The organism is Allofournierella massiliensis, assembly GCF_004345265.1.
GTDB classification, from domain to species: domain Bacteria; phylum Bacillota; class Clostridia; order Oscillospirales; family Ruminococcaceae; genus Allofournierella; species Allofournierella massiliensis.
This window is the reverse complement of sequence record NZ_SLUM01000003.1, coordinates 1-56,908: the sequence shown is the minus strand read 5'-3', so window position 1 is coordinate 56,908 and position 56,908 is coordinate 1. Positions and strand designations below refer to the sequence as shown.

The following is a 56,908-nucleotide window of genomic DNA, read 5'->3' as shown; positions in this document are numbered from 1 at the left end:
GAGGCCAGCTTTTCCAGATCCTTCTGGTCGATGCCCCGCTTGATCTCCTTCACCAGCACGGTGTCGGTTTCGCTGATGTTGAACACGAAGTCCTTCTGCTTGTCCGGGAACAGGCTGCTCACCACATCATAAGCGGAGATGTCGGTGCCGCTGGTCACCCGGATCAGGAACACCACGCGGGACACGTCGGTGGCGAAGTGCAGCTCGCGGGCCTTGGCGTAGATGTCGCCGGGCAGGATATTGTCCAGCACCACGTTCTTGATGAAGTTGGCCTTGTCGAACTTCTCGTCGTGATACTGCTTGATGCTCTGCAGGCTGATGGCCAGCAGGCTGGCAAACTGGGCCGCGGTCTCATCGGTGCCTTCCACATACACAGCATAATCGTTGTGCTTGTTGGAGCTGAACTGATGGTAGCTGCAGCCATCCTTCACGAAGCAGTCACCGGTCAGGCGCTCGGCCACAAAGCCGTCCCGCACCTCACCGATCATGTTCAGATCGGAACAGGAAATCACGGTGCCGGTCTCATCCACCACACCGACCACCCGATTGATGGCGTCCTTCATCTGGTAGACAACACCCTGAAACACTCTGTTTGCCATAATACGCTCCCCTTTTATTTTACGGTAATGTTTTCCACAATAAGCTTTGTGATATTTGAACAATTGCACAGGCTCTCTGTGTATATTTTACACAAGGGAATATACTTTTGCAACATATTTCAACGATTTTTTCTGCCATTTATTGTGTAATTTTGAACACCGACCAAAATTCCGGGGGTCAGGCACCCTTTTAGCCTACGACAAAATTGTGTAAGTTCTTTGAAAGAACTGCAAAAAAACGGCCTTGCAAAGCCATTTTCAGGCATTTTGTCCGCCCGGGGCAAGCCGGGCCAGCTCTTCTTCGGTGATGGGCCGCCACTGGCCCGGGGCAAGCGCCGGATCCAGCGCAAGGCCCCCGATGGCCTGCCGGTGCAGCTCGTTGACCCCTGCATCCAGCACGCCGAACATCCGTTTGATCTGGTGGTAGACCCCCTGATGCAGCACCACGGTGGCCGCAAGAGGATTTTCCGGATCCGGAATCAGATCCGCCGGCTTCATCGCCTGGCCGTCTGCCAGCGTCACGCCCTGCGCAAAGGCCGTGACCATGGCCGGGGTGACCGGGGTGTCCAGCTCCACCCGGTAGGTCTTGGGCACATGGCGGCGGGGCGAAAGAATCGCGTGGGCGAAGGCCCCGTCGTCGGTGAGCAGCACAAAGCCGGTGCTGGTTTTGTCCAGCCGGCCCGCCGGGAACAGCTCCCGCCGGGGATAGGCTCCCTCCAGCAGATCCACCACGGTGCGGTCGCGCCTGTCGGTGCTGGCGCTCACCACGCCCTTGGGCTTATTCAGCATAATGTACACAAACTGCTGGCAGGTGAGGGCTTTGCCCTCGGCGACCACCGTCTCGGAGCCGGAAAGGGCAGTATCGGCCTTTTTGCACACCTGCCCGTCCACCGTAACCCGCCCTTTGGTGATCAGGGTGCGGGCCGCGCTGCGGGGCAGCTGCAGGCTCTGGGCAACAAACTTGTCCAGCCGCATATCACTCTTCCTCGTTCAGCAGGCGGCCCTTGTTGGCCTTGCCCCGCAGCTGCTGGATGTCCAGCGCGAACATGACCACCGCCGGCATGCCCTTCATGGTGCGCTCGTAGGCGGGGGTGTCCACATGGTCGGCGGAATATTTTTCACAGATGGCCCGCATGGCCGCCATCCGCTCGCTCTCCCCGGTGAGGATGCGCACCGTTCCCTGGGCGATGGCGCTGGCGTAGATCACCTCAAACCGCTCGGGTACGTTGTGGGCGTAGAGCACCGCCGTGAAGCTGGCCCGGCCGTCCCGGGTGATGTTCTCCAGCTTCTGGCCCCGTTTGGCCGAATGGAAATACAGCGTATCCCCCTCCAGCGCAAAGGCCATGGGCGCGGCATAGGGCCAGCCGTCCTCGTTGATGGTGGCCAGCGTGCCGAAGCTCGCCTTGCGCAGCACCTCTTTTGCATCCTCTTCGCTTAATTTTCGATCGACCCGGCACAGATCCCGCATCGTTTTTCCCGCCTTTCTCTTTCGTTCGGCCCCCGCAGGGGGCACAGTGTCTGTATCGTATTATAGCACATTCCGACAAAAAGAGGGGCAGTCCGCCCTTCTTTCAAATAATTTCAATTTATTTCCACGAAACATTTGTTTTTCTGTGCATATTGTTCTATAATAGGTTCATAGTTTGCCGACAACCGGCCGGTATATGTATTCCAAACCAGAACAGGAGGTCTTGCCCCATGCGAACAGCGGTCAAAAAGAACGCCCGCCGCCAGGAACTGCTGGAACAGATCTACCCCATGATCGATCAGGTGGGCTATGAAAACCTGACCGTGCGGGGCATCTGCACCAGTCTTGGCATATCCACCGGTACCTTTTATCACTATTTCCCGGAAAAAGCCGATCTGCTTCTGGCCTTTTTCGCGGGCATCGACGATTTTTACCAGCAGGAGGTGCTGCCCCGGTTCGGGCCGGACGAGGCGGCCAATCTGGACCGGTTCATCCACAGCTACGGCGTATACTGCCAGCGGGTGGGCGCCGGGGTCTGCCGCTGCCTGACCAGCGCCCCTGCCCACGACGCCAAGCGCAACTATCTTTCCGAGAGCCGGCCCATCAGCCGGATTCTGGAGGAGCTGATGATCCGGGGCGCGGCCAGCGGCCGGTTCACCTGCCCCTTCCCGCCGGAGCAGTGCGCCCGCATGGTGATGATTTCGGTGCGGGGCCACGGCTCCGACTGGGCCAAGCGGGGCGGCGAGTATGACCTGATCCGCTCGCTGGACGATTATGCCCTTCTTTTGCGCATTGCGCTGGGCTGCCGGCCCTGAGCCTTCCTTTTCCTTTGCCTCTCCTGAAAACACCCCGCCGCCGCCAGACGGATGCCTGGCAGCGGCGGGGTGTTTCTTTTTCGTTTGGTTCTCAGCAGAAAGCCGATCAGACGTTCAGCTCGGCATGCTGGCCGGCAGCTTCGGGATGAGCAGCCAGCACCGGACGGATCACCTCATTGAGGAACTCCTCCACCTGCTGGGCGCTGCGGCCGGTGAAGTGCTCGGGCACCAGAACGCCGTCGATGTCCGCATGGGTCAGGCCGAAGCTGGCGTCGTTCACCACCCGGTCGATCAGATCGTTGGGCTTGCCCTCCTCCTTCACCTGCGCGGCGGCGGCGATGGAGTGCTGCCGCAGCTTCTCGTGCAGCTCCTGACGGTCGCCGCCCTTCTTCACGGCGCTCATCATGATGTTCTCAGCAGCCATGAAGGGCAGCTCGGCCATCACGCGGCTGCGGATCACCTTGGGATACACCACCAGACCGTCGCAGACGTTGAGCAGGATGTTCAGGATGGAATCGGCAGCCAGGAAGGCCTCAGCCACGGCGATGCGCTTGTTGGCGGAGTCGTCCAGGGTGCGCTCGAACCACTGGGTGCCGGCGGTGAAGGCCGGGTTCAGGATGTCCACCATCAGGTAGGGGGCCAGGGCGCACACGCGCTCGCAGCGCATGGGGTTGCGCTTGTAGGGCATGGCGGAGGAACCGATCTGGTTCTTCTCGAAGGGCTCTTCCATCTCCTTGAAGTTGGCCAGAATGCGGATGTCGGTGCACATCTTCATGGCGCTCTGGGCAAGGCCGGACAAAGCGCTCAGCACCTGGAAGTCCACCTTGCGGCTGTAGGTCTGGCCGGACACGGGAACCACCTTGTCGAAGCCCAGCTCGGCAGCGATGGAAGCCTCCACCGCCTTGATGCGGGCGGAATCGCCCTCGAACAGCTCCACAAAGCTGGCCTGGGTGCCGGTGGTGCCCTTGCTGCCCAGCAGGGCCAGCGCGTTCATCCGGTTGGTGATCTCCTCATAGTCCATGTACAGCTCATTCAGCCACAGGCTGGCGCGTTTGCCCACGGTGGTGAGCTGGGCGGGCTGCAGATGGGTGTAGGCCAGGGCAGGCATATCCTTGTACTCGTCGGCAAATTTGGCCAGCAGAGCCATCACGCCCACCAGCTTCTTCTGCACCAGCGCAAGACCTTCCTTCATCACCAGCACGTCGGTGTTATCGCCCACATAGCAGCTGGTGGCGCCCAGATGGATGATGCCCTTGGCGTGGGGGCACTGCAGGCCATAGGCGTACACATGGCTCATCACGTCGTGGCGGCATTCCTTTTCCCGGCGGATGGCATCCTCATAGTTGATGTCGTCCTTGTGGGCTTCCAGCTCGGCAATCTGCTCGTCGGTGATGTTCAGGCCATTGGCCTTCTCGGCCCTGGCCAGAGCAATCCACAGCCGGCGCCAGGTGCGGAACTTGTTGTCCTCCGAGAAGATGTACTGCATCTCGGGGGAGGCATAACGGGTCTCGAAGGGAGAGATGTATTTATCGTGGGACATAGTGGTTCCCCTTTCTCTGGTTTCTCATAAAGGGCGGGCGGGGCGCATAAGGCCTCGCCCGCCCGACTTGTTTTTTGGGCTTACAGCTTGAAGTAATCCACGCCGCCCTCGAACAGGGGCTGGTACTTGTTGCCGGGCACGTTCCTGTACAGCTCGTCGCCGCTGCGCTCGGTGTGGCCCATCTTGCCCAGCACGCGGCCGTCCGGGCTGGTGATGCCCTCGATGGCCAGCACGCTGCCGTTGGGGTTGTAGCGCAGGTCCATGGTGGGCTGGCCCGCCGCGTCCACATACTGAGTGGCCACCTGACCGTTCTCGATCAGGCTCTTCACCACCTCATCGCTGGCCACAAAGCGGCCCTCGCCGTGGCTGATGGCGATGGTGTGAACTTCGTCCACGCTGCAGCGGCTCAGCCAGGGGCTCTTATTGGAGGCGATGCGGGTGTTCACCAGCATGCTCTGGTGGCGGTTGATGGTGTTGAAGGTCAGGGTGGGGCAGTCCGCGGTGATGGGGCGGATCTCGCCGTAGGGCACAAGGCCCAGCTTGATCAGGGCCTGGAAGCCGTTGCAGATGCCCAGCATCAGGCCGTCGCGCTTTTGCAGCAGCTCGTGTACCGCCTCGGTGACGGAGGGAGCCCGCAGGAAGGCGGTGATGAACTTGGCGCTGCCGTCCGGCTCGTCGCCGCCGGAGAAGCCGCCGGGCAGCATCACGATCTGGCTCTCCCGGATGGCCTGGGTCAGGGCGGCGCAGCTCTCGGCAACCGCCGAGGCGCTCAGGTTGTTGATGACCAGCACCTTCGGGTAGGCGCCGGCGCGGGCAAAGGCGCGGGCGGTGTCGTACTCGCAGTTGGTGCCGGGGAATACGGGAATGATCACCCGGGGCTTGGCGATGCCGATGGCCGGGGCCTTGCGCTCGGTGGCCTCATAGCTGATCTTGTCCACGGTGGCGCCCGCCTTGCGGTAGGGGAACACCGGCTCCAGCTTGGATTCCCAGGCCTCCTGCAGGGCGGCCAGGTCGATGGTCTCGCCGCCCATCTTCAGCGCGTAGGTCTCGGTAACGGTGCCCAGAGTGACGCCCATATCCAGCTCCAGCTCCGGATCAACCTCCAGAATGAAGCTGCCGTAAGCGGGATGGAACAGATTCTCCGGGTCGCGGGCGGCATCCAGTGCGAAGCCCAGCCGGTTGCCCAGGCACATCTTGAACACTGCCTCGGCGGCGCAGCCGTAGCCGGGGGTGTAGGCGGCCTTCACCTTACCGGAAGCGATCAGCTCCTCCACCTTCTTGTACAGCTTTTTCAGGCTGTGGGGCTCGGGGCGCAGCTCCAGCTTATCCTGATACTCGGGATACAGCCAGACCACCTTGCTGCCCGCGGTCTTGAACTCGGGGCTGATCACATTTTTGGTGTTGCCAATGGCGGTGGCGAAGCTCACCAGCGTGGGAGGCACGTCCAGATTCTCGAAGCTGCCGGACATGCTGTCCTTGCCGCCGATGGCGGCCACGCCCAGATCCACCTGTGCCATCAAAGCGCCCAGCAGGGCGGCGAAGGGCTTGCCCCAGCGCTCGGGGGCGTCGCCCAGACGCTCGAAGTATTCCTGGAAGGTCAGGTAGGCATCCTCATAGCGGAAGCCGCTGGCCACCAGCTTGGAGATGCTTTCCACAACGGCCAGATAGGCGCCGCTGTACTGCTTTTTCTCCATCAGATAGGGGTTGTAGCCCCAGGCCATACCGCTGCAGGTGGTGGTCTCGCCGGATACCGGCAGCTTGGCCGCCATGGCCTGCGCGGGGGTCAGCTGGTACTTGCCGCCAAAGGGCATGAGCACAGTGGCCGCGCCGATGGTGGAATCGAACCGCTCGGACAGGCCCTTCTTGCTGCACACATTCAGGTCGGTGACCAGATTCTTCATCTTCTCCGCCCAGGTGTCGCCCTGCCAGTCCACCTTGTAGTCCTGGCAGTCGTACACCAGAACCCGGGCGCGCTTTTCCGCACCGTTGGAGTTCAGGAAGTTGCGGCTGATGTTTACAATGGTGTTGCCCTTCCAGGTCATGGTCAGGCGGGGATCCTCGGTGACGGTGGCCACCACGGTGGCGTCCAGATTTTCCTCATGGGCCAGCTTCACGAAGGCTTCCACGTCCTGGGGAGCCAGCACAACGGCCATGCGCTCCTGGCTTTCGCTGATGGCCAGCTCGGTGCCGTCCAGGCCCTCGTACTTCTTGGGCACGGCGTCCAGATCAATGGCCAGACCGTCGGCCAGCTCGCCGATGGCAACGGACACGCCGCCTGCGCCGAAGTCGTTGCAGCGCTTGATCAGGCGGGTGGCTTCGGGGCGGCGGAAGAGGCGCTGCAGCTTGCGCTCGATGGGGGCGTTGCCCTTCTGCACCTCAGCGCCGCAGGTTTCCAGACTTTCCAGCTTGTGGGCCTTGGAGGAGCCGGTGGCGCCGCCGCAGCCGTCGCGGCCGGTGGCGCCGCCCAGCAGCACCACAATGTCGCCGGCGGCGGGCACCTCACGGCGCACGTTGGAAGCGGGGGCAGCGCCCACCACGGCACCGATCTCCAGCCGCTTGGCCACATAGCCGGGATGGTACAGCTCGTCCACCTGACCGGTGGCCAGACCGATCTGGTTGCCGTAGCTGGAATAACCGGCGGCGGCGGTGGTGACCAGCTTGCGCTGGGGCAGCTTGCCCGCCATGGTCTCGCTCACCGGAACCAGCGGATCGCCCGCGCCGGTCACGCGCATGGCCTGATAGACGTAGCTGCGGCCGGACAGGGGGTCACGGATGGCGCCGCCGATGCAGGTGGCCGCGCCGCCGAAGGGCTCGATCTCGGTGGGGTGGTTGTGGGTCTCGTTCTTGAACAGATACAGCCAGTCCTGTTCCTCGCCGTCCACATCGCACTTGATCTTCACGGTGCAGGCGTTGATCTCCTCAGACTCGTCCAGATTCTTCAGCTTGCCGATGCTGGCCAGATACTTGGCGCCGATGGTGGCAAGATCCATCAGGCACATGTTCTTCTTGCGGCCGGCGTACACCGCCTTGCGCATGGTCAGGTAGTTGTCGAAGGCCTTCTTCACCTGCACGTCCCGGATCTCGATCTCGTCCAGAATGGTGCCGAAGGTGGTGTGGCGGCAGTGATCGGACCAGTAGGTGTCGATCATGCGGATCTCGGTGATGGTGGGGTCGCGCTTTTCAAACCGGAAGTAGTTCTGGCAGAAGGCGATGTCCGCCTCGTCCATGGCAAGGCCCTTTTCCTTCACAAAGTTTGCCAGGCCCTCCTCGTCCAGCTCGCAGAAGCCGGTCAGGGTTTCCACGGTGCTGGGGGTGGGGTAATCCATCTGCAGGGTGTCCTTGCGGGAGAGGCTGGCCTCCCGGGCCTCCACCGGGTTGATGACGTATTTCTTGATCTGAGCCAGCTCCGCCTCGGTGGGATTGCCGGTGAGCAGATACACCCGGGCGGTGCGCACGGTGGGGCGCTCGCCCTGGCTGATCAGCTGGATGCACTCGCTGGCGGAAGCAGCCCGCTGGTCGAACTGACCGGGCAGGTATTCCACCGCGAACACCACGTCCGCTTCGGGGCAGTGGTCGCAGGTGTCGTCCACGGGGGGCTCGCTGAATACGGTGGGGATGCAGCTGCGGAACAGCTCCTCGCTCACGCCCTCCACGTCGTAACGGTTCAGCAGGCGCAGGCCGGTTACCGACTGGATGCCCAGCAGGCCGTGCACTTCGCCCAGCAGGTTCTGGGCCTCGTGGTCAAAGCCCTTTTTCTTTTCCACATAGATGCGGTATACCATGGGTTCACTCTCCTTTTAAGGCGTTCAGGGCACGGCGGCCGATGTCGGCGCGCTTGTGCAGCTTGTCGAAATGGATCTGTTCGCTGGCGGCGTAGGCCTTTTCCAGCGCCTTTTTCAGCGTGGGTGCGGTGGCGCTCACGCCCAGCACCCGGCCGCCGCTGGTCACGAGTTTGCTGTCCTTCTCGGCGGTGCCGGCGTGGTAGACCACCACGTCGCTGGCGGGCACCTGCCCGTTTACAAGGCCGGTGATCTCCTTGCCCTTTTCATAGTGCTCCGGGTAGCCGCCGCTGGCCAGAATCACGCAGGCGGCACTCTCGTTTTTGAACTTCACCTCGGTGTCCGCCAGAGTGCCGCTTGTGCAGGCCAGCATGATCTTCAGCAGGTCGCTTTCCAGCAGGGGCAGCACCACCTGGGTCTCGGGGTCGCCGAAGCGGCAGTTGTACTCAATCACCCGGGGGCCCTTGGGGGTGATCATCAGGCCGAAGTACAGGCAGCCCTTGAAGGGGCAGCCCTCGGCCTGCATGGCCTTCATGGTGGGCTCGAAGATCTGCTTTGCGCATTCCTCGGCCACCTCAGCGGTGTAGCAGGGGTTGGGGGCGATGGTGCCCATGCCGCCGGTGTTCAGGCCCTCATCGCCATCCAGCGCGCGCTTGTGATCCATGCTGGAGACCATGGGCTTCAGGGTCTTGCCGTCGGCAAAGGCCAGCACGCTCACCTCGGGGCCGGTAAGGAATTCCTCCACCACCACCCGGGTGCCGGATGCGCCGAACTTCTTTTCGTCGATCATCTCGTGCAGGGCGGTCTCGGCCTCGGCTTCATTGCCGCAGATCAGCACGCCCTTGCCCAGCGCCAGACCGTCGGCCTTGATGACCACCGGATAGCTGCCCTCGGCCCGGATGTAGTCCATGGCTGCGGCGGCCTCGGTGAACACCTCGTACTTCGCGGTGGGGATGCCGTACTTCTTCATCAGGTCCTTGCTGAACACCTTGCTGGCCTCGATGCGGGCCGCGGCAGCGCTGGGGCCAAAGGCCGGGATGCCCGCCTCGGCCAGCCTGTCCACCAGACCCAGAGCCAGCGGATCGTCCGGCGCGACCACCACATAGTCAAAGCCCTCTTCCTTCGCAAAGGCGACCTGTGCTTCAATGTCGGTGGCCGAAATGTTTTTGCATTTGGCATCGCAGGCGATGCCGCCGTTGCCGGGGGCCGCCCACAGCTCGGTGCAAAGGGGGCTTTCCTTCAGTTTTTTCACGATGGCGTGCTCACGGCCGCCGCCACCCACAACCAGTATTTTCATGCGCTTGATTCCCTCTTTCGTTCCATGCAGGCAGGTATAAAGCATTCAAAAAGCCAGACGGCCTTTGAACGCAACACAATGGTCGTCTGGCTTGAGACGTTTCCTCGTCATTCAAGCCTTACGGCGCAGGCGGCCCGCGCCGGATGCTCCGGCCCGGCCCACCACCTGAAATGATGCGGTATCGTCTTATATTATAACAAAATCCCGGCAGGGCAAAAAGCCCAATGGCACAAATTTGTGCCGCGCAGCCGGTTCTCCTTAGTGGTGGAACAGCCGGATGCCGCAGAAGGCCATGGCGATGCCGTATTTGTTGCAGGTATCGATGACCTGCTGATCCCGGATGGAGCCGCCGGGCTGCACAATGGCTTCCACGCCGCTGCGGCGGGCGCGCTCGATGTTGTCGCCGAAGGGGAAGAAGGCGTCGCTGCCCAGCACAACACCCTTTACCTGGGCCAGCCATGCCTTCTTTTCCTCTGCGGTGAGGGGGGCGGGCTGCTCGGTGAAGGTCTCGGCCCACACATCGTCGCCGATCACATCCTCGTACTCGTCGCTGATGTAAACGTCGATGGCATTGTCCCGGTTGGGGCGGGAAACGTCCTCCCGGAAGGGCAGGGCCAGCACCTTGGGATGGTGGCGCAGCTGCCAGATGTCGGCCTTGTTGCCGGCCAGACGGGTGCAGTGGATGCGGCTCTGCTGACCGGCGCCCACGCCGATCACCTGGCCGCCCTGGGCGTAGCACACGCTGTTGGACTGGGTGTATTTCAGGGTGATCAGGCAGAGCATCAGATCCCGCTTCTGCTCGGCGGTCAGGGTCTTGTTGTCGGTGACCAGATTCTCCAGCATGCTCTCGTCGATCTTCAGCTCGTTGCGGCCCTGCTCGAACACAATGCCGAACACCTGCTTGCGCTCGATGGCTTCGGGCACATAGTCCGGGTCGATCTGCACGATGTTGTAATTGCCCTTGCGCTTGGATTTCAGAATAGCCAGCGCCTCGTCGGTGTAGCCGGGGGCGATGATGCCGTCGGTCACCTCATGCTGGATGACCTCGGCGGTGCTCTCGTCGCACACGTCGGACAGGGCAATCCAGTCGCCGAAGCTGCTCATCCGGTCAGCGCCGCGGGCGCGGGCGTATGCGCAGGCCAGAGGGCTCAGCTCCAGACCCTCGCAGAAGTACATCCTCTTCAGGGTGTCGTCCAGGGGCAGGCCCAGGGCCGCGCCCGCCGGGGAAACGTGCTTGAAGGAAGCGGCGGCGGGCAGGCCGGTGGCCTGCTTCAGCTCGCGCACCAGCTGCCAGGAGTTCAGCGCGTCCAGAAAGTTGATGTAGCCGGGCTTGCCGTTCAGAACGGTCACCGGCAGCTCGCCCTCCTTCATGAAGATGCGGGCGGGTTTCTGGTTGGGGTTACAGCCGTATTTCAGTTCCAGTTCGGTCATGGTATCGTTCTCCCCCTTATTCTTCGTCGCAAACAGCGTCGTATTTGTTGATGATCACGTCTTCGGTCTCGCCGGTGGCCAGATCAATGGCACGCACAAACAGGCTGACCTTGTTGTCCCCGTTCAGATTCTCCCACAGACGGGTGGCCAGCTCCTCGGCCTCCTCGGGCAGGGCGACCTTCTCCGGCTCACCCTCAAAGCTGGGGATGGGGTTGCCGTCGCACTTGTAGGTGTGGATGAAGTGGCCCTCGCCCGCCACCGGGATAGGATACTCGAAGAAGTAGCGGCGGCAGCTTTCGCCGTTGCCGTCGGCGCTCTTCAGAATGGACAGCCTGTAGCTGCACCCCGCCTCCTCCAGCTCCACCAGACCGCTGATGCGGGGGGTCCAGTTGGGGCCGTCCGGCTCGAAGGTGCGGGTGCGCAGGGCGTCCTCAAAGCGCTCGCCCCGGGCCATGAACTCATACACGGTGTCGGTCTGGTCGCCGTTGGTCACGATGTGGGCATTCGCCACGGTGCGCACCGGGTTGTAGATGATCAGGCTGGGGTCCTCCAGCTTGGCGGGGTCGGCCGCCAGGGTGCGGATGCCTCCGATCTCGGGCACCGGGTCAAACACACGGTTGCGGCTGTTGGCGCTGCGGCCCATGATAAAGTAGGCAATCAGCGCCTTCTTGCCGCTGGGGGCAAGGCCCAGCACGATGCCCCGGCCGGGGTAGGCGTTTTCGTTCACCAGTTTGTACAGATCCAGCTGTTCCATCTTGGCCTCCATATTCCAAATCGTAGGATTCAAATTTATTTTACTTATCGTATTCTTCGCAGACTTCCGCAATGGCGGCGGGCAGGATGATCCATTCCGCCTGCTCCATCACCCGGCGCTGCAAAATCTCCGGGGTATCGCCGGGCTGCACCTCCACGGCCTTCTGCTTCAGGATGCGGCCGCCGTCGCAGATTTCGTTCACGAAATGCACGGTGGCGCCGGTCACCTTCACGCCCTTGGCAAGAGCCGCTTCATGCACCCGCAGGCCGTAAAAGCCCTCGCCGCAGAAGCTGGGGATCAGGCTGGGGTGCACGTTCAGGATGCGCTCCGGATAGGCGGCGATGACACTGGGCCCCAGAATGGACAGAAAGCCCGCCAGCACCACCAGATCAATGTGGTTGTCCTTCAGAACGTTCAGCAGGGCCGCGTCGAAGGCCTCGCTGCTCTCGTAGTCCTTACGGCGCACCACCACGCCGGGCACACCGGCCTTTTCGGCCCGCTCCAGCGCGTAGACGCCGGGCTTGGATGCCACCACCAGCGTCACCCGGCCGTGGGGGATTTCTCCCCGGGCCTGTGCGTCCAGAATGGCCTGCAGGTTGGTGCCGCCGCCGGAGACCAGAACCGCGATGTTCAGCATAACTCCACGCCCTCGCCTTCGCCGATCACGCCCAGAATGTAGGCGTCCTCGCCCTGCTCCTTCAGGATGGCCAGAGCCTTGTCGGCATCTTCCTTGGCCACGGTCAGGATCATGCCAACGCCCATGTTGAAGGTGTTGAACATGTCGCGCTCGGGGATATTGCCCGCCTTCTGGATGAAGCCGAACAGGGCGGGAGTACGCACGTCCTCTTTCTTGATGACGGCCTTGCAGCCGGCCTTCAGGCTGCGGGGGATGTTCTCGTAGAAGCCGCCGCCGGTGATGTGGGACACGCCCTTCACCGCCACCTGATCCATCACGGCCAGAACCTGCTTGACATAAATGCGGGTGGGGGCCAGCAGGGCCTCGCCCAGGGTGCAGCCCAGCTCCTCGTGGTACTCCTTCAGCACCTCGGGATGGTTTTCCAGATCAAAGACCCGGCGCACCAGCGAGAAGCCGTTGGAATGCACGCCGGAGGAGGGCAGGGCGATGATTACATCGCCGGGAACCATGGCCTCGTTGGACAGGATCTTGCTCTTGTCCACGGCGCCCACGGTGAAGCCTGCCAGATCGTACTCGTCCTCCGGGTAGAAGCCGGGCATCTCGGCGGTCTCGCCGCCCACCAGTGCGCAGCCGGCCTGCACGCAGCCCTCGGCCACGCCGGCCACCATCTGGGCAATGCGCTCGGGCACGTTCTTGCCGCAGGCGATGTAATCCAGGAAGATCAGGGGCTTGGCGCCGGCGCAGACCACGTCGTTCACGCACATGGCCACGCAGTCGATGCCCACGGTGTCGTGCTTGTCCATCAGGAAGGCGATTTTCAGCTTGGTGCCCACGCCGTCGGTGCCGGAAACCAGAACCGGGTGGGGCATGTTGGTGCAATCCAGCTCAAACAGGCCGCCAAAGCCGCCCAGACCACCCATCACGCCGGGGATCACGGTGCGGGCCACATGCTGCTTCATCAGTTCCACGGCCTTGTAGCCGGCGGTGATGTCCACACCGGCAGCGGCGTAGCTGGCAGAAAAGCTCTTTTCCATTTGTTCCTCCTTATACCGCCCATTCACGGGCAAGGCCGGGGCCACGGAAAAATGGCCCCGGCGATTCATTCATTCTCAGGCAACACCGCACAATTTACGGTCAACACCTCAGGCGGCGTATCGCGCCGAAATTTTCCGTGATATTTTCCAAAAATGCTCGCCAATCCACCAAGGATTGGCTGCGCTTTTTGGTTCATCTCACAAAAAATTTCCCGACGCGCTCCGTCCCCGAAATTATGCGGTACTGCCTCAATCGTTGCTGTTCAGCTTCTGGGAGTATTTGTCCTCAAATTCCCGTTTGGGAGGCTCCACCGGATATTCGCCGGTAAAGCAGCCCACGCAGAAGTCCAGCTTGCAGCCCTCGGCAATCTTCTTCACGCTCTCGATGCTCAAAAAGCCCAGACTGTCCACTCCGATCTGCTCGGCGATCTGCTCGGTGGTGTAGTTGGCGGCGATCAGGTTTTTCTGGCTGTCCACATCGGTGCCGAAGTAGCAGGGGTACAGGAACTTGGGGCTGGAGGCCCGGAAGTGAACCTCGGTGGCGCCCGCTTCCCGCAGCAGCTGCACGATCTGCTTGGAGGTGGTGCCGCGCACGATGGAGTCGTCCACCAGCACCACACGCTTGCCGGCCACAGTGTCGGCAATGGGGTTCAGCTTGATGCGCACGGTGTTCTCCCGCAGCTTCTGGCTGGGCTGGATGAAGGTGCGCCCGATGTATTTGTTCTTCAAAAAGCCGATGCCGTAGGGGATGCCGCTCTGCTGGGCGTAGCCCAGGGCCGCGTCCAGGCCGGAGTCCGGCGCGCCGATGACCACGTCCGCCTGCACCGGATGCTCCAGCGCCAGGAAGGCGCCCGCACGGCGGCGGGCCCGGTGAACGGAAGCGCCGTCAATCACGGAATCGGGCCGGGCGAAGTACACATACTCGAACACGCACAGGCCGGTTTTCTGGCCGCAGGCGTGGGCGATGCTGTGCACGCCCTCCTCGTCAATGACCACGATCTCGCCGGGGGCAATGTCCCGCACGAACTCGCCGCCCGCCGCATGGATGGCACAGCTTTCGCTGGCGATCACATCGCTGTTTCCGATCTTGCCCAGGCACAGGGGCCGGATGCCCTGCGGGTCACGGGCCGCCACAATCTTGCGGGGGCTCATGACCACCAGAGAATAGGCGCCGGTCAGCCGGTCCACCGCCTTTTCCACCGCCTCCTGAATGCTGCCGGCGTTCAGCCGGGCACGGGTGATGGCATAGGCGATGACCTCGATGTCGCTGGTGGTGTGGAAGATGCCGCCCTTCAGCTCCAGCTCCTCCCGCAGCTCCACCGCGTTGGTGAGCTGGCCGTTGAAGGCCAGAGCCATGGTGCCCTTGACGTGGCGCACCAGCATGGGCTGGCTGCTGGACCGGGTGCGATCCTTGTAAGGCGCGTAACGGCAGTGGCCCAGAGCCATCTGGCCCTTGCCCAGCCGGCGGATCACATCGGGGGTGAACACCTCGTTCACCAGACCCAGATCCTTATGGCTGCGGATCACACCGTCCTCATTCACGGCGATGCCGCAGCTCTCCTGCCCACGATGCTGCAACGCGTACAGGCCATAGTAGGTGTCGGCCACCACATCCATGTCCTCGTCGCGGCTGTACACGGCGAACACGCCGCATTCATCGTGGATCTTGCTTTCCAGATAATCGAACATCGGCCGCCTCACTTTCTCTTAGCCCAGCAGGCGCTTCATCACTTCCTGGTAAGCCTCTTCCTCACCGCCCAGATCGCGGCGGAACAGATCCTTGTCCAGATGAGCGCCGGTGGTGGCATCCCAGAAGCGGCAGGTGTCGGGGCTGATCTCGTCGGCCAGCACGATGGTGCCGTCGGCCAGGCGGCCGAACTCCAGCTTGAAGTCGATCAGGCGGATGTTGAACTGCAGCAGGTACTTGCTCAGGATCTCGTTCACCTTGAAGGCGTAGGCGGAAATGGTGTCGATCTCCTCCTGGGTGGCCAGCTCCAGAGCCAGAGCATGGTAGTGGTTGATCAGGGGATCGTGCAGATCATCGTTCTTGTAGCTGAACTCCAGAGTGGGGGCCTTGAATACAGTGCCCTCGGCAACGCCGTAGCGCTTGGAGAAGCTGCCCGCGGCCACGTTGCGCACGATGACCTCCAGAGGAACGATCTGAACCTTCTTCACCAGGGTCTCACGGTCGCTCAGCTCCTCCACAAAGTGAGTGGGCACGCCCTGCTCGGCCAGCATCTTCATCAGGTTGTTGGACAGCTTGTTGTTCACAACGCCCTTGCCGCGGATGGTGCCCTTCTTGGCGCCGTCGCCTGCGGTGGCGTCATCCTTGTAATCCACGATCACCAGATTGGGATCCTCGGTGGCGAATACTTTCTTGGCTTTACCTTCGTACAACTGCTCCAGCTTGTTCATGATTCTCTGCTCCTTTTTGATGTTGGGTGAAATAAAATTTTATAAACCTTTTTGAATGCTCCGCCTTACAGCGCGGCCAGCTCGGCCTGCAGCTTTTCTTCCTTGGCGGCAATCTGCTGGGCCATGGCGGCCCGGTCAGCGTCCAGCTTTGCAGCCAGAGCCTCATCGGTGATGGCCAGCATCTGGGCGGCCAGAATGGCGGCGTTCTTGGCGCCGTTCAGGGCAACGGTGGCCACCGGGATGCCGCTGGGCATCTGCACCGTGGCCAGCAGGGCGTCCAGACCGTCCATCGCGCCGCCCTTCATGGGAATGCCGATCACCGGCAGGGTGGTGTTGGCGGCGATGGCGCCCGCCAGATGGGCGGCCATACCGGCGGCGCAGATGATTGCGCCGAAGCCCGCGGCACGGGCGTTTTTGGCAAACTCAGCGGCAGGCGCCGGGGTGCGGTGGGCGCTGAGGATGTGCGCCTCGCAGGGGATGCCCAGGCGCTTGAGCTCGGCTGCGGCGGCCTTGACCACCGGCCAATCGCTGTCGCTTCCCATCAGGATCGCTACTTTTTTCTGTTCCATGTTTTGAAACCCTCCCAGTTGAAACGCCAACGAAAAAGACCGCAGTGCGCATGCACTACGGCCTTTTATTCGGCAAGGATTGCGTTATGGGTGCTTTTCTCCCCAAACAGCGCTGCAAAACCGGCTTCGTAACCCTTCATCTCAATGAATCCGCGCTTCATGGGTGCACCCCCTAACAAGAATTTTACAATCCTAGTTTAGCAGGCCCGGCCGGCAAAATGCAACCGCTTTGACCCCCGCCGTTTCATTTTCAGAAGTTTCGCCGGGTTGTTGAATATTCCCCCTTGTTTTTTGGCGTATTTACCAATTGTCAACGGTTGTAGTATTACTTATACTGTTGTATTTTCACGCAAATGTAATACTTTCAAAGCGAGCTTTCGCCACCCGGGCCAGATCGGCGGGGGCCAGCTCCACCTGTGCGCCGATGCGCCCGGCGCTCACCATCACGGTGGGCTTGTCCTGCGCACTGGCATCGATTACGGTGACAAACTGTTTTTTCATGCCCACCGGGCTGCAGCCGCCCCGGATGTAGCCGGTGGTTTTCAAAAGATCCGCCACATGCAGCATGGCCACGTTCTTTTCCCCCACTGCTTTTGCGGCTTTTTTCAGATCCAGCTCCGCCGCCACCGGGATCACGAACACATAAAAGTTTTTGCTGGCGCCCTGGGTCACCAGCGTTTTGAACACCCGGGCCGGGTCCTGCCCCAGCTTGCCGGCCACCGAAACGCCGTCGATGGCGCCGTCCTCGTGGTCGTATTCATGGAAGGTGTAGGCCACCTTTTCCTTTTCCAGCATGCGCATGGCGTTGGTCTTTGTCTGCTTTTGTGCCATGGCTCCGGCCTCCTTTGCCCGCAAAGTTTCTGCCCCTATTATAATGCGTTCGCTTTTTCGCCGCAAGCGGCCCGCGCTGCTTTAGCCGGATAAATTTTTTCTTGACAACCGCTTTTCCCGGTGGTATGCTAGCCCTAACCAGACAACCAAACCGAATGCGAGGATATTTTCTCATGGCTCGACTGTTTACCGCAAACTATTATTACGGCTTTGCTTTTTATGGCAAGGTCTTTGTTTGCTGTGAACATTCCCGGGCGGTGTGACGCACCGCGCATCGGTTTTGCCGAGATGACCCGGCCGGGGGCTTGCAGCAAGCAGGCCCCCGGCTTTTTGTTTACCGGCCTGCCTTGAACAAAAAACACAGAGGAGTTGTGGAAATTATGATCATCATTCTGAAGCAGAACGCAAACGAAGAGGCGGTGCGTGCGCTGCGCGCCGAGCTGGAGGCCATGGGCCTTTCCATTCACGAAAGCCTGGGCGAACAGGAGCACATTCTGGGCCTTGTGGGCGACACCAAGGCCGTGGCGGAAAGCTGGGTGCTGGCCAATCCGGCGGTGGATCAGGTGCGCCGCATTTCCGAGCCCTACAAGAAGGCCAACCGCAAGTTCCACCCGCAGGATACCGTGGTTCAGGTGGGCAACACCAAAATCGGCGGCGGGCACTTCGCGGTGATCGCGGGCCCCTGCAGCGTGGAGAGCGAGGAGCAGATCACACTGGTGGCCGGCGAGGTTCAGAAAAGCGGCGCGAGCCTGCTGCGCGGCGGCGCGTTCAAGCCCCGCACCTCCCCCTACTCCTTCCAGGGCATGCGGGCCGAAGGTCTGGAGCTGCTGCGCCACGCCCGGGCCAAAACCGGTATGCCCATCGTGACCGAGATCATGAACACCGAGCATATCCCCCTGTTCGAGGATGTGGATCTTGTTCAGGTGGGCGCGCGGAACATGCAGAACTTCGAGCTGCTCAAGGCGGTGGGCCGCATGGGTAAGCCGGTGCTGCTCAAGCGGGGCCTTTCCGCCACGCTGGAGGAATTCGTGATGAGCGCCGAGTACATCATGGCCGAGGGCTGCGAGCAGGTGATCCTGTGCGAACGGGGCATCCGCACCTTTGAAAACAGCATGCGCAACACGCTGGACATCTCCGCCGTGCCCATGCTCAAACACATGAGCCACCTGCCGGTGGTCATCGACCCCAGCCACGCGGCGGGCATCAAGTGGATGGTGGAGCCGCTGGCCAAAGCCGCGGTGGCCGCCGGTGCGGACGGGTTGATGATCGAGGTGCACAACGACCCGGCCCGGGCCAGGTGCGACGGCGCCCAGAGCCTGACCTGCCCCCAGTTCGATGCCCTGATGCAGGACATCAGCCGGGAGGTTGCCTTCTTCGGCAAGCAGATGAACTGACCGGAAAAAGCACCCCCTCTTTACACGTCCTCTATAATAGGTATAAAAGGGCCCCGGACGGGCCATACTGATCATGTACCCCGGCAGGCAGTGCCCTGACCGGGCGAAAGGAGCCTTTCATGAAAGCACGCATCCGACCGCTGGCCCCCTGTGCGCTGGTGTGGAACTATTCCGAAACCGAACCCGGCTTTGCCGCCCTGGCCGACGCCTGCCGGGCCGAGGGGCTGGTCCTGATCCCGGTAAGCCCCGCCGATACCGGCCGAACCATCAGCAGCCTGTGCGGGGGCCCCGGCCCCGCCAGCGCCCCCGCCCTTGCCGGAGACTGGCCCGCCGCCCTCATCATGAACGGGCTGGACCGCGCCCGGCTGGACGGCTTTCTCACCCGGCTGCGGGCAGGCGGGGTTTCCATCCCGCTGAAGGCGATGGTCACCCCCACCAACCAGAGCTGGACTCTGGCCGCTCTGCTGGGCGAGCTTGTGCAGGAACGGGATGCCTTTGCCGCCCGTGCCGGTCGATGAACATGCACAAAAAGCGCAATAAATCCATATTTTATGCAAAAAGCGCCGACCTTTATTCATTTTGCAACCAAACTGTCATTTTTTACAGTGCTCTTTTACATTGACAAACATCTATCAGGAAATTATAATAAAGCTGTTTCCCGCTGCAATACAGGCGGGTCATGTTTGTGCGATTTTATTATCGAGAGGAGTAACAACATCATGAAAAAAGCTATTGCTTTGGTCATGGCTGCCTGCCTGGCTTTCGGCCTGGTAGCCTGCGGCGGCGCTTCCAGCACCGCTACTTCCACTTCCACCGCTTCTTCTGCTGCCTCCACTTCCGAGGCCGCTTCCTCCGAGGCTGCTTCCTCTGAGGCCGCTGCCACCGAGGCTGGCGTGAAGACCGGTATGGCCATCGTTTCCAGCACCAGCGTGTCCGACGCTGACGCCGATGCTGACGGCAAGGCTCAGGTTGACAGCACCGCCGCCGCCGTTCTGGTTGGCGAGGACGGCAAGATCATCAGCTGCAAGCTGGATGTTGCCCAGAACAAGGTTGCCGTTAAGGCTGACGGTTCCTTCGACACCACCGCTACCTTCAAGTCCAAGCAGGAGCTGAAGGAAGACTACAACATGAAGGGTGCTTCCGGCATCGGCAAAGAGTGGTACGAGCAGGCCAACGCCTTCGCTGAGTACGTGGTTGGCATGACCGCTGAGGAAGTTCGCGCCATCGAGGTTGGCGGCGACCACAACGGCCCCACCGACGCTGACATCGCTGCTTCCTGCACCATGAACGTGACCGACTTCATCGAGGCCATTGCTCAGGCTACCGAGAACGCTCAGGTTCTGGGCGCTTCCGCTGACGACACCCTAGCTCTGGGTCTGTCCACCGAGTTCAGCTCTTCCGCTGTTCTGCCCGCCGACAACGAGGGCGAGGGTCTGGTTCAGACCGATACCACCTACGCTGCCGTGACCACCGACGCTGACGGCAAGATCACCAGCAGCATCTGGGATTGCACCCAGGCCAAGTTCAACACCACCGAAGAGGGTGTTGTAACCGCTAAGGACGAGACCATCGTTCCCAAGCAGACCCAGAAGGAAGCTTACGGCATGACCAACGCTTCCGAGATCGGCAAGGAGTGGTACGAGCAGGCCAACGCCTACGCTGCTTGGCTGGTTGGCAAGACCGCTGACGAGGTTGCCGCTGTTGAGACCAACGCTGAGGGCCACAATGGTCCCACCGACGCCGACATCGCTGCTTCCTGCACCATGGACGTTCGCGAGTTCAACAACGCTGTTGCCAAGGCTCTGGCCTGATCAGCAGCTTGCGCATCACGGCGTGATCTGTTAAAATAAAAAAACGGCCAGGCCCCGGCGGTCTGGCCGTTTTCTGTTTTTTCTATCCGGGCACGCCCTTCGGTGCGGGGCCCGAATCTTCACACGGAGGATTTTTTGTTGCTATGGTAAAACGCCTTCTCTGCGCGGGATGCGCCGCTGTGCTGCTGGCCGCTTCGCTGGCCGGCTGCGGCAGCACCGCTTCCCCGTCCGCTTCCGCCTCTTCGGCCGCTTCGGCCAGCGCCGACCCGGCCATGGCCGGCTGGGAAAAATACACCGCCAGCTGGTACGATGTGTTCGACACCGTGACCACCGTAATCGGCTACGCATCCAGCGAGGAGGAATGGGACCGGCAGATGGACGCCCTGCATCAGGATCTGGCCGAATACCACCAGCTGTATGATATCTACAACCACTACGAGGGTGTGACCAATCTGTACGATCTGAACCACAGCGCCGCGCAGGGGCCTGTGGCGGTGGATCAGCGGATCATGGATCTTCTGGTGGAATCCAGGGAGATGTACAAGACCACCAGCGGCCAGATGAACGTGGCCTTCGGTGCGGTGTTGAGCATCTGGCACGATTATCGGGAAGCGGGCCTGAATGACCCGGACAGTGCCCAGCTGCCCCCCATGGAGCAGCTGACCGCCGCCAGCGAGCATTGCAGCATCGACGATCTGGTGCTGGATGAAGAGGCCGGTACCGTCTACTTTGCCGACGATCAGCTGCAGCTGGACGTGGGCAGCGTGGGCAAGGGCTACGCGGTGGAAATGGTGGCCCGGGCCGCCGAGGAGCGGGGCCTTGCCAGCGCCATTCTCAGCGTGGGCGGCAACGTGCGCACCATCGGCCACAAGCCGGACGGCAGCCGATGGACTGCCGGCATTCAGGATCCCTGGGCCTCGGCAGAGCTGGCCGGTCAGGTGGTGAACGATGCGCCCTATCTGGTGTCCGTTTACATGGAGGACATGGCGCTGGTGACCAGCGGCGACTACCAGCGCTTCTATGAGGTGGACGGCGAACGCTACAACCACATCATCGACCCGGACACTCTGATGCCTGCGGACCACTTCTCCGCCGTGGCGGTGCTGGTGCCGGATTCCGGCCTGGGCGACTGTTTGTCCACCGGCCTGTTCTGCCTGTCGCTGGAGGACGGGCAGGCGCTGGTGGAAAGCCTGGACGGTGTGGAGGCCATGTGGATGCTGAAGGACGGCTCGGTGGTCTACTCCTCCGGCTTCGGCGATTCCGTCAAGGCCACGCTGGAGGGCTACGAGCCCTGATCTCATGAAAAAAATCCCTCTGGAAATTTTTTCAGAGGGATTTTTCTTTTGCTTATTCTTTTTCTTTTGCTTATTCGCCGGAAAGCAGAATCCGGTCGTCGTCCAGCTGCCTGCCCGCGTTTTCCCGGAACAGCCGCAGCAGATCCTCCACCGAAAGGCCGGCCCGCTGCTCGCCCTTCAGATCCAGCACGATGCGGCCGGAGTCCATCATCAGGGTGCGGTTGCCCAGCTCCAGCGCACTTTGCATGTTGTGGGTGATCATCAGGCAGGTGATCCGGTTTTCCGCCACGATGCGCCGGGTCAGCTCCAGCACCTTGTCGGCGGTGGCCGGATCCAGCGCGGCGGTGTGCTCATCCAGCAGCAGTAGCTTGGGGGTGACCAGCGTGGCCATGAGCAGGGTCAGCGCCTGCCGCTGGCCACCGCTCAGAAGGCCCACCGGCTGGCTCATCCGATCCTCAAGGCCAAGGCCCAGACCGGCCAGCTTTTCCCGGAACAGCGCCCGCTCGGCCTTGCCGATGCGGCCGAAGCTGGCGCCCTTGCCGCTGGCCCGCAGATAGGCCAGCGCCAGATTCTCCTCAATGGTCATGCGGGGTGCGGTACCCCGCAGCGGATCCTGGAACAGGCGGCCGATCTGGCGGCTGCGCCGGTGCTCCTTTTCAAAGGTGATGTCCCTGCCGTCCAGCACAATGCGGCCGCTGTCGGTGAAGAAGCTGCCCGCAATGGCGCCGAACAGGGTGCTCTTGCCCGCGCCGTTGGAGCCCACGATGGCGGCAAAGTCCCCCGGCTCCAGATGCAGGCTCAGCCCGTTCAGCACGTGCTTTTCGTTCACGGTACCGGGCGAGAAGGTCTTGCTCAGATTTTCCAGATACAGCATCTCAACGGCCCCCTTTCTGTTTTGCGGCGGCTTTGCGCTTTTCCAGCCGCAGCCGATCCGCCAGTGCGGGCCAGCCGATGGCCACCGCCACGATCACCGCGCTGATCAGCTTCAGATTGGCCGGGTTGGCGCTGGCCCGCAGGGCAAACACCATCAGCACCCGGTAGATCACCGAGCCCACAATGGCCCCGGCGATGCAGCGGCCCACACCGCCCCGGCGCACCACCACCTCACCGATGATCAGGCTGGCAAGGCCGATGACCACCACGCCGGTGCCCAGGCTCAGGTTGCTGGACATCTGGTACTGGGCCAGCACACCGCCCGCCAGCGCGGTGAGACCGTTGGCCAGACACAGACCCACGGTGATGGTGAAGGAGGGGTCGATGGAAGAAGCGGAGACCATATCCCGGTTGTCGCCGGTGGCCCGGATGGAAAGGCCCAGCTGGGTCTTCAGGAACAGCGCCAGCAGCACGCCCACCACACAGGTGATGAGGGCCACGGTGATCAGCTTGCCGTAGCTTTCGCCCAGCAAAGCCTGGGTGTAGGTGAAGATGGTGTCCACCTTCAACAGGGGCAGGTCGGCCCGGCCGCCCATCACCCACAGGTTCACGGTGTACAGGCCGGTCATGGTGATGATACCCGCCAGAATCGCCTGAATTTTAAGCCGGGTATGCAGAAATGCGGTGACAAAGCCCGCCGCAAGGCCCGCGGCAAAACCGCCCACAAGGCCCAGCACCGGCTGGCCCACACTGCACAGCGCGGCGCTCACCGCGCAGCCCAGCACGAAGGTGCCGTCGGTGGTCAGGTCGGCAATGTCCAGCGTCCGGTAGGACAGATACAGCGCGAGGGCGACCAGAGCGTAGATGAAGCCCTGTTCCACCGCCCCCTGCAGCAGCATGATGCTCATAACTTGATTCTCCCTTTCAACACACGGATGGCCCGCCGCTTTTGGCGGCGGGCACGGATGCTCCGGTTTTTACTCCACGCTCACATAGCCCTCGCCGGACAGATCAAACACATTGGGGTCAATGCCCAGCTCCCTGGCGGTGGTGGTGTTCACGGTCACGATGCCGTCGTCCATCACCTGCACCGGCATGGTGGCCGGATCCTCGCCCTGCAGCACCTGCACCGCCATCTGGGCGGTCAGCTGACCGAGCTTTGTGTAGTTGACGCCGGTGGTGGCAAGGCCGCCGTCCCGCACCATGCTGTCCGCCGCGGTGTATACCGGCACGCCGCCCTTGATGGCCTCGTCCGCCAGCACGCTCATGGCGCTGGCCACCGTGTTGTCGATGGGCACGAAGATGGCGTCCACGCCCTTGCTCACCAGATTCTGGGCGGCCATCTGCACCTCACCGGGGGTGGTGACGGTGCTCTCCACCGCCTCGATGCCCTTTTCCCGCAGCGCCGGGCGCAGGCCCTCGATGGTAGTGACGCTGTTGGTTTCGGCCAGATTATAAATGAGGCCGATGGTCTTGGTATCCGGGTTGTTGGCCAGCACCAGATCCAGAATCTTCGCGGTGTCGATGTAATCGGAGGTACCGGTCATGTTTTCGCCCGGTTCCTCCATGCTCTTGGCCAGCTGGGCCGCCACCGGATCGGTGACCGCGCTGTACACCAGCGGAATGTCGGTGCCCTGCACCGCCGCGGCCGCCGCAGTGGCCGCCGGGGTGGCGATGGGGATGATCAGGTCAACTTGATCCGACACGAACATCTTGCAGATGTCGTTGATGGTGGCCGCGTCGCCCTGGCCGTTTTTCAGCTCCACGTTAACGGTCACGCCGGCGGCCTGCGCCTGCTGCTCCAGCTCGGACTGGATGGCGGCGGCGATCTCGTCCAGACTGGAATGGCTGGTGTACTGTAAAATTCCCACGGTATAGTCTGCCTGCTGGCCGTTGTCCACGGCAACGGATGCGGATGCGGAAGCGGCTGCGCCGCAGCCGGCGAAGCTCAGCGCCAGAGCGGCGGCGGTAAACAGGGCGGTCAGTTTACATTTCATATTTTTCATGGTCGGTTGTTCCTTTCTTTCTGGTCACAGGTGGATGAGCGTATTCTTTTCAACATCCCGCCCGCCATCGTGTGGAAAACCGGTTGTTTTCGGCATAGCGTTTCATGCGTGTGCCCTCCTTTGGTGCATCGTGGTCGTGTAGCCGCCGGGGCAAAAACAAAAGGACCTGTTCTTTGCCCATGGCGATGCCATGAGCAAGGACAGGTCCTGAATCTCTTCAAAACTTGCGGTGCCACCTTGCTTGCTTCCAAAAAACGGAAGCCACCTCACCGGGCGCCAACACGCCCTACCTCTGTAACGGGAGGTCCCGGCTCAGGCTACTGAAAACGCGTTCGTTCGCCCTGCCCTCGGCGGCCCATTTCAGGCCTTTCGGCCCCCTGCCCCGCTTTCTGCCCGGTTCCCAGCATCCCGGACTCTCTGGAAGTGCGCTGTGCAGTTTTATCTCCGCCTCATCGGTTTAGGCTCATTAAACCACAGGCCGCCCGGTTTGTCAAGAGCATTTTAACAGTTTACTGCAAAAAAGCATTTTGTGTGTTTCTTTTCGGAAATATTACATTTTGTATAATAAAACAGATGTGTAAATTTGGCTCAACCACTGGCCCCAAGGCCCCGGGTGGTGTATAATAATAAATGCTCTGTTGCAAAAACAAACCAAAAGGGGGAGCAGTTTCTCCCCTTCAGAATCAGGAGGAAATTCCGTTGAAACATGCAATGATCCGTTTGGCCGCTCTGGCCCTGGCCATTTCCATGGCGGCCGGTCTCACCGCCTGCGGCGGTTCCGCTGCTTCCGGCAGCACCAGCGCCAGCTCTTCCGCCGCGTCTGACTCTTCTTCCACCAGCGCCGCTTCTCAGGTGGAGATCGAGTACTCCAAGAACCTGACCGAGGACGGCAAGTGGGTGGACATCAATCTGACCGATTATGTGACCCTGCCGGACTACAAGAACATCACCATCCCCGCTGACGAGATCAACCCCACCGAGGAGGATCTGGAGAGCCAGCGTCAGGCTTTTGTGGAGCAGTACGCCACCCCCACCGAGATCACCGACCGTGCCGTTGAGGACGGCGACCAGGTGAACATCGACTACGTGGGCAGCGTGGACGGTGTGGAGTTCACCGGCGGCAACACCAATGGCGCCGGCACCACCGTGACCGCCGGTTCCACCGCCTATGTGGATGATTTCCTGACCCAGATCATCGGCCATACGCCCGGCGAGACCTTCGACGTGGTGGTTACCTTCCCCGATGACTACAACGATTCCACCGACGCCGACGGCAACACCATCGTTCTGGCCGGCAAGGAAGCCGTGTTCAAGACCACCATCAACTACATCGAGGGCGACCCCATCTATCCCGAGTTCAACGATGCCTTCGTGACCGAGAACCTGCAGAGCCAGTACGGCTGGACCACTGCCGATCAGGCCAACGAGGAGATCAAGAACACCCTGACCGAGTACAACAAGGCCCAGTACCTGCAGAACTACCTGCTGGAGAACGCCCAGGTGAAGGAAGTTCCCGAGGTGATCACCAACACCCTGCTGGAGCATGAGGAAGCCAACCTGACCAACACCGCCGCCACCAACGGCCTGCCCGTGGAATACCTGCTGATGATGTACGGCTACGAGAGTCTGGATGCCTTCCGTGAGGACTTCAAGACCCAGTACACCGATCAGATCAAGCTGCAGATGATCTACGAGGCCATCGCGGACGCCGAGGGCCTGCAGCCCACCGAGGACGACCTGAAGGACGTATTCGGCGACAACTACGATCTGGCGCTGGAGACCTACGGCGGCACCGCCTACCCCATGCACCAGCTGCGCATCGACAACGGCTACAACTTCGTGATGGAGAACGCCACCGTGGCCTGATTGCCGCTCGATTCCATGCAATAACAAAGCCGCCCGCCGGAAATTTTCCGGCGGGCGGCTTTTTGCTGTTGTTTGTGCGAAGGGCTCAGTTCTCCTCCACCCGGGCCAGCTGGGCCAGGTCGTAGGGGGTATCCTGATACACATAGTAGTTCAGCCAGTTGGTGTAAAGCAGGAAGGCGTGGGCCCGCCAGCGGTAAAGCGGCTCTTTGGCGGGGTCGTCGTCCGGGTAGTAGTTTTTGGGCGGCTGGATGGGCAGCCCCTTGTCCACATCCCGGCGATACTCCGCATCCAGCGTGAACTTTTCGTATTCCGGATGGCCGGTCACGAAAATCTGCCGGCCGGACTCGGTGCTCATCAGGTAGACGCCCGCCTCGTCGCTCTCGGCCAGAATGCGCAGCGCACCGCAGGCCTCGATCTGGTCCCGCCGCACGCCGGTGTGCCGGGAGTGTGGGGCGTAAAACACCTCGTCAAAGCCCCGCACCAGCGGGTTCGCGGGCCGCAGCACCCGATGGGGAAACACGCCGAACATCTTCTGGGGCAGCAGCTCCTTCTGGATCCCAAAGTGGTAATACAGCGCCGCCTGCGCGCCCCAGCATACATGCAGGGTGGAATACACATTGGTTTTGGAAAATTCCATGATGCGGCACAGCTCCGGCCAGTAGTCCACCTCTTCAAAGGGCAGCTTTTCCACCGGAGCGCCGGTGATGATCATGCCGTCGAACCGCTGGTCCTTCACCTCGTCGAAGGTCTTGTAAAAGGCGGAAAGATGCTCGCCCGCCACATGGGTGGCCGCATGGCTGGCGGTGTGCAGCAGGGTCAGCTCCACCTGAATGGGGCTGTTGGCCAGCAGCCGGGCCAGCTGTGTCTCGGTGGCAATTTTGGTGGGCATCAGGTTCAGCGCCAGAATCCGCAGCGGGCGGATCTGCTGGCTTTCGGCCCGCTGGCAGTGCATTACAAATACGTTTTCCTGCCCCAGCGCCGTATAGGCGGGCAGGTTTTGCGGGATGATCAGCGGCATGGCTCGCTCACTCCTTTGGTTTGATCGTCCGGCACGCCGCCCTCCAGCGCGAAGAACAGCGCAGAGGGCATGGCCAGCAGAAAGGTGGGCAGCAGATAGCGGATCTCGTTGGTGGACGCTGCCACCACCACCGAGGCAATGTTGCACACCACCGGCAGCAGCGCGGGCCAGCGGCGCAGCATACCCCGCCCGCTGCCGCAGAAAAAGGCCACGGCCAGCGCCGCCAGACAGAACACATGGCTGAAGGGCCCAAGGCCCCGATCCAGCCGCCACACATTGGTGTTGTTGCGCAGGATCTCGGTGGTGCACAGCCAGGGGTTCTGCAAAAACAGCTCCAGATACAGCTGCAAAATCTCCTTCGGGTTCTGCCCCGCAGCCAGAATGAACAGGTTGTTGAACACATCGTTCACACCCTGGCTGTCCTCCAGAAGGGGCGCGAACCGGGCTTCCCGCTCGCTGGGCGTATAGCTGCCCAGGTCCCGGGTCCAGCAAAGGCGCTGGGCACGGGTGAAGTGGGCCGTGTCCGGGTTTTCCAGGCAGTGGGCCACATAGTCCATGGGCAGAAGCTCTTCCATGCGGCGGCGCTGTTCCTCGCTCATCTCGCCGCCCCGCTGATCCACTGCCACAATACCGGTGGCATACACCTGCACCGCAAAGCCGTTGGCCGGGTGCTGCACCCCCAGAAGGGGCGCGGCCACGCCGTCCACCGCGAAGATACAGGCGGCGCACACCGCCACGGTGGCCAGCAGACCTTTCTGCCGGCGGTAAATTCCCCGCGCCAGCAGCCACAGCCCCGCCGCCAGCACCAGCACAAAGCCGTTGTGGCGGAACAGGCCGGTGAAGGCCAGCGCAGCGCCAAAGCCGATCCGATGGGGCCAGGAAAAGCGCAGATCCCCCGCCAGAAGCCGCATGATGTAATAGAGCACCACACCGGCACAGAGGGCGGCGGGCAGATCCTTGATGGGGCTTGCCGCCGCCTGGCCCACCACCGGGCCAAGGCAGCCGCCGCACAGGCAGGCGGCAATGCCGAACAGCCCCATGCCCCGCCGGTAAAACCAGGCGGCAAAGGCGGTGAGCAGCCCGGCCAGCGCCAGCAGCTGCACCGCTACCAGCAGCCCCGGCTGCCCGCCCGCAAGGCCCAGCAGCAACGTGTGGGCCAGGGTGTGCACGTCGTTCAGGGGCAGCTCGCCCCGCAGCATCTCCAGCTGGTATTCCAGATCAAAGCTGCTCTCGTAGGGGAATACCCTCGCCCAGTAAAGAGCCAGCGGAACCAGCACCGCCAGAAAGAACCACAGCCCCGGGAAAGCCGGGCGGGTGGTTTCACGGGCCGAACGGGCCTTCCGGGCCATCCGGCGCAGCGCGCAGACCAGCGGCGGGCCAATCAGCATCCCCAGCACAAGGCCGAGGGCAAGGCCCTTGTAAACCGGCCAGTACCAAGCGGCATAGTAAGCGTCCGCAATGGGCTCCAGCAGCATCACCGCCGCCAGAACGGCCCCCAGCGCCAGCGTGGGCAGAAGCCAGCCCCGGCCCTTCCAGCTTTCGGCCCAGAAGGAGGGCTTCCACCATTGCCCGGCCACCGCCGCAGCTGCCAGAGCCAGCGCCCCGGCCAGCCAGGGATGGCCCAGCGCCAGCAGGCCGGCACAGCCCCAACCGCACAAAACGCCCGGCACCAGTGCCCGGAGAACTCCGGGCGCCGGCGGGGCGCAGTGCGCTGCCAGTTTGTGCAGCGTCTTGTTCATTCTTATACCTGCTCCAGAGCCTGAGCGATATCCTCGATCAGATCCTGCGCATCCTCCAGACCGCAGGACATACGCACCAGATCCGCGCCCACACCGGCGGCGGCCAGCTCGGCGTCGTTCATCTGGCGGTGGGTGCTGCTGGCGGGATGCAGGATGCAGGTGCGGGCATCGGCCACATGGGTCTCAATGGCGCCCACCTTCAGGTGCTTCATGAACACCTCGGCAGCGGCGCGGCCGCCCTTGATGCCAAAGCTCACCACGCCGCAGCTGCCATTCGGCAGATACTTCTGGGCCAGGTCGTAATACTTGTTGCCGGGCAAGCTGCAGTAGTTCACCCAGCTGATCTTGGGATGCTGCTCCAGATAGGTGGCCACGGCCAGCGCGTTCTCGCAGTGGCGCTTCATGCGCACATGCAGGCTCTCCAGGCCCAGGTTCAGGATAAAGGCGCTCTGGGGGCTCTGTACGCTGCCCAGATCGCGCATCAGCTGGGCGGTGGCCTTGGTGATGTAGGCGCCGGCCAGACCAAACCGCTCGGTGTAGGTCACGCCGTGGTAGCTCTCGTCCGGGGTGCACAGGCAGGCGAACTTCTCCGGGTAGGCGGTCCAGTCGAACTTGCCGCTGTCCACAATGCAGCCGCCCACGGCAGCGCCGTGGCCGTCCATGTATTTGGTGGTGGAATGGGTCACGATGTCCGCGCCCCACTCAAAGGGCCGGCAGTTCACCGGGGTGGCAAAGGTGTTGTCCACGATCAGGGGCACGCCGTGGGCGTGGGCCGCCTTGGCGAACTTCTCAATGTCCAGCACGGTCAGCGCGGGGTTGGCGATGGTCTCGCCGAACACGGCCTTGGTGTTGGGCCGGAAGGCGGCGTTCAGCTCCTCCTCGGTGCAGTCCGGGTCCACAAAGGTAACCTCGATGCCCATGCGCTTCATGGTCACCGCAAACAGGTTGTAGGTGCCGCCATAGATGCTGGCGCTGCTCACCACATGGTCGCCGCAGCCGGCAATGTTGAACACGGCGTAGAAATTGGCCGCCTGGCCGCTGCCGGTGAGCATGGCGGCAGTGCCGCCCTCCAGCTCGCAGATCTTGGCCGCCACATGGTCGCAGGTGGGGTTCTGCAGGCGGCTGTAGAAATAGCCGGATGCCTCCAGGTCGAACAGCTTGCCCATGTCCTCGCTGGTATCGTATTTAAACGTGGTGCTCTGGATGATGGGAATCTGGCGGGGTTCGCCGTTGCCGGGGGTGTAGCCGCCCTGGACGCATTTGGTATTGAAACGAAGATCCATGATCGTTTTCCTCTCTTCTTTCATTGGAGTTGCGGCGCCGAAAAACAGACCGTATATCCAGTATTTTACTGGATTAAAGCACATCTTGCAAGAGCCCGGCCCCCTGCCGGAGCAAAAACCTTTTGCAGGAACCGGCCAATTTTCCTGAACAATGTTCACAATCGTTCGTATCTTGTGCCTTTTTTCGGTTTTTGCATTGACAGCACGTCGGGATCCGGCTATAATGAACATCGTTCATTATCAATCTCGGGCCCTTTGGCCCCTTTCATTCAGAGAGGAGAACCAACCATGACCACTCAGCTGATTGCTGCCATTGTTACCATCACCCTTGCGCTGTGCTTTTACACCGTGGGCGTATTTTCCGAGCGCCGGGCCCACAGCCTGCAGAAGCGCCATGTGATTCTGTTCTGGTGCGGCCTTGTGTTCGACACCACCGGCACCACCATCATGTCCACCATGGCCCACGGCTCCGGCCTGCTGAGCCCCCACGGCATTACCGGCGCGCTGGCCATCGTGCTCATGCTGTTCCATGCGGTGTGGGCCACGCTGGTGTATGCCCGCGGCAACGCCGAAAAGCAGCAGAGCTTCCACCGGTTCAGCATCGTGGTATGGCTGATCTGGCTGATCCCCTATGTGCTGGGCATGTTCCTGGGCATGCAGGGCTGATGGAACGAACCCCCTAAACGGCAAAAGCAGCCGTGCGGAAAACGCCGCACGGCTGCTTTTCGTTTTTGTATTCACGGGTTCGCCTTGCTCTCCATCAGATCGTTCATCTGGCGCAGAGTCTGCAGGCAGTTCACCGCCAGCGTATTGAAGTAAAGGCTGTCCTCCAGGCGGCCAAAGGCCTGGGGGCTTCGGCCGGTATCGAAGAAGGGCACCAGCTCGTTTTTTGTGTAGCTCAGCTTGATGCGCAGGATTGCGTCCTCCAGGTTGTCCAGCACCTCGGCGGCCATCCGGCTGTAACCGGTGTTCAGCAGATGGGGCCGGCTGCGCAGATAGGCGTTGATCTGCTCGATCTCACTGACCAGCTGCCGGTTCATGGGCAGCATCTGGCTGTAAAATTCCTGTTCGGAGCGGTTCATCCCCTTCAGCCCGGTCTGGATCTCGTTTTCCACCAGATGAGAGCGCACCATCCGTTCCCGCATCCGGTTGGGGTCGTAGGCGCCGGTGCGGCAGTATTCCCGCACCTGAGCCAGCATGCTCAGGTCCAGCTCGAACAGCTCCTCCACGCTTTTGGAAAACTCCCGCCCGGCGGTGTTGGGCAGCAGGAACCGGTTGGCCAGCGCCGCGGTAACGGCTGCCAGCGCCACACAGGCCAGCCGCAGCGTCACCGATTCCATCAGCCCCAGCCGCATCTGGGCCAGCGTCATGCCGTAGCAGGTGCTGTATACCGTCATGGTCCAGGAGGTAACCGGCGCGTAGTACATGAAGCAGGTCATCACCGCCATGATGAGGATGTATTCCGGCATGGTGTGGAACAGCGACATCAGCAGCACCGACACCACCGCGCCGCCCAGCGTGCCCCGAATACGGTTGCCGATCTTCATCCGGCTCTCCTCCGCGTAGGGCATCAGCATCAGGAAGGCGGTCATGGGGTACCAGTAGGCATGCTCCAGCCCGGTGAGCCACACAAAGCCGAAGCCCAGGCACAGCACGGCGGACAGGCGCACCGCAAACCGGTTGGTGAACTGATCCAGCCCGAAGGCATAGCGCACAGCCTTCACCTTGTTCTGGTCACCGGGCAGCGCCCAGTCCTTCTGCGGGCGGGTCGGGTGCACCTGCTCCAGCGCCTGAAGCGCCACACCGAACACCCGCAGAATCTCGCCCATGGCCTCCTTCTGCCGCTCATCCTTCAGGCCCGGCTCATTGTGCAGCTGCTCCAGCTGCGCCCGCAGCGCCGAATTTTCCGGCCCGTTCAGCTCCCGTTCCGCCCGGCGGAACAGCTCGGCCAGCCGCAGAAGCCAGTCCGCGTCCGCCGCGTCGGGCACCTGGCCCGGCGTGATGAAATGGTCGGTGAAATAATAGAATCGCTGGAACACCAGCATGAACAGATAATTCACCTTGCCGTAGCCGTTGGCCAGATAGGTATAGCCCCGGCTGCCATAGATCACCTGATTCATGTGGATCAGCATGGGCGGCAGCGCGTCGTGCTCGGCGCTCACGCTCTCGCCCCGGGCCAGCTTTTCCAGCTGGCGGCACAAATTGTCCATACCTTTTCGCACGGTTCCGAAGTGCCTGCGCCGATGGATGATTTTTGCGTGGAGCCACAGCGCAACCGTTACCACCGAAAGGCCGTAGACCAGCACCCCCAGCTGCACCGGCAGCTGCTCCGGCTCCACCGGAACCAGCTGCAGAAAAACGAACTCCATACCGTAGGCAAAATAGGCCTTGGGGCTGAACTTGGAGCTGAGCAGATACACCAGCACAAAGGGTACCACCAGATTCAGCGCCAGCGCCCACCACAGGCCCCGCCCGGCCGCAAAGGCCGCCAGGCACACCAGCACCATCTGCACCGCGGTGCGTGCCATCTCCCGGGGGCGGAAATCCTGCCGGTGACGGGTGCGGAACACCAGCGTCAGAAAAGAAGTCATCACCACATAGCGCACCCCGAAGATGCCCCAGATGCTGAACAGCAGTGTAAGCGAAACCAGAATGGTGGGCAGCGCCGCCGCCCATTTCGCCCGGATGGACGGCATCCACCTGCTGGTGAACTCCTTCCAGAAGGCAGCCCACCTGCTCCCGCTCATCGCATCAGGCGGCGCACGGTGCGCTCGCCTTTTTCGGTAAAGGGCGGGAACGCAACGCGCATGGGGAAAAGCCCCCGCCGCAGCACGCTGCGCTGGTGGGAAAAGGTGAGAAAGCCCGCCTGCCCGTGGTAATTGCCCATGCCGGACTGACCCACCCCGCCAAAGGGCAGATCCGGGTCCAGAATATGGCCGATGGTGTCGTTCACGCTCACGCCGCCGCTGGCGGTGGAATCCAGCACCCGGCGCACCAGCGCCTTGTCCCGGCTGAACACATACAAGGCCAGCGGCTTTTCGCCTTTGTTAATGATCTCCAGCGCCCCGTTCAGGTCGTCATAAGCGAACACCGGCAGCAGCGGGCCGAACAGCTCCTCCTGCATGCAGGCCGCGTCCATGCTGTTTGGGCAGAGGATGGTGGGCTCGATGTACCGGTCGGCTTCGTCCACCCGGCCGCCGAACCGGATGGCTTCCCTGTCCGCTTCCAGAATGCGGCCAAGCCGCCGGATGTGGCCCTCGTTCACGATGCGGCCGTAGTCCGGGCTCTTCTGGGCATCCGGGCCGTAGAAGCGCCGGATGGCCGCTTCCAACCCCTGCAGAAATTCTTCCTGAATGCTCCGGTCCACCAGCACATAGTCCGGCGCCACACAGGTCTGGCCCGCGTTCATCAGCTTGCCCCACACGATGCGCTCACAGGCGGTGGCAAGATGGGCATCCCTTGCCACGATCACCGGGCTTTTGCCGCCCAGCTCCAGCGTCACCGGCACCAGATTTTCCGCGGCGGCCTGCATCACGATGCGGCCCACCCGGGGGCTGCCGGTGAAGAAGATGTAATCAAAGCGGCTGTGCAGCATCAGGGTGTTGTTCTCGATGCCCGCAGGCACGCAGCACACATACTCCGGCGGGAAGGTCTCGGCCAGCATGGCCGAAACCGCCTCGGCCACATGGGGGGTAAGCTCGGAGGGGCTGACCACCGCGCAGTTGCCTGCCGCCAGCGCCTCGGCCAGCGGCTCCAGCAGCAGCTGCACCGGGTAGTTGTAGGGGCCCAGAATGTACACGCAGCCGTAGGGCACCGGCTCCACAATGCTGCGACCGGGGAACAGCTGCACGGGCGCGAATTTTGCGCGGGGCTTCATCCAGCGGGCCAGATGGCGGCGGATGTGAGAGATGCCCGCCAGCACCATGCCGATTTCGCTGGTGTAGCTCTCGAACCGGCTCTTGCCCAGATCCTCCTTCAGGGCCGCTTCCAGTTCCGGGGCATGCCGCTCCAGCGCCTTGTACAGCGCCTGCAGCTGCCGCAGCCGGAATTCCAGCGGGCGGGTGGCTCCGGTGGCAAAATATGTTTTCTGTGCGTCCAGAAGCGCACGGGCGGATGTTTCGTTCAGTCGTTCAGTTTTCATGAAGTTCTCCTGATTCCTGCCTGTTTTATATGGTTATCGTCTTTTTTACTATACCATAAACACCCGAACAAGACAAAGCCGCCCCCTGCGGCCGGGGAAATAAGTCATTCTTTTTACCCGTTATTTCTCTTGTGAAACAACGCCTTCTGTGCTACAATCAGAAAAGAACCAGCCTGTGGCACCCGCAGGCGAAACGGCGGAATCGCCGTAAGCCTCGACGCATTGATCTGCGCCGCCGGGTTCAGATTTTAAAAACGCATTTTCCCGGTGCCCCCCTGTCTCTTCAGGGCGGTGGGGCGCCGGTATTTCGGATTCATTCACGGGAGGGCTTGTTTATGAAACTGATGAAAACCGAGGACGCGGTGGGCCAGGTGCTCTGCCACGACATCACCCAGATCATTCCCGGGGTCAAGAAGGGCCCCGTATTCAAAAAGGGTCATGTGATTACTCCTGAGGACGTGCCGGTGCTGCTGAGCGTGGGCAAGGATCACATCTACATCTGGGAGAACGACGAAAACCACCTGCACGAGAACGACGCGGCCGAGATTCTGCGTCAGCTGTGCCAGAACGAATACATGAGCGCCAGCGAGCCCAGCGAGGGCAAAATCGAGCTGACCGCCCAGGTGGACGGCCTGTTTCTGGTGGACACCGAGCGGCTGTTCCGCCTGAACCGGCTGGGCGAGGTGATGGTAGCCTGCCGCCACGGCGGCTTTGCGGTGAAAAAGGGCGACAAGCTGGCCGGCATGCGGGTGATCCCGCTGGTGATCGAGACCGCCAAGATGGACGCTGCCCGCGCCGCTGTGGGAACCGAGCCCCTGTTCCGGCTGGTGCCCTTCCGGGAGCTGAAGGTGGGCGTGGTGACCACCGGCAACGAGGTGTTCTACGGCCGCATTCAGGATTCCTTCACCCCGGTGATCGAACAGAAGCTGGCGGAATACGGCTGCCGGATGGCCTGGCATACCGTTCTGAACGACGACCACGAGAAGATCACCGCCGCAGCCAACCAGATGCTGCGCGAGGGCGCGGACATGGTGCTGTGCACCGGCGGCATGAGCGTGGACCCGGACGACAAGACCCCGCTGGCCATCAGGAACACCGGCGCCCGCGTTGTGAGCTACGGTGCGCCGGTGCTGCCGGGAGCCATGTTCCTTTTGGCCTACGCCGAGGGCGACCGCCCGGTGTGCGGCCTGCCCGGCTGCGTGATGTACGCCAAGCGCACCATCTTTGATCTGGTGCTGCCCTATCTGGTGGCAGGCGTACCGGTGAGCGCCGATCAGCTGGCCGCTTACGGCAACGGCGGGCTGTGCCTGAGCTGCCCGGTGTGCACCTTCCCCAACTGCGGCTTCGGCAAGGCCTGACCCATTCTTTTGATAAAAGGAGTATTCTTATGCCGTTTACCCATTTAAATGAAAAGGGCGAAGCCATCATGGTGGACGTGACCGACAAGGCCGTGACCCACCGCACCGCCGTCGCCTCCGGGCGCATCTCCATGAGCGCCGAATGCTATCAGGCCGTGAAGGAGGGCAGCGCCAAAAAGGGCGACGTGCTGGGCGTGGCCCGGGTGGCGGGCATCATGGCCACCAAGCGCACCTCCGACCTGATTCCTTTGTGCCATGTGCTGGCGCTGACCAAGTGCGCCGTTGATTTTACTCTGGACGACGAAAGCCACTCCATCACCGCCCGCTGCACCGTGCAGTGCGAGGGCAAAACCGGCGTGGAGATGGAGGCGCTGACCGGCGTTTCCACCGCGCTGCTCACCGTATACGACATGTGCAAGGCCATGGACAAGCGCATGGTCATTTCCGACATCCACCTCTGCGAAAAGCAGGGTGGTAAAAGCGGCGACTTTGTATTCTGAGCCGCGCATTTTCCCCCGCGATTGTTCCTTTTGCTTCAGCTCTGTGTAAATCCACAAAGATTGAAAAGAAATATCCCTGAAATACGGGAAAAGGAGTTTTATCCATGAAAAAGGCATTCGCACTGGCCGCAGCCTTCGCGCTGGCGTTCTCGCTGGCAGGCTGCGGCGGCGCATCTTCCGCCGCTTCCCCCTCTTCTGCCGTGTCCGCCGGTTCCGGCGCGGCGTCCGCTTCCGCTTCTCAGGCCGAGACCGGGGGCGAACCGGTGGAGCTGACGGTGTTTGCCGCCGCCAGCCTGACCGAGACCCTGAACCAGATCGCCGAGGACTACAAGACCGTAGCCCCCAATGTGACCCTGACCTTCAACTTCGATTCCTCCGGCACCCTGAAAACTCAGATTCAGGAGGGCGCAGTCTGCGACGTGTTCCTCTCCGCCGGGCAGAAGCAGATGGATCAGCTGGACAAGACCGCTGACGCCAGCGTGAACACCGAAGGGCTGGACTTCGTGGCCGAGGGCACCCGGGTGAACCTGCTGGAAAACAAGGTTGCCCTGTGCGTGGCCGAGGGCAGCGACGCAGCCATCACCAGCTTTGACGATCTGGCCAAAGCACTGGAAGGCAGCGACATTTTGATGGCCATGGGCAACAGCGACGTGCCGGTGGGCCAGTACACCCAGCAGATTCTGGCCTATTATGGCCTGAATGAAGAGGAACTGGCAAACGCCGGCAAGATCACCTACGGCTCCAACGTGAAGGAGGTCACCACCCAGATCACCGAGGGCAGCGTGGACTGCGGTGTGGTCTACTGCACCGACGCCTTCAGCGCCGGAATCACCCCGGTGGACTACGCCACTGAAGAGATGTGCGGCCAGGTGATCTACCCCGCCGCCGTGCTGAACGTTTCTCAGCACAGCGAGGAGGCGCAGGCCTTCCTGGACTATCTGCAGACCGATGCGGCCATGCAGGTATTTGAGGAAGTGGGCTTCTCCCCTGTAATATAAAAGGCACCTCCGCACAATTTACGCCCAAGGGATCAGGTGGCGTATCGCACCAAAATTTCCCGTGCTATTTTCCAAAAATGCTCGCCAAGCCACCAAGGCTTGGCTGTGCTTTTTGGTTCATATCACAAAAAATTTTCCGGCGCGCTCCACCACCTGAAATTATGCGGAGCCGCCTGAAACAAACAAAACGGGGCAAGGCAGGCTGCCTTGCCCCATTTTTCGGATTGGAGTTTTTTCCATGGACTGGTATCCCCTCTGGAACTCGCTGCGCATTGCTGCCATCAGCAGTGTGCTGGTGTTCTTTTCCGGCATCTTTGCCGCCTACTATGTGGCCCGGCTGCCCCGGCTGGTGAAGGGCCTGCTGGACGTGGTGCTCACCCTGCCGCTGGTGCTGCCCCCCACGGTGGTGGGCTATTTTCTGCTGCTGGTGTTCGGGGCCAAACGGCCGCTGGGCATCTTCCTCGCCAATTTCGGCATCAAATTCGTGATGACCTGGTACGGCGGCATCCTCACCGCGGCGGTGGTGGCCTTCCCCCTGATGTACCGCACCGCCCGCGGCGCGTTCGAGAGCTTCGATGAGCGTCTGACGGACGCAGGCCGCACACTGGGGCTTTCCAACACCTATATTTTCTGGCGGGTGCGCATGCCCGCCTGCCGTCAGGGCATTCTGGCGGGCGCGGTGCTGGCCTTTGCCCGGGCTCTGGGCGAATACGGCGCCACCAGCATGCTCATCGGCTACACCCCCGGGCGCACCGCCACCATCTCCACCACCGTATACCAGCTCTGGCGCACCGGCGATGACGCAGCCGCCTTTGCCTGGGTGCTGGTAAATCTGGCCATCAGCGCGGCGGTGCTGCTCACCGTGAACCTGCTGGAGCAAAAGCAAAGGAGGCGCGCCCCATGAGCCTGTTTGTGGACATCGAAAAGGATCTGGGTTCCTTTCATTTAAAGGTATCGCTGGAAACCGACGGCGGCATCACCGGCCTGCTGGGCGCTTCCGGCTGCGGCAAAAGCATGACCCTGCGCTGCATCGCCGGGGTGGAAACGCCGGCCCGGGGCCGCATCGTGCTGGATGGCCGCACCCTCTTTGACTCCGAGCAGCGCATCAACCTGCCGCCCCAGCAGCGGGGGGTGGGGTATCTGTTCCAGAGCTATGCCCTCTTCCCCACCATGACCGTGCGCCAGAACCTGCTGGCCGGGCTGCACCGGGAAAAGGACAAGGCCAGGAAGCAGACTCTTTACCGGCAGGCGGTGGAGTTGCTGGGCCTTGCCGGGCTGGAGCAGCGCCGCCCGGCTGAATTATCCGGCGGGCAGCAGCAGCGGGTGGCGCTGGGGCGGATTCTGGTAAACCGGCCCCAGGTGCTTTTATTAGACGAACCCTTCTCCGCGCTGGACAGCCATTTGCGGGAGCAGCTGCAGCTGGACATGCTGCGGGTGCTGAAGGATTTTTCCGGCGACGTGCTGCTGGTGACCCACAGCCGGGACGAAGCCTACCACATGTGCGGCCGGCTGGCCATTCTGGACGAGGGCCAGCTGCTGCGCTGCGGGGCCACCAAGGAGGTATTTGCCGACCCGGGCAGCCGGGCGGCGGCGCGGCTCACCGGCTGCAAGAACATCGCGGCGGCCCGGCGCACCGGCCCCAATACCGTCTGGGTGGAGGACTGGGGCATCCAGTTCACCACCGCCCGCCCGGTGCCGGAGGATCTGTGCGCCATCGGCATCCGGGCCCACTACTTCCACCCCAAGGCCCCGGCCAACCGGTTCGAGGTGGAATACACCGGCCAGATCGAGGAGCCCTTCGAGTGGATCATCCAGATGCGCACCCCGAACCAGACCCCCGGCACGCCGGACATCTGGTGGCGCATGGCCAAGGACAAGCGCCCGAACCCTCTGCCCGCCCAACTGGGCGTGGCACCGGAAAATATTCTGTTGCTCACCCGCTGAGGATTCAGCGGTCAGCCGCCCGCCCATGCTGTTTTCCAACGGCGTGGGCGGGCTTTTCTGTGCCCGCCACACGGAAAAATGTTAATTTTTTGTGAACCCTCTTGACAAGTAAAAGCAGCGGTTTTACAATGTTAGCAGTCGAGGCACGAGAGTGCTAAAACAAACAAGAATTCTTACTTTGTTCGGTAATGAAAAGGGGGCTTGCCCAATGAACACCAACAAATTTACACAAAAAACGCTGGAAGCGCTGCAAAGCGCCCAGCAGACCGCCATTGAATATCAGAACCAGACTCTGGAGCCTGAGCACTTGCTCTTTGCGATTGCTAATCAGGAACAGGGCCTGATTCCCCAGCTGCTGCAGAAGATGGGCGTGGAGCCCGGCAACTTTGTTTCCGCCGCTGCCCAGAAGATTTCCCTTCTGCCCCATGTGACCGGCTCCGGCCGTGAGGCGGACAAAATTTACATCTCCGCCGCCACCGACAAGGTGCTGAACGCGGCTGAGAGCACTGCCACCGCCATGAAGGACGAATATGTGAGCGTGGAGCATGTGTTCCTGGCTCTGATCGAGAACCCCAACAGCGCGGTGGCCGAGCTGATGAAGCGTTTCTCCATCGACAAGAACAAATTCCTGAGCGTTTTGTCCGGCGTGCGGGGCAATCAGCGGGTGACCAGTGACCACCCGGAGGATACCTACGACGTACTGAAAAAGTACGGTCAGGAACTGGTTGAGCTGGCCCGTCAGCAGAAGCTGGATCCGGTGATCGGCCGTGACACCGAAATCCGGAACGTGATCCGCATCCTGAGCCGTAAGCGCAAGAACAACCCCTGCCTGATCGGTGAGCCCGGCGTGGGCAAAACCGCCATCGCCGAGGGCCTTGCCCAGCGAATCGTGCGGGGCGACGTACCCGAGAACCTGAAGGACCGCAAGGTATTCAGCCTGGACATGGGCGCTCTGGTGGCCGGTGCCAAGTACCGGGGCGAATTTGAGGAGCGTTTGAAGAGCGTATTGCAGGAGGTCAAGAAGAGCGAAGGCCAGATCATCCTGTTCATCGACGAGCTGCACACCATTGTGGGCGCGGGCAAAACCGACGGCGCCATGGATGCGGGCAACCTGCTGAAGCCTCTGCTGGCCCGTGGCGAGCTGCACTGCATCGGCGCCACCACGCTGGACGAGTACCGCCAGTACATCGAGAAGGATCCGGCTCTGGAACGCCGGTTCCAGCCGGTGATGGTGGATGAGCCCACCGTGGAGGACACCATCTCCATCCTGCGTGGCCTGAAGGAACGCTACGAGGTGTTCCACGGCGTAAAAATTCAGGACAGTGCCCTGATCGCCGCGGCTACCTTGTCCAACCGTTATATCTCTGACCGGTTCCTGCCGGACAAGGCCATCGACCTGGTGGATGAGGCCTGCGCCATGATCCGCACCGAGATGGATTCCATGCCCGCCGAGCTGGACGATCTGCGCCGCAAGATCATGCAGCACGAGATCGAGGAGGCCGCCCTGAAGAAGGAGACCGACACCCTGAGCGCCCAGCGTCTGGCCGCCCTGCAAAAGGAGCTGGCCGAGATGCGCGAGCAGTTCAAGGCCATGAAGGCCCAGTGGGACAACGAGAAGAGCAGCATCGGCAAGGTGCAGAGCATCCGCGAGCAGATCGAGCAGACGAACGCCGCCATCGAAAAGGCCGAGCGGGAGTACGATCTGAACAGGGCTGCCGAGCTGAAATACGGCAAGCTGCCCGAACTGCAGAAGCAGCTGGCCGAAGAGGAAAAGAAGGCCGAGGCCGCCGGTCAGACGCAGGACAACCTGCTGCGTGACCGGGTGACCGACGAGGAGATCGCCCGCATCGTGGCCCGCTGGACCGGCATCCCGGTGGAGAAGCTGGTGGAAGGCGAGCGGGAGAAGCTGCTGGGTCTGGAGGACATCCTGCACAAACGGGTGATCGGCCAGTCCGAAGCGGTGACCAAGGTGAGCGAGGCCATCCTGCGCAGCCGGGCCGGCATCGCGAACCCCAACCGCCCCATCGGCAGCTTCCTCTTCCTGGGCCCCACCGGCGTGGGCAAAACCGAGCTGGCCAAGGCGTTGGCGCAGGCATTGTTTGACGACGAAAAGAACATGGTTCGCATCGACATGACCGAATACATGGAGAAATTCAGCGTCAGCCGTCTGATCGGTGCGCCTCCGGGCTATGTGGGCTATGAGGAGGGCGGCCAGCTCACCGAAGCAGTACGCCGCCATCCCTACAGCGTGGTGCTGTTCGACGAAGTGGAAAAGGCTCACCCGGATGTGTTCAACATCCTCCTGCAGGTGCTGGACGACGGCCACATCACCGACAGTCAGGGCCGCGTGGTGGACTTCAAGAACACCATCATCATCCTGACCAGCAACCTGGGCAGCCAGTATATTCTGGAGGGCATCGGCGAGGACGGCCAGATCAGCGAGGACGCCCGCAAAGCAGTGGACGGCCTGCTGAAGAGCCAGTTCCGCCCGGAGTTCCTGAACCGGCTGGACGAGATCGTTTTCTACAAGCCTCTGACCAAGGCCGAGATCGGCGGCATCGTGGAGCTACAGCTGGACGACCTGCGCAAGCGGCTGGCCGACAAGCAGCTGAATCTGGCGGTGACCGACGCGGCGAAGGACTTCATCATCGAGGAAGGCTACGACCCCATCTACGGCGCCCGGCCGCTGAAGCGGTTCATCCAGAGCCGTGTGGAAACCCTGATCGCCAAAGAGATCATCGGCGGCGTGCACAACACCGGCGATACCCTGACCGTGGACGTGGAGAACGGCGCGCTCATTCTGCGCTGATTCGCCCCTTTCCCGAATCGCAACAGAATGCAAAAAAATCCCCGTGGTCTTAGCCGGTGTGGCATAAGAAAACAACGGTTCTGCCGTAGGGTTTTGGCGCACAAAATGTTCAAAGGGGCGGGCAAGCCATCAAGGCTTGCGCCGCCCCTTTTCGCACTTTCTGCATCCAAAATCCTGGGGCAGAACTGCACAGCACCGGAAAAGAGCTGATTTTGATGGGAGTGCAAGGAAAAGACCCGCAGGCACCCTTGGTGGTTGTCAAGGGGCTTTGACGCTGCAATCCCGCAAAAACAGCTCTTTTCCGGCGTCGTTTTCTTATGTCACCCCGGCATTTTTGCCACGGGGATTTTTTGCATTTATCGCATGATTTTTTTGAACACCAGAAAAGAGTAAACGAAGATCCACGCCGTGCCGCCCAGCACCACCACCAGCAGCGCACCAAGGGCGAGCCCCTCCCCCAGCGCCTTTGCAAACAGGCCCAGGAACAGCAGGGCCACGCCCATCACCACAAAGGTGATACCGCCCATGCGCTGGGTCCGGTTCCAGTTGTGCTTGTCCGCCAGCGCCCAGGGGGTGCGGCAGCCGAAGGTGTAGTTCTGCTTGATGCGGGGCATGTAGTTGCCCAGCAGGATGAACAGGATGCCGATGCCGCCGCTCACCAGCACGCCCACAAGGCTGCTGCCGTCCGGCAGCACGTTGTAAACGGTGAGCTCGCTCAGCCAGCTGATGCCGCACATGAACAGCACAATGCCCGCCAGAAAACCCCGATAGATGCCGCCGAACTTTTGAAAGTTCTCGCTGCGGGGGTCGATCTTCGGCACCACCGCGATCAAAAGCAGAATCGCCGCTGGAATCAGCGCGGTAACCAGCACCATGTATTTCGGGCCCCAGCCATCCACCTGGCCGTCAAAGCCCCAGTGCATGGGCACGGTATCCGGCAAAGAGGGATAAAAGCACAGGTGGGCAACGAAGTTCACAAGGCACACCGCCCCCAGCGCAATCAGAAGTTTTTTATTGTTCATCGTTTTCGCCTCCCCTGGCAAAACCCATATCGTAAAACCATTTCATCAATTCCTGAAACACCGTCAGGTTCAGGCAGTACACGATGTTCTGCCCCCGCCGCTCGTCGGTGACCAGGCCCGCCGCCTTCAAAATGCTCAGATGGTGGCTGATCGAAGGCTTCGCCATCTGAAACTGGGCGGCAATGTCGCCCGCGGTCATCTCGCCGCCGCTGAGCAGCTCCAGAATGTGCCGCCGGGTCGGGTCCGCCAGCGCCTTGAACGCATCGCCCATGCTCACAGGCCTCCTTTCGCCCTTGTTCGGGCCGCTTGCTTTTGTTTTTTGATATTTATATAACTTTCTAAATATCTTTACAGCTTCAGTATAGCACAGGGCCGGGGTACTGTCAAGGGCAGAAACAGGGACGCGGCATATTCCGCCGCGTCCCTGTTCGCTTTGCGCCATCATGCGGCCATCACATCGCAGCTGACCACCCGCCAGCTGCCGTCTTTGTTTTCGATATTGTTCATCCGGTAGAAGTAGCCGTATTCCGGCACCAGACCCTGGGCGTCGCGGTACTGCCACAGCACCACCACATAGTCCCTTCCCTGTCGATAGACCTGAGTAAACCGACTTGCGGGCTCTGGTCCCTCCAAAAGGCCGCCCATTGCTTTCAGCTGCCAGCCTCCCTGCTCCTCATGGCACATTTCGTCCAGCACCTCCGGCGTGGGCTGGTAGTCCGAAATGCCCAGATAGCGCTCGGCTGCATCTGCCAGCTGTTCCAGCGTGGCCGGCTGGCCTTCGGCCAGTTCCCTCTCCTGCTCCATACGCACAAACAGGTAGGCCAGCTGCGCACCGGCGCCAATCTCCTCCGTGCCGGCAAAATCGTCTCTGCTCAGCCAGCCCCGCACCAGCTTTATTTCATCCTGCAGCTCTTCCAGCTGTGCCGCATCCAGCCCCGGCGCGCCATGCCGGTCAAGGTCGCTCTCCGGCTGCATTTTCCAGATGCAGCCCTCGTCATAAAAGCTGTCCATTCCATCGTGGAAGGTAAGCCAGTAGATATGCTGCCCCTCCGGCAGCGGGGTATTCCCCCGTTTTTCCACATCCAGATCCACGAACACCCGGTAGCTCCCGTCCTGCTCGGTCAGCCCCACCGCACCGCTGTTCAGCTCCAACCCGGAAATGTCCGAAAGAGCGTAAAAGCCCGCATCGTACATCGGCTCCCCGCTCAGGGCAAAGCACCGGTTCACCGCCTGCTGGTCGCCGTGCTTGAGCGCGTCCACCAATGCGAAGGCGTTCCGGTAACCCTGTGCAGTCACCGGATCGGTCTCTGCGATGCGGGCGGCCGTGGCTTCCATATCCTCTGGCGGCTCTTCGTTTTCCCCTGCGGATGTGCCGGGAGACAACTCACTTGCCGCCGGTTCGGAAGTTACGCTGGAGGCCGCAGCGGAAACCGGCTCCGAGGCGCTTTCCCCGCCGGGAACCTGCACCCGCAGCCCGCAGCAGCACAGCAATGCAAGCAGGGCCATCAGACCGAACACCGCCGCCCCCTTTTTGCCCCTCACCGGCCGCATCACCCGGGCAAAGCGGCGCATGATCTGCTCCTTTTCCAGCGCAAACCGGGTGGACAGCACCGGTGCGGGCTGCCCGGCAGCGCCGATGGCATGGAGCAGCGCCTGGCAGTAGGCCTGCCGCCACTGGGGCGGGCGGTTTGTCACCACCGTTTCGTCGCAGGCCAGCTCGATCTCCCGCTGGGCCTGCCCGGCCATCCAGTGCACCAGCGGGTTGAACCAGTGCACCGCCCGCGCCAGCAGGATCAGCAGCTTGCGCTGGATGTCCCGTCGGCGGCAGTGGGCCATTTCATGGGCGCAGATCATCGCCAGCTCCTCCCGGGGCGGCAGGTTTTTCGGCAAAAGCAGGGTGGGCGAAACCATCCCCGCCACCATGGGGCTGGCCACCAGCGGGCTCTGCCGCACCCTCGGCTGGCTGGAAAGACCCGCCTCAATGGCGGCGGCGCGAACCATCGGCTCCACCCAGGCGGGGGCAGGCCGCTCCCAGCGCTTCACCGCATGCCGCCAGCGAAGGTACGCCGCTGTTTGAACCGCCAGCATTCCCGTCGCACCCAGCAGCCATACCACGGCAGCAGCAGTCAGTGGGCTGGGCAGCGTCAGCCCTGCGTGTACCTGCCCCTCCCCGGCCAGGCCGACTGTTTCATCGGACATCGTAGTTTCCGGGCCGGTCTGCCTCTGTGACCGCGGCGGCGCCGCCATGGGCCGGACAGCCGCTTCGGGCACCTCCAGCACCACGCCGGGGCGGCTGTCCACCGCTGTGCCTGCCGGAAGAAGCCCCGCCAGCGGCAGGATCAGCAATGCCGCCAGCAGCAGGGTCCAGACCCGGCAGCGCCAGCGGGCGCAGACCCGCTTTTCCAGCCGCTTTTGCACAAGAGCCCACACCAGCCCCGCCGCACTGCCGCCGACGCTCACCGCTGCCACCGATAAAAACAGGGCGTTCATCTCACTCTTCCTCCTGTTTCAGCTCTTCCAGATAATCTGCCAGCTCCTGCACCTCCTGCCGGCTCAGCGCATGGCACTGATGCAGCGCGGCGATCAGATTCTTTGCGCTGCCGCCAAACATGCGCCCCAGCGCGCTCTGGCTCTCCACCTGAATATACTCCTCCCGGCTCACCAGCGGCCGGATCCGATAGGCCCGGCCCTGCTTTTCCCGCTCCAGAAAGCCCTTCTGCTCCAGCCGGGTGAGCATGGCCAGAATGGTGGTGGGCGCCCACTGCTTTTTGCTGCCCAGCAGCTGCTCCAGCTGGGTGCGGGTCACCGGCTCCCGGGCCGCCCAGACCGCCTTCATGACCTCCAGCTCAGCGTCCGGCAGGCGTTTGATTTTATTGTCCATCCGGTTCACCTCTATTTTCTACACTTGTAGTATCTAATTATATTCTACGGTTGTAGAATATATTCTGTCAAGCCCCAGGCAAACAAAAAAGAGGCCCCGGGGGCCTCTTTTTCTCAAATGCTCATTCCACGGTGATGCGGCAGGGCAGCACGCTGCCCTCGTCGGTTTTCCAGTAGAACCAGTCGCCGTCAAAGCGCAGTTCGCTTTCGGTGTGCAGCGGGTCCGGCTGGGTGCTGGTCAGCTGAATCAGCTGCCGGCCGTCCTGATCGGTGATGGTCAGGGTGCTTTTTCCCTTCTCGTCGGTTTGCAGCGTCAGCCGGGCCAGCGCCGGGGTGGTCAGCTCGGTGCCCTGGGCGTTGTAGCGGCGGATCTTCTCCCCCACCAGCACATAAACGCCCTCGCCTTCCGGGTCCGTCCACCAGACTTCCGCCCCTTCCGGCGGCTGCACCGGCTGGGCGGTGGGCAGCGGCGGGGCGATCGTTTCCTGATAGGCCCACATGGCGGCAAGATTGTCGAACTGGGATTCCAGTTTGGTGTTGCCGTCCAGATCGGAAAAGCCCCACAGCCCGCCCTCGTACCAGGGGACCATGTCCGCCCCGGACAGATAGGCATAGTTTTCCGCCAGCCAGTCCATTCGCTGCCACAGGCCGGTGTCATCCGCCGGGCCTTCATAACCGCCCTTCCGGCCCTGCTGCAAAACCGTGTCTGCATCGGCGGCATACAGGGGCTTGTACTCGCCCCCCGCCGCCCGGTAGCCCGCCTGGCCCTGACTGTATACAAAGGCCCAGTCGCCGGTGAACGCGCCGAAATATTCGTACCCATCATACAGACCGGGATGCTGGGTGACCACCGCGGTGCCCTCCGCCGGCTTCAGGGCGCGCAGCTGTGTCGTGCTTTGGGAAGCAGCCTGCTTTCCGGCACAACCGCACCCCAGAAGCAGCAGCGCCGCCGCCAGAAGCAAAGCGCATCGTTTCATGCCCATGGGCGTTTCTCTCCTTTCAGCTGTTGCGGCGGTACAGCACATAACTTGCGTAGTCCGTAAACTGCTGTTCGCCGCTCACCGCGGTGTACTGCTCGTCCAGCAGCTGCTGGACCGTATCCTCCACCGGGCCGGATACCACCAGCCATTTGGATGGCTCCTTCGTCAGGAACTCATTGATCTCGCTGCGCATGGAAGGATCCTCCGCGGCCTGCCAGTCCTGATGAATGAAATACCGCTGGCAGGGCTGGATGTCCGCCGCCAGATACCACTGGGCGTCCACATTGTAGCCCAGCACCGAATCCCGCTCTTCCTCCGGAATCACCGCCGCAGCCGCCCGGGCCGCATTGTTGTAGGGTTGCGTCTCATAGGGGTATTTGGCCATGAAGCTGTCCGTGCTCCAGCCGGGCAGACGGATCAGCAGGCTCACCGCCCACAGCGCACACAGCGCCGGGGCCGCAAGGGCCAGCTTTTTGCCCCTGCCCGTGCGCACAAGCTCCGCCGCCAGCACAAAGGCCAGCGGGATCAGCGGGGTTACAATCATGAAATAATGTACATAGGGCCGGTTGGTGAACAGCACATACATGCTCAGCGCCCCGCTCAGCAGCCCGCCCCAGGCCAGCAGATCGTTTTTGCGCCGCACAAGGGCCGCAATGCAGAGCACCGCCAGCAGAAACAGGGGCGCGCCGAAATCCGTGAGCACCCGGCTCAGGGTACTCGCCGCCCACTGGCTGTTTGCATAATACTCCCGGATGGAAAACTCCGTGGCATAAAAAATATTGTACCCGATGGTACCGTAGAGCATGTCCGCCAGCGAACCCTTGCAGGCAAAATACACCGCAAAGGGCCCGGTGAGCAGCGCAAAGCCGCCCAGAAAGCCGCCCATGTTGGCCAGAAGGTTTTTCCACTGGCGGCCTGCCAGCAGCGCCAGAGCGATCACCAGCACATAGCTGCACACCGCCACCGCACTGGTGACCCGCAGCATCAGAATGGCCGCGAAGGACGCGCCGTACACCGCCGCCCACTGCCAGGGATGGGGCGCGGCGGGATCCTTTTTGCGGGCAAGGCACCAGCGCGCCGCCAGATACAGGCTCACCGCCAGAAAGGGCAGGCTGTATTCCTCGGTCATGTTGCCCTCGTCGAAGGTGCGGGCCAGATACACCAGCGCCAGCGCCGCGGCCCCCGCCGCCCAGGGGCGGGAAAGCCCGGTGCGCCCCAACCGGTACAGCCCCCATACGGTCACGGCAAGGCTCACCGTCTGCACCACAAGGATGCCCGCCCGGCCGTGGAGCCAGTAGCCCACCGCATCCACAAAAAAGATCAGCGGGCCCTTGTGGTCGAACAGCCGGGCATAGGGGGTGACTCCTTCGGCCCAGTACTTGCCGATGGTCTGAAAGATAGCGGAGTCAAACCCGCAGTAGCCGGGATACAAAAAGCTGGTGGAGTAGGAAAACCGCAGCACAAACGCGGCCGCCAGCGCCAGAACCGCCAGTGCGGCGGCGGCCAGCCGGGCGATGCGGGGAATGTTCCTGTTCAAAAAGCGCCCTCCTTTGCGGCGTGTTTTCTGTGCGGGCGGCATCGGCCGCCCACATGCAAAAATCCTTTATCAGGGTAACACAAACCCCCTCAAAAGTAAACCGAAACCACCGGCGGAGTAATTGTGCATAAATTCAGCGCCCATGTTCTGGAAGAATCGTCGAAATTCCAACTGTAAAGCGAAAATTGTTTGCGCTATAATGTTTCTGGTTTTACAAGGCGGCCGCCGGCCGCCCATAGAGGAGGAATCGTTTTGAGCCGAAAAATCACCATTGCGGGGCACGAGTTCTCGCTGCTGGCCATGACCTGGCCGGTCTTTATCGAGCTGCTGCTGCAGATGCTGGTGGGCAACATCGACCAGATCATGCTCAGCCGCTACAACGCCACCGCCGTTGCCGCGGTGGGCAACGCAAACCAGATCATGACCACCCTGATCCTCACCTTCAACGTGATCAGTCTGGCAGCCACCATCATGCTCAGCCAGTATCTGGGCGCACGGGAATACGACAAGGTGGAACAGATCTACACCCTGGCCGTCTGTTTGAATCTGGTCGTAAGTCTTGTGATCACCACCGGCCTGCTTCTGGGTGCGGACGGGCTGTTCAGCCTGATGCAGGTGCCCATGGAGGCCCGGCCGGAGGCCAAAAGCTATCTGCTCATCACCGCCCTCAGCCTGCCCTGTCAGGCACTGATGCTCACCTTCAGCGCCTTTCTGCGGGCGCACGCCAAGATGCTGGTCATCATGCTGAGCACCGGCGTCATCAACCTGATCAACATTGTGGGCAACACCGCCTTCATCTACGGCCTCGGCCCCATGCCTCAGCTGGGCGCGGCGGGCGCGGCCATCTCCACCAGCATCTGCCGCACGGTGGGCATGCTGATGATGATCTTTGCTTTCTTCCACACGGTGCAGAACGCCCGGGTGAGCCTGAAGGTGCTGCGCCCCTTCCCCACCGGACTGCTCAAGCGGTTTCTGGGCATCGGCCTGCCGGCCGGCGGCGAGGGCCTTTCCTACAATCTTTCCCAGTCCACCAGTCTGGTGTTCGTGAACCTGATGGGCACCTTCGCGGTAACCACCCGCATGTACTGCGTGATGTTCGCTCAGGTGTGCTACATGCTCATCAGTGCGGTGAGCCAGGCGGTGGCCATTGTGGTGGGCTACTGCGTGGGCGCGAAGGATTTCGACCAGGCCGACCGCCAGAACTGGAAGGTGCTGAAAACCTTCACCCCCATCACCCTGATCATCGCGGCGGTGCTGGCCGTCTTTTCTCAGCCGCTGCTGAGCCTGTTCAGCAGCGACCCTCAGGTGATTGCACTGGGCCAGAAGGTGATGATCGTGGAGGTCATTCTGGAGCTGGGCCGCTGCTTCAACATTGTGATGGTGCGCAACCTGCAGGCGGTGGGCGACGTGCGCTTCCCGGTGCTGGTGGGCATCGCCAGCCAGTGGATCGTGGGCGTGGGTGTGGCCTGGCTGCTGGGCATCCATTTCGGGCTGGGCCTCGTGGGCGTCTGGATGGCCTTCGCGCTGGACGAAAACCTGCGGGCGGTAATCTTTGTCATCCGCTGGAAGCGGGGCGGCTGGCGGCACATCAAAACCGTGTGATTCTTTTCAAACAGCAAAAGGGAGCATCCCGGCCGGGGCGCTCCCTTTTGCTGTTTTTCTCAGCCCTCGCCGCTTTCCTCCTTCGGCGGGGTGTAGGGTTCGGTGGTGAAAAAGCCCAGCTTGCTTTCGATCTCTTCCCGGCTGTGGCTGTCGAACTCCTCCTTCAGCCAGGCGATGGCCTGAGCCACGCCTTCCTCGCCAAAGGCAAAGCGCCGCTCCTTCACATCCTTTGTCTTTTCCATGCACCAGACACCCATCCAGCACCAGGCGGCCAGCTCATCGCCGTCACGCAGGACCTTGTAATTGAACTGCCCCGCGTTGCCGGATACCGGATTCTTGTTTTTGTACCACTGCATGGGGTAGTTGGGATAGTTGAAATGGATCATGCCGCCTTCTCCTTTTTTGCGCCCGGCACGCGGGTGTTTTCTTTATTATACGGTCTTTGTGCCAAAAAAGCCATCCAAAGGCCCCGCTTGCATCCCTGACTGAATTATATTACAATAAGAAGCAAAACAGTGACGTCCGTCACCCGTGCGCTGTGCGCGGAATCCATCCGAAGGGGGCGCATCGCCGTGAAGATCGGCTGCATGATCCTGGCCAGCGGCCAGGGCAGACGTTTTGGTTCCAACAAGCTGCTGGCTGATCTGTGCGGCCAGACCCTGCTGACCCACACGCTGAAGCACCTGCCTGCCGGCGTATTCTTTAAAACGCTGGTGGTAACCCGCTGGCCTCAGGTGGCAAGGCTGTGCGCCGATCAGGGCGTTGCCTGCCTGCTGCATGACCGGGAGGACCGCAGCGACGTGATTCGTCTGGGCATCCGTTACATGGAAGGCATGGACGGATGCCTGATCTGCCAGGGCGACCAGCCCCTGTGCCGGCCGGAAAGCCTTACCCGGCTGAAGGAAGCCTTCCGCCGCCAGCCCCGGTGCATTCACCGGCTTGCCTGGCAGGGGGTGGGCGCAAGCCCGGTGCTGTTCGGCGCGGAGCATTTTGCCGCGCTGGCCAGTCTGCCGCCCAGAACCGGCGGCAGCGCCGTTCTGAAGGCGGCGCCGCAGCTTGTGTGCCTCACCGAGGCAGAGGATCCCCTGGAACTGTGGGACGCCGATACCCCCGAAGCCCTGGAGCGCATTGCCCGGGCCCTGCAAAGCCAATCGTTACCCTGAGCCCCAAAGGAGTGTCCCTGCCATGCTGTTTGCCATCTGCGACACGCAGCCTGCCGATGCGGAATCCATTTCCGCCCTGCTTCATGAATATCTGGAGCGGTATGATCTTCCCTGCCGGGTGGAGCGTTTCTCCCGCCCGGAACAGTTGCTGGCATTCTGCCGCACCTGCGCATGTACCGCCGTATTTCTGCAGGTACACTCCGCCGGATGCCCCAATCTGGAAATTGCCGCCCAGCTGCGGGCGCTGAGCCCGGAAACCCCGGTGATTCTGACCTCCGACACACTGGACTGCGCGCCGGACGGCTACCGGGTGCGGGCCTTCGCCTATCTGCTCAAGCCCCAGCTGCCCCAGAGCTTCACCGCCTGCATGGACAGCCTGTGGAATGCGTTGTTCTCCCCCACCAACACCCTGTGCCTGCGGGCGGATCGGGAGGATGTGTTTCTGCCGCTGGAGCAGATTCTCTATTTCGAGGCTTCCGGCCATTCGGTCACCGCCTTCTTCTCCTCTTCTGCACTCTGGACCACCCGAAAATTCCGGGTGTCGATTCAGGAGATTGCAAATCAGCTGGAGGGGCGCGGCTTTCTGCGGGTGCAGCGCAGCTTCGTGGTAAATCTGCGGTATGTGGAGCGGTTTTCCAACTACACCGTTCTGCTGAAAACCGGCCAGACCATTCCGGTAAGCGTGAAGCAGTTCTCCCAGCTGCGGCGGGAGTTTCTTATCTGGCAGAACAGCTGAAACCGGCTCACCCGGCCACCGGCGAAAACCCTTATTTTGTGTCGCATCGCCTTGATTCTGTGCATATTTTGTTCTTTATTGCCTTAAGTATGTTATAATAATAGTACGCAGTTCCGGTTTGGGTGGAACTGCGGGGAATTGCACGATCTCTTCGGAGTCGGTCAAGGGAACACAGGCCGCCGCGCACCTTACGGTACGCGGCGGCCTGTGTTTTTCCGTCTTTTTCGGTATTCTGCGTCCTGTACAAAACGCCTCACTGCATCCGGCTGCCGTAGCGGCGCAGAATCGCCTCCAGCACGCCGCCGGCCACCGCCCGGGCCTTGTCCGAGATGGTGGTGTAGTCCGCCTCCCGGCCCCGGGGATCCACGTCGCCGCACTTGAAGCCCGGCGTCACCTGGATGCCCTCGTGCAGCATGCCCCGGATCATGCCGGGAATCTGCACCTTCAGCTCCACGCCATCCACCCGGGCCACCGTCTGACCGGCCTGGACCAGATCACCGATGGCGCACAGTGGCTCGAACCGGCCGCTGACGGTGCTGCGGATGATCCGCTCGCCGGTGTAGCCCATGATGTTGCCGGGCAGGCCGGAGTTTGGGGCGGCAGGGCCCTCTTCGATCACCCGGCCCAGCCGGTGGCCCCGCTTTGTTTCCACCACATAGTGGCAGTCCTGCCCGGCGCAGAAGCCGGGCCCCACCCCGATCACCAGCGGCGCGTCAGTGATGACAGTACCCAGATTTTTCTTGGCCAGCACCGCGTCCACCACGGCGGCAGGCTGCAGGGCTTTGATACACTTCCCCTCCGGATCCGGGATTACTGCCACGCAGCGCTCTGCCAGCGCCGCCCGGGCGGATTCCAGATCCGGGCAGGCCACCGCGATCACACCTTCCACAGTGTATCTTCCTTCCTCCAGCGCGGTGGAGAAGGCCACCGTGCGGCGGATGCAGGTGGGCCGGGGCAGGTCGGTCATGGCCACATCAAAGCCACACTGCCACAGCCGCCAGCCGATGCCGGTGGCAATGTCGCCGGCGCCTCGAATCACGATCAGCATACTCATTCCTCTTTCCATTCTCTTTTTTGCAGTGCGGCGCTCACCACAGGGGCGCCGCTTGTTTCTTTCACGGCCTGTACCACCCGGCAAAGCTGCGCCGGATCGCAGGCATCGCTCTGGTTCAGCAGGATCACAAACCGCCGCCCTTCGGTGGCTTTGGCAAGGCCCCAGGGCTCGGCAGCCAGCCGGGCCAGCAGCTCCGGCGTTACCGGGTTTTCCGGTTCCACCCCCAGCCGCCGGGCGGCCAGCCCGGCCCGGAAGCACACCGCTTCCAGCGGGTGGTTCAGGCTTTTCAGCCCCAGCACGCCCACCACCAGCTCCGTTTTGACGGGCAGGGCGGGCTCCCGGTCTCCCGGTGTTTTGCAGGGCAGGCGGCGGGAACCGTCCGCCTCGACCAGTACATACTCTGCCAGCTCCAGCAGCCCCTTCACCTGTGCATCGCTCACTCCGGTCCGCTTGCCCCGCTCGTCCAGCGGCCCGGCAGCCACCGCCAGCCCGGTGCGCTCCAGCGCCGCGGCAATGCCTGCTGTATCCTCCGGCGAAAACACCGGGCCATACCGCCCGGCATCCGGCGGAAATATATGGGTGGTGGTGGTCACGATCACCCGCCTGCCCGCTTCGGCCAGCTCTTCGGCCAGCGTCAGCATGGCAGTGGTCTTGCCCCCCGCGCCCACCAGCGCGGTTACGCCGGGGCGCACATCCAGAAGCTGTGTCAGTGTTCTGCTCATGGTCTGCTCCTTTCCCCGATTCCGTTCATCCGTTGTGTAACTTTCAGTATAACGAAATCCGCCCTCCGGTGCAAGAGGGCAGCCGCCGGGTTTCGCTTGTAACCGGCTGCAAACCGCCGTATAATAAAAGGGCAAAATCCGCCCGTAAAGGAGGCCCCGCCATGGAGGACCGCGATCTTATTTTTGAAACCGTATCCCTCGCGGGCGAGATCCTGCTGGCCTCCGGGGCCGAAATCTCCCGGGTGAGCGATACCATGGAACGCATCGCCCGGGCTTACGGCAACCCCGGGCTGGATACCTTTATTTTAAGCAACGGCGTGCTGCTTTCCACCGGGGGCGGGCCCCGCCGCTATCAGGCCCGGGTGCGGCACATTCCGCTGGGCGGCGGCCGGCTGGACCGGATCGACGCGGTGAACCAGCTTTCCCGGGAAATTGAGCTGGGGCTGCACACCCCCGCCGAAGCCCACGAGCGGCTGGAAGCCATCCGAGCCATGCCCTCCAAGCCCCGCTGGCAGCAGGTGCTGGCCTCCGGCGTGGGCAGCGCCTCCTTCGGCTACCTGTTCGGCGGCACCGGCTGGGATGCCGCCGCGGCCTTTTTGTGCGGGCTGGTGCTGTATCTTTACTTTCTGTATCTGGTACGGGGGCGGCTTTCCAAAATTGCCATGAACATCAGCGGCGGGGCGCTGGTCACCCTGTGCGCGCTGATTCTGACTCATTTCGGCATCGGCACCAATCTGGAAATGGTCACCGCCGGCGCGGTGGTGCCGCTTCTGCCCGGCGTGGCCTTCACCAACGGCATCCGGGACATTGCCGACGAGGACTATATCTCCGGCAGCGTTCGCCTGCTGGACGCCATTCTGGTGGTGGCCTGCCTCGCCCTGGGTGTGGGCGCGGTGATGGCCGCCTACACTGCGTGGGGGGTGTGAGCATGCAGCGTTTTCTCTGTGAGGTACTGGCCGCAGGCATCGGCACGGTGGCCTTTGCCCTGATCTTCCATGTGCCCACCCGGTATTATCTGCGCTGCGGCATCACCGGCGCGGCAGGCTGGCTGGTCTATCTGCTCTTCAAGCCCCTCTGGGGGGTGCTGCCCGCCATCTTTCTGGCCACCTTTGCGGTGCTGTGCATCTCCCGGTTTTCGGCGGTGCAGCTGCGCTGCCCGGCCACCATTTTCCTGATTGCGGGCATCTTCCCGCTGGTGCCCGGTCTGGGCATCTACCAGACCGCCTACGCCATGGTGAATAACGCCACCGCCGAGGCGGGGCAGATCGGCTTTGCCACCCTGAAAACCGCCATCGCCATGGTGCTGGCCATCCTGCTGGGGCTGGAGCTTCCGGGCAGCTGGTTCCGCCGTCTGGCCAGCCACTGGTCAAAATGACTCCTTGTTGAGGTACCGCCTATGATCGACCTTGCCCACCTGGAAAAATACCGGGAGAACAACCGCCTGGAGGCAAAACGCGCCCAGGGCGGGCTGCCCCGCAGCATCTGGGAAACCTACTCCGCCTTCGCCAACTCCTTCGGCGGGCTGATTCTGCTGGGCGTGATCGAAACCGAAAACAAAACCCTCGCTTCGGTTCCTCTGCGGGACCCGGAAGAACTGGTACGCCAGTTCTGGCAGATTGTCAACGACCCGGCCCGGGTGAGCGCCAACATTCTGCGCTCCACCGACGTGTGGGTGGACGAGAGCGGCGGCAACCGGATTGTGATCATCCATGTGCCCCGTGCCGACCGCCACAACCGGCCGGTGTATCTGGGCACGGATCCCTTCTCCGGCGCTTACCGGCGGGGCGGGGAGGGAGATTACCACTGCTCCGCCGAGGAGGTGCGGGCCATGATGCGGGATCAGGCAGACCTGCCCCGGGATCTGGCCCCGCTGGAGGGGCTGGATCAGAACGCCCTCTGCCCCGCCGCGGTGACCCGTTACCGGGCCCGGCTGCTGCGCTGCCGCCCCGGCCATGTGTGGGGCGAGCTGAGCGACGCGGGCCTTTTGCTGCGTCTGGGCGCACTGACCCGGACGCAAAACGGGGCGCTCTACCCCACCGCCGCCGGGCTTCTGCTGCTGGGCGAAGCGTGGGCCATCCGTTCGGTGTGGCCCCATTTCCGCCTTTCCTACCGGGAGCAGCTGCAGCCCGGCCTTGCCTGCCGCCTGCGGTCGGACGGCACCGGCTGGAACGGCGCACTGTTTGACTTTTACTTTGCGGCGGCCCACCGCATCTGCGCCGATCCCCGCCTGCCCGGCCCGGCAGATCATCCGGTGCAGCTGGCGGTGCGGGAGGCGCTGGCCAACGCCCTGATTCACGCGGATTATCAGGATCCCCGGGGCCTGACCATTGAAAAGCGGAGCCACCAGCTCTACATCACCAACCCGGGCTGCTTCCGGGTGGAGCCGTCCAGCGCACTGGCTGGCGGCATCAGCGATGCCCGTAACCCGGGCCTGAGCGAGCTGTTCCGGCTGGTGGGTGTGGGGCAGCGGGCGGGCAGCGGCCTGCCCCAGATTCAGGCGGTGTGGCGGCTGCAGGGCTGGGAGGAACCCTCCATCCGGGAAGATATGCGCCCCGGTGCCACCTGCCTGCGCCTGACCTTTGCGCCCCGGCCCGCCCTGCCTCCCCGGCCTGCCGCCAGCGGCAGCCAGGCATTGCTGGAATACCTGACCGATCAGGTGAGCGCCAGCCCGGCCCAGCTGGCGGGAGCGCTGCGTCTGAGCTCCCGTCAGGTCTGCCGGATGCTGGCCCGGCTGGCGGCCATCGGCGCGGTGGAACCTGCCGGAGCGGGCAGTTGGCGGCTGAAACAATAAAACGCAAAAACAGAAAACACCGGCGGGCGGTATCCTATGGATACCGCCCGCCGCAGCCTGTCGAAAAAGGCCACCGAAAGGTGGCCTTTTTCTCGTATTGAGGAAAAGAAAGCGGTATAATGGTGTGGGGGGATAAAAATGCTGGTAAAGAACGCAGAAAATCGAGGACAGCTGGAATTTGTAAGTTTGGAAAATATGGTCCCACAGGATCACTTGC

50 protein-coding genes and 1 pseudogene (1 of these 51 cut by a window edge) are annotated in these 56,908 nt (G+C 62.2%); 19 read left to right on the top strand and 32 right to left on the bottom strand.

Annotated features, from left to right (window positions below; all coding sequences use genetic code 11):
- The 3 genes from EDD77_RS02305 to EDD77_RS02295 form a co-directional block, all read right to left on the bottom strand.
- Positions 1-599, bottom strand: partial view of a PucR family transcriptional regulator gene (locus EDD77_RS02305; RefSeq protein WP_058962827.1) — the 5' portion only. It extends 484 nt beyond the left edge of the window; only the first 599 of its 1,083 coding nucleotides appear in the window; the start codon lies at positions 597-599; the stop codon falls past the left edge of the window.
- A 258-nt stretch (positions 600-857) separates the two neighbouring features.
- Positions 858-1,574 carry a pseudouridine synthase gene (locus EDD77_RS02300; RefSeq protein ID WP_058962828.1) on the bottom strand — a complete coding sequence of 239 codons (717 nt, stop codon included), beginning with the start codon at positions 1,572-1,574 and terminating at the stop codon, positions 858-860.
- A gap of 1 nt (position 1,575) precedes the next feature.
- Complete coding sequence (locus EDD77_RS02295; RefSeq protein ID WP_058962829.1) at positions 1,576-2,067, bottom strand: pyridoxamine 5'-phosphate oxidase family protein; 492 nt, start codon at positions 2,065-2,067, stop codon at positions 1,576-1,578.
- A 230-nt stretch (positions 2,068-2,297) separates the two neighbouring features.
- Between EDD77_RS02295 and EDD77_RS02290 the strand changes: the two genes are divergently transcribed.
- A complete protein-coding gene (locus EDD77_RS02290) occupies positions 2,298-2,882 on the top strand; it encodes a TetR/AcrR family transcriptional regulator (protein ID WP_058962830.1) in 585 nt (194 codons plus the stop codon).
- A 106-nt stretch (positions 2,883-2,988) separates the two neighbouring features.
- Here the strand turns inward: EDD77_RS02290 and purB are convergent, their stop codons facing one another.
- The 11 genes from purB to ybaK all read right to left on the bottom strand — a co-directional run bounded on the left by purB (position 2,989) and on the right by ybaK (position 17,169).
- The gene (purB, locus tag EDD77_RS02285; RefSeq protein ID WP_077138449.1) at positions 2,989-4,422 is read right to left on the bottom strand and encodes an adenylosuccinate lyase; all 1,434 of its coding nucleotides are present in this window, start codon (positions 4,420-4,422) and stop codon (positions 2,989-2,991) included.
- Between the two features lie 80 nt (positions 4,423-4,502).
- Complete coding sequence (locus EDD77_RS02280; RefSeq protein WP_058962831.1) at positions 4,503-8,204, bottom strand: phosphoribosylformylglycinamidine synthase; 3,702 nt, start codon at positions 8,202-8,204, stop codon at positions 4,503-4,505.
- A 4-nt stretch (positions 8,205-8,208) separates the two neighbouring features.
- Positions 8,209-9,498, bottom strand: coding sequence for a phosphoribosylamine--glycine ligase (gene purD, locus EDD77_RS02275; protein ID WP_058962832.1), 1,290 nt, complete (start codon positions 9,496-9,498; stop codon positions 8,209-8,211).
- Positions 9,499-9,756: 258 nt separating this feature from the next.
- The gene (locus EDD77_RS02270; protein WP_058962833.1) at positions 9,757-10,929 is read right to left on the bottom strand and encodes a phosphoribosylaminoimidazolecarboxamide formyltransferase; all 1,173 of its coding nucleotides are present in this window, start codon (positions 10,927-10,929) and stop codon (positions 9,757-9,759) included.
- Between the two features lie 16 nt (positions 10,930-10,945).
- Positions 10,946-11,683 (bottom strand): IMP cyclohydrolase, encoded by a 738-nt coding sequence (locus EDD77_RS02265; protein ID WP_058962834.1) that lies wholly within the window; start codon positions 11,681-11,683, stop codon positions 10,946-10,948.
- A 40-nt stretch (positions 11,684-11,723) separates the two neighbouring features.
- On the bottom strand, positions 11,724-12,320 hold the full coding sequence (gene purN, locus EDD77_RS02260) for a phosphoribosylglycinamide formyltransferase (protein ID WP_058962835.1): 597 nt from the start codon (positions 12,318-12,320) through the stop codon (positions 11,724-11,726).
- Positions 12,314-13,354, bottom strand: coding sequence for a phosphoribosylformylglycinamidine cyclo-ligase (gene purM / locus EDD77_RS02255; RefSeq protein ID WP_058962836.1), 1,041 nt, complete (start codon positions 13,352-13,354; stop codon positions 12,314-12,316). The genes purN and purM overlap by 7 nt, the downstream gene beginning before the upstream one ends.
- A gap of 249 nt (positions 13,355-13,603) precedes the next feature.
- Entirely contained in the window at positions 13,604-15,043 is a 1,440-nt protein-coding gene (gene purF / locus EDD77_RS02250; protein WP_058962837.1) for an amidophosphoribosyltransferase, read from the bottom strand.
- A gap of 18 nt (positions 15,044-15,061) precedes the next feature.
- Positions 15,062-15,769: a phosphoribosylaminoimidazolesuccinocarboxamide synthase gene (gene purC / locus EDD77_RS02245; protein WP_058962838.1), complete on the bottom strand. Its 708-nt coding sequence runs from the start codon at positions 15,767-15,769 to the stop codon at positions 15,062-15,064.
- Between the two features lie 65 nt (positions 15,770-15,834).
- Positions 15,835-16,338, bottom strand: a complete 504-nt coding sequence (gene purE / locus EDD77_RS02240) for a 5-(carboxyamino)imidazole ribonucleotide mutase (RefSeq protein WP_058962839.1) — start codon at positions 16,336-16,338, stop codon at positions 15,835-15,837.
- Positions 16,339-16,683: 345 nt separating this feature from the next.
- Positions 16,684-17,169 (bottom strand): Cys-tRNA(Pro) deacylase, encoded by a 486-nt coding sequence (ybaK, locus tag EDD77_RS02235; protein WP_058962840.1) that lies wholly within the window; start codon positions 17,167-17,169, stop codon positions 16,684-16,686.
- Between the two features lie 380 nt (positions 17,170-17,549).
- Here ybaK and aroF point away from each other — a divergent pair, with 380 nt between their 5' ends.
- The 4 genes from aroF to EDD77_RS02215 all read left to right on the top strand — a co-directional run bounded on the left by aroF (position 17,550) and on the right by EDD77_RS02215 (position 21,669).
- Positions 17,550-18,563, top strand: coding sequence for a 3-deoxy-7-phosphoheptulonate synthase (gene aroF / locus EDD77_RS02230; RefSeq protein WP_058962841.1), 1,014 nt, complete (start codon positions 17,550-17,552; stop codon positions 18,561-18,563).
- 119 nt (positions 18,564-18,682) lie between these two features.
- Positions 18,683-19,081, top strand: a complete 399-nt coding sequence (locus EDD77_RS02225; RefSeq protein WP_058962842.1) for a DUF3783 domain-containing protein — start codon at positions 18,683-18,685, stop codon at positions 19,079-19,081.
- A gap of 201 nt (positions 19,082-19,282) precedes the next feature.
- Positions 19,283-20,374, top strand: coding sequence for a hypothetical protein (locus tag EDD77_RS02220; RefSeq protein WP_058962843.1), 1,092 nt, complete (start codon positions 19,283-19,285; stop codon positions 20,372-20,374).
- Between the two features lie 143 nt (positions 20,375-20,517).
- Positions 20,518-21,669: an FAD:protein FMN transferase gene (locus EDD77_RS02215; protein WP_058962844.1), complete on the top strand. Its 1,152-nt coding sequence runs from the start codon at positions 20,518-20,520 to the stop codon at positions 21,667-21,669.
- A 70-nt stretch (positions 21,670-21,739) separates the two neighbouring features.
- Here EDD77_RS02215 and EDD77_RS02210 read toward each other — a convergent pair whose 3' ends face one another.
- From EDD77_RS02210 to EDD77_RS02200, 3 genes are all read right to left on the bottom strand, one after another.
- A complete protein-coding gene (locus EDD77_RS02210) occupies positions 21,740-22,543 on the bottom strand; it encodes an ABC transporter ATP-binding protein (RefSeq protein WP_058962845.1) in 804 nt (267 codons plus the stop codon).
- A 1-nt stretch (position 22,544) separates the two neighbouring features.
- Positions 22,545-23,450 (bottom strand): ABC transporter permease, encoded by a 906-nt coding sequence (locus tag EDD77_RS02205; protein WP_058962846.1) that lies wholly within the window; start codon positions 23,448-23,450, stop codon positions 22,545-22,547.
- 69 nt (positions 23,451-23,519) lie between these two features.
- The gene (locus EDD77_RS02200) at positions 23,520-24,548 is read right to left on the bottom strand and encodes an ABC transporter substrate-binding protein (RefSeq protein WP_242868289.1); all 1,029 of its coding nucleotides are present in this window, start codon (positions 24,546-24,548) and stop codon (positions 23,520-23,522) included.
- A gap of 699 nt (positions 24,549-25,247) precedes the next feature.
- Between EDD77_RS02200 and EDD77_RS02195 the strand changes: the two genes are divergently transcribed.
- Positions 25,248-26,414, top strand: coding sequence for a trigger factor (locus tag EDD77_RS02195; RefSeq protein ID WP_058962847.1), 1,167 nt, complete (start codon positions 25,248-25,250; stop codon positions 26,412-26,414).
- Between the two features lie 85 nt (positions 26,415-26,499).
- Here EDD77_RS02195 and metA read toward each other — a convergent pair whose 3' ends face one another.
- Genes metA through EDD77_RS02180 form a run of 3 tightly spaced genes read right to left on the bottom strand, consistent with a single transcriptional unit; the run spans position 26,500 to position 30,454 of the window.
- Complete coding sequence (metA, locus tag EDD77_RS02190) at positions 26,500-27,432, bottom strand: homoserine O-acetyltransferase MetA (protein WP_058962848.1); 933 nt, start codon at positions 27,430-27,432, stop codon at positions 26,500-26,502.
- Positions 27,423-29,171: a hypothetical protein gene (locus EDD77_RS02185; RefSeq protein WP_058962849.1), complete on the bottom strand. Its 1,749-nt coding sequence runs from the start codon at positions 29,169-29,171 to the stop codon at positions 27,423-27,425. The genes metA and EDD77_RS02185 overlap by 10 nt, the downstream gene beginning before the upstream one ends.
- A 2-nt stretch (positions 29,172-29,173) precedes the next feature.
- On the bottom strand, positions 29,174-30,454 hold the full coding sequence (locus EDD77_RS02180) for an O-acetylhomoserine aminocarboxypropyltransferase/cysteine synthase family protein (protein ID WP_058962850.1): 1,281 nt from the start codon (positions 30,452-30,454) through the stop codon (positions 29,174-29,176).
- A gap of 288 nt (positions 30,455-30,742) precedes the next feature.
- Here EDD77_RS02180 and EDD77_RS02175 point away from each other — a divergent pair, with 288 nt between their 5' ends.
- Complete coding sequence (locus tag EDD77_RS02175; RefSeq protein WP_058962851.1) at positions 30,743-31,120, top strand: HsmA family protein; 378 nt, start codon at positions 30,743-30,745, stop codon at positions 31,118-31,120.
- A 71-nt stretch (positions 31,121-31,191) separates the two neighbouring features.
- Here EDD77_RS02175 and EDD77_RS02170 read toward each other — a convergent pair whose 3' ends face one another.
- Positions 31,192-33,150 (bottom strand): FUSC family protein, encoded by a 1,959-nt coding sequence (locus tag EDD77_RS02170; protein ID WP_058962852.1) that lies wholly within the window; start codon positions 33,148-33,150, stop codon positions 31,192-31,194.
- Between the two features lie 47 nt (positions 33,151-33,197).
- Positions 33,198-34,598 (bottom strand): annotated as a pseudogene (locus tag EDD77_RS02165) (aldehyde dehydrogenase family protein); the annotation flags it as partial.
- Positions 34,599-34,930: 332 nt separating this feature from the next.
- Between EDD77_RS02165 and EDD77_RS02160 the strand changes: the two are divergent.
- From EDD77_RS02160 to clpB, 6 genes are all read left to right on the top strand, one after another.
- A complete protein-coding gene (locus EDD77_RS02160; protein ID WP_058962854.1) occupies positions 34,931-35,953 on the top strand; it encodes a molybdopterin-binding protein in 1,023 nt (340 codons plus the stop codon).
- A gap of 29 nt (positions 35,954-35,982) precedes the next feature.
- Positions 35,983-36,453: a cyclic pyranopterin monophosphate synthase MoaC gene (gene moaC, locus EDD77_RS02155; RefSeq protein WP_058962855.1), complete on the top strand. Its 471-nt coding sequence runs from the start codon at positions 35,983-35,985 to the stop codon at positions 36,451-36,453.
- 104 nt (positions 36,454-36,557) lie between these two features.
- The gene (gene modA, locus EDD77_RS02150) at positions 36,558-37,451 is read left to right on the top strand and encodes a molybdate ABC transporter substrate-binding protein (protein WP_058962856.1); all 894 of its coding nucleotides are present in this window, start codon (positions 36,558-36,560) and stop codon (positions 37,449-37,451) included.
- Positions 37,452-37,689: 238 nt separating this feature from the next.
- Positions 37,690-38,355: a molybdate ABC transporter permease subunit gene (modB, locus tag EDD77_RS02145; RefSeq protein ID WP_058962857.1), complete on the top strand. Its 666-nt coding sequence runs from the start codon at positions 37,690-37,692 to the stop codon at positions 38,353-38,355.
- A complete protein-coding gene (locus EDD77_RS02140; protein ID WP_132587293.1) occupies positions 38,352-39,395 on the top strand; it encodes a sulfate/molybdate ABC transporter ATP-binding protein in 1,044 nt (347 codons plus the stop codon). The genes modB and EDD77_RS02140 overlap by 4 nt, the downstream gene beginning before the upstream one ends.
- Before the next feature lie 208 nt (positions 39,396-39,603).
- Complete coding sequence (gene clpB / locus EDD77_RS02135; protein ID WP_058962859.1) at positions 39,604-42,204, top strand: ATP-dependent chaperone ClpB; 2,601 nt, start codon at positions 39,604-39,606, stop codon at positions 42,202-42,204.
- Positions 42,205-42,560: 356 nt separating this feature from the next.
- Here the strand turns inward: clpB and EDD77_RS02130 are convergent, their stop codons facing one another.
- The 6 genes from EDD77_RS02130 to EDD77_RS02105 form a co-directional block, all read right to left on the bottom strand.
- On the bottom strand, positions 42,561-43,226 hold the full coding sequence (locus EDD77_RS02130; protein ID WP_058962860.1) for an SdpI family protein: 666 nt from the start codon (positions 43,224-43,226) through the stop codon (positions 42,561-42,563).
- Entirely contained in the window at positions 43,216-43,497 is a 282-nt protein-coding gene (locus tag EDD77_RS02125) for an autorepressor SdpR family transcription factor (RefSeq protein WP_058962861.1), read from the bottom strand. The genes EDD77_RS02130 and EDD77_RS02125 overlap by 11 nt, the downstream gene beginning before the upstream one ends.
- A gap of 170 nt (positions 43,498-43,667) precedes the next feature.
- Complete coding sequence (locus EDD77_RS02120) at positions 43,668-45,716, bottom strand: M56 family metallopeptidase (RefSeq protein ID WP_058962862.1); 2,049 nt, start codon at positions 45,714-45,716, stop codon at positions 43,668-43,670.
- 1 nt (position 45,717) lies between these two features.
- On the bottom strand, positions 45,718-46,107 hold the full coding sequence (locus EDD77_RS02115) for a BlaI/MecI/CopY family transcriptional regulator (protein ID WP_058962863.1): 390 nt from the start codon (positions 46,105-46,107) through the stop codon (positions 45,718-45,720).
- A gap of 121 nt (positions 46,108-46,228) precedes the next feature.
- Positions 46,229-47,089, bottom strand: a complete 861-nt coding sequence (locus EDD77_RS02110; RefSeq protein ID WP_058962864.1) for a hypothetical protein — start codon at positions 47,087-47,089, stop codon at positions 46,229-46,231.
- Positions 47,090-47,105: 16 nt separating this feature from the next.
- Positions 47,106-48,623: a hypothetical protein gene (locus EDD77_RS02105; protein ID WP_058962865.1), complete on the bottom strand. Its 1,518-nt coding sequence runs from the start codon at positions 48,621-48,623 to the stop codon at positions 47,106-47,108.
- A gap of 252 nt (positions 48,624-48,875) precedes the next feature.
- On the opposite strand from EDD77_RS02105, the gene EDD77_RS02100 reads away from it, so the two are divergent.
- A complete protein-coding gene (locus tag EDD77_RS02100) occupies positions 48,876-50,225 on the top strand; it encodes an MATE family efflux transporter (protein WP_082669476.1) in 1,350 nt (449 codons plus the stop codon).
- 59 nt (positions 50,226-50,284) lie between these two features.
- Here EDD77_RS02100 and EDD77_RS02095 read toward each other — a convergent pair whose 3' ends face one another.
- Positions 50,285-50,611, bottom strand: a complete 327-nt coding sequence (locus tag EDD77_RS02095; protein ID WP_058962866.1) for a hypothetical protein — start codon at positions 50,609-50,611, stop codon at positions 50,285-50,287.
- 129 nt (positions 50,612-50,740) lie between these two features.
- On the opposite strand from EDD77_RS02095, the gene EDD77_RS02090 reads away from it, so the two are divergent.
- On the top strand, positions 50,741-51,388 hold the full coding sequence (locus EDD77_RS02090) for a nucleotidyltransferase family protein (RefSeq protein WP_132587292.1): 648 nt from the start codon (positions 50,741-50,743) through the stop codon (positions 51,386-51,388).
- 22 nt (positions 51,389-51,410) lie between these two features.
- The gene (locus EDD77_RS02085; protein WP_058962868.1) at positions 51,411-52,124 is read left to right on the top strand and encodes a LytR/AlgR family response regulator transcription factor; all 714 of its coding nucleotides are present in this window, start codon (positions 51,411-51,413) and stop codon (positions 52,122-52,124) included.
- Positions 52,125-52,377: 253 nt separating this feature from the next.
- Here the strand turns inward: EDD77_RS02085 and yqeB are convergent, their stop codons facing one another.
- Both yqeB and yqeC read right to left on the bottom strand, forming a co-directional pair.
- A complete protein-coding gene (yqeB, locus tag EDD77_RS02080) occupies positions 52,378-53,172 on the bottom strand; it encodes a selenium-dependent molybdenum cofactor biosynthesis protein YqeB (RefSeq protein WP_077138450.1) in 795 nt (264 codons plus the stop codon).
- Positions 53,173-53,174: 2 nt separating this feature from the next.
- Positions 53,175-53,900, bottom strand: coding sequence for a selenium cofactor biosynthesis protein YqeC (gene yqeC, locus EDD77_RS02075; RefSeq protein ID WP_058962870.1), 726 nt, complete (start codon positions 53,898-53,900; stop codon positions 53,175-53,177).
- A 161-nt stretch (positions 53,901-54,061) separates the two neighbouring features.
- Here yqeC and EDD77_RS02070 point away from each other — a divergent pair, with 161 nt between their 5' ends.
- Genes EDD77_RS02070 through EDD77_RS02060 form a run of 3 tightly spaced genes read left to right on the top strand, consistent with a single transcriptional unit; the run spans position 54,062 to position 56,691 of the window.
- Entirely contained in the window at positions 54,062-54,826 is a 765-nt protein-coding gene (locus tag EDD77_RS02070) for a threonine/serine exporter family protein (protein WP_058962871.1), read from the top strand.
- Positions 54,827-54,828: 2 nt separating this feature from the next.
- Positions 54,829-55,275 (top strand): threonine/serine exporter family protein, encoded by a 447-nt coding sequence (locus tag EDD77_RS02065; RefSeq protein ID WP_058962872.1) that lies wholly within the window; start codon positions 54,829-54,831, stop codon positions 55,273-55,275.
- Between the two features lie 21 nt (positions 55,276-55,296).
- Entirely contained in the window at positions 55,297-56,691 is a 1,395-nt protein-coding gene (locus EDD77_RS02060) for an RNA-binding domain-containing protein (RefSeq protein WP_058962873.1), read from the top strand.
- Between the two features lie 34 nt (positions 56,692-56,725).
- Here the strand turns inward: EDD77_RS02060 and EDD77_RS18255 are convergent.
- Positions 56,726-56,908, bottom strand: a 183-nt coding sequence (locus EDD77_RS18255; RefSeq protein WP_207667961.1) for a hypothetical protein, incomplete at its 5' end; no start/stop codon positions are given.

Coding starts and splice junctions, on each gene's coding strand:
- EDD77_RS02300 (WP_058962828.1), bottom strand. CDS start 1,574: ATGCGGCTGGACAAGTTTGTTGCCCAGAGCCTGCAGCTGCCCCGCAGC.
- EDD77_RS02295 (WP_058962829.1), bottom strand. CDS start 2,067: ATGCGGGATCTGTGCCGGGTCGATCGAAAATTAAGCGAAGAGGATGCA.
- EDD77_RS02290 (WP_058962830.1), top strand. CDS start 2,298: ATGCGAACAGCGGTCAAAAAGAACGCCCGCCGCCAGGAACTGCTGGAA.
- purB (WP_077138449.1), bottom strand. CDS start 4,422: ATGTCCCACGATAAATACATCTCTCCCTTCGAGACCCGTTATGCCTCC.
- EDD77_RS02280 (WP_058962831.1), bottom strand. CDS start 8,204: ATGGTATACCGCATCTATGTGGAAAAGAAAAAGGGCTTTGACCACGAG.
- purD (WP_058962832.1), bottom strand. CDS start 9,498: ATGAAAATACTGGTTGTGGGTGGCGGCGGCCGTGAGCACGCCATCGTG.
- EDD77_RS02270 (WP_058962833.1), bottom strand. CDS start 10,929: ATGACCGAACTGGAACTGAAATACGGCTGTAACCCCAACCAGAAACCC.
- EDD77_RS02265 (WP_058962834.1), bottom strand. CDS start 11,683: ATGGAACAGCTGGATCTGTACAAACTGGTGAACGAAAACGCCTACCCC.
- purN (WP_058962835.1), bottom strand. CDS start 12,320: ATGCTGAACATCGCGGTTCTGGTCTCCGGCGGCGGCACCAACCTGCAG.
- purM (WP_058962836.1), bottom strand. CDS start 13,354: ATGGAAAAGAGCTTTTCTGCCAGCTACGCCGCTGCCGGTGTGGACATC.
- purF (WP_058962837.1), bottom strand. CDS start 15,043: ATGTTCGATTATCTGGAAAGCAAGATCCACGATGAATGCGGCGTGTTC.
- purC (WP_058962838.1), bottom strand. CDS start 15,769: ATGAACAAGCTGGAGCAGTTGTACGAAGGTAAAGCCAAGAAAGTATTC.
- purE (WP_058962839.1), bottom strand. CDS start 16,338: ATGGAACAGAAAAAAGTAGCGATCCTGATGGGAAGCGACAGCGATTGG.
- ybaK (WP_058962840.1), bottom strand. CDS start 17,169: ATGGCACAAAAGCAGACAAAGACCAACGCCATGCGCATGCTGGAAAAG.
- aroF (WP_058962841.1), top strand. CDS start 17,550: ATGATCATCATTCTGAAGCAGAACGCAAACGAAGAGGCGGTGCGTGCG.
- EDD77_RS02225 (WP_058962842.1), top strand. CDS start 18,683: ATGAAAGCACGCATCCGACCGCTGGCCCCCTGTGCGCTGGTGTGGAAC.
- EDD77_RS02220 (WP_058962843.1), top strand. CDS start 19,283: ATGAAAAAAGCTATTGCTTTGGTCATGGCTGCCTGCCTGGCTTTCGGC.
- EDD77_RS02215 (WP_058962844.1), top strand. CDS start 20,518: ATGGTAAAACGCCTTCTCTGCGCGGGATGCGCCGCTGTGCTGCTGGCC.
- EDD77_RS02210 (WP_058962845.1), bottom strand. CDS start 22,543: ATGCTGTATCTGGAAAATCTGAGCAAGACCTTCTCGCCCGGTACCGTG.
- EDD77_RS02205 (WP_058962846.1), bottom strand. CDS start 23,450: ATGAGCATCATGCTGCTGCAGGGGGCGGTGGAACAGGGCTTCATCTAC.
- EDD77_RS02200 (WP_242868289.1), bottom strand. CDS start 24,548: ATGAAAAATATGAAATGTAAACTGACCGCCCTGTTTACCGCCGCCGCT.
- metA (WP_058962848.1), bottom strand. CDS start 27,432: ATGCCGCTGATCATCCCGCAAAACCTGCCCGCCTATACGGCGCTGGGG.
- EDD77_RS02185 (WP_058962849.1), bottom strand. CDS start 29,171: ATGAACAAGACGCTGCACAAACTGGCAGCGCACTGCGCCCCGCCGGCG.
- EDD77_RS02180 (WP_058962850.1), bottom strand. CDS start 30,454: ATGGATCTTCGTTTCAATACCAAATGCGTCCAGGGCGGCTACACCCCC.
- EDD77_RS02175 (WP_058962851.1), top strand. CDS start 30,743: ATGACCACTCAGCTGATTGCTGCCATTGTTACCATCACCCTTGCGCTG.
- EDD77_RS02170 (WP_058962852.1), bottom strand. CDS start 33,150: ATGCCGTCCATCCGGGCGAAATGGGCGGCGGCGCTGCCCACCATTCTG.
- EDD77_RS02160 (WP_058962854.1), top strand. CDS start 34,931: ATGAAACTGATGAAAACCGAGGACGCGGTGGGCCAGGTGCTCTGCCAC.
- moaC (WP_058962855.1), top strand. CDS start 35,983: ATGCCGTTTACCCATTTAAATGAAAAGGGCGAAGCCATCATGGTGGAC.
- modA (WP_058962856.1), top strand. CDS start 36,558: ATGAAAAAGGCATTCGCACTGGCCGCAGCCTTCGCGCTGGCGTTCTCG.
- modB (WP_058962857.1), top strand. CDS start 37,690: ATGGACTGGTATCCCCTCTGGAACTCGCTGCGCATTGCTGCCATCAGC.
- EDD77_RS02140 (WP_132587293.1), top strand. CDS start 38,352: ATGAGCCTGTTTGTGGACATCGAAAAGGATCTGGGTTCCTTTCATTTA.
- clpB (WP_058962859.1), top strand. CDS start 39,604: ATGAACACCAACAAATTTACACAAAAAACGCTGGAAGCGCTGCAAAGC.
- EDD77_RS02130 (WP_058962860.1), bottom strand. CDS start 43,226: ATGAACAATAAAAAACTTCTGATTGCGCTGGGGGCGGTGTGCCTTGTG.
- EDD77_RS02125 (WP_058962861.1), bottom strand. CDS start 43,497: ATGGGCGATGCGTTCAAGGCGCTGGCGGACCCGACCCGGCGGCACATT.
- EDD77_RS02120 (WP_058962862.1), bottom strand. CDS start 45,716: ATGAACGCCCTGTTTTTATCGGTGGCAGCGGTGAGCGTCGGCGGCAGT.
- EDD77_RS02115 (WP_058962863.1), bottom strand. CDS start 46,107: ATGGACAATAAAATCAAACGCCTGCCGGACGCTGAGCTGGAGGTCATG.
- EDD77_RS02110 (WP_058962864.1), bottom strand. CDS start 47,089: ATGGGCATGAAACGATGCGCTTTGCTTCTGGCGGCGGCGCTGCTGCTT.
- EDD77_RS02095 (WP_058962866.1), bottom strand. CDS start 50,611: ATGATCCATTTCAACTATCCCAACTACCCCATGCAGTGGTACAAAAAC.
- EDD77_RS02085 (WP_058962868.1), top strand. CDS start 51,411: ATGCTGTTTGCCATCTGCGACACGCAGCCTGCCGATGCGGAATCCATT.
- yqeB (WP_077138450.1), bottom strand. CDS start 53,172: ATGCTGATCGTGATTCGAGGCGCCGGCGACATTGCCACCGGCATCGGC.
- yqeC (WP_058962870.1), bottom strand. CDS start 53,900: ATGAGCAGAACACTGACACAGCTTCTGGATGTGCGCCCCGGCGTAACC.
- EDD77_RS02070 (WP_058962871.1), top strand. CDS start 54,062: ATGGAGGACCGCGATCTTATTTTTGAAACCGTATCCCTCGCGGGCGAG.
- EDD77_RS02065 (WP_058962872.1), top strand. CDS start 54,829: ATGCAGCGTTTTCTCTGTGAGGTACTGGCCGCAGGCATCGGCACGGTG.
- EDD77_RS02060 (WP_058962873.1), top strand. CDS start 55,297: ATGATCGACCTTGCCCACCTGGAAAAATACCGGGAGAACAACCGCCTG.